Annotated in this window: 52 protein-coding genes and 2 pseudogenes (1 of these 54 running past the window's edge); 6 read left to right on the forward strand and 48 right to left on the reverse strand. The window is 43.9% G+C overall.

Annotation, left to right across the window (positions count from 1 at the left end):
- Positions 1 to 234: 234 nt before the first annotated feature.
- The 4 genes from H8Z82_RS09400 to infC form a co-directional block, all read right to left on the reverse strand.
- A complete protein-coding gene (locus H8Z82_RS09400; protein ID WP_026077061.1) occupies positions 235 to 1,395 on the reverse strand; it encodes an ABC transporter substrate-binding protein in 1,161 nt (386 codons plus the stop codon).
- A 366-nt stretch (positions 1,396 to 1,761) separates the two neighbouring features.
- On the reverse strand, positions 1,762 to 2,118 hold the full coding sequence (gene rplT, locus H8Z82_RS09405; RefSeq protein WP_019162769.1) for a 50S ribosomal protein L20: 357 nt from the start codon (positions 2,116 to 2,118) through the stop codon (positions 1,762 to 1,764).
- A 39-nt stretch (positions 2,119 to 2,157) separates the two neighbouring features.
- The gene (gene rpmI / locus H8Z82_RS09410) at positions 2,158 to 2,355 is read right to left on the reverse strand and encodes a 50S ribosomal protein L35 (protein WP_019162770.1); all 198 of its coding nucleotides are present in this window, start codon (positions 2,353 to 2,355) and stop codon (positions 2,158 to 2,160) included.
- 35 nt (positions 2,356 to 2,390) lie between these two features.
- Positions 2,391 to 2,885 carry a translation initiation factor IF-3 gene (infC, locus tag H8Z82_RS09415; RefSeq protein ID WP_019162771.1) on the reverse strand — a complete coding sequence of 165 codons (495 nt, stop codon included), beginning with the start codon at positions 2,883 to 2,885 and terminating at the stop codon, positions 2,391 to 2,393.
- A gap of 393 nt (positions 2,886 to 3,278) precedes the next feature.
- On the opposite strand from infC, the gene H8Z82_RS09420 reads away from it, so the two are divergent.
- Positions 3,279 to 3,599: a DUF1540 domain-containing protein gene (locus H8Z82_RS09420; RefSeq protein WP_019162772.1), complete on the forward strand. Its 321-nt coding sequence runs from the start codon at positions 3,279 to 3,281 to the stop codon at positions 3,597 to 3,599.
- A 63-nt stretch (positions 3,600 to 3,662) separates the two neighbouring features.
- On the opposite strand, the gene ftsZ is transcribed toward H8Z82_RS09420, so the two are convergent.
- From ftsZ to H8Z82_RS17135, 28 genes are all read right to left on the reverse strand, one after another.
- Positions 3,663 to 4,844, reverse strand: coding sequence for a cell division protein FtsZ (ftsZ, locus tag H8Z82_RS09425; protein WP_026077062.1), 1,182 nt, complete (start codon positions 4,842 to 4,844; stop codon positions 3,663 to 3,665).
- A 198-nt stretch (positions 4,845 to 5,042) separates the two neighbouring features.
- Entirely contained in the window at positions 5,043 to 6,155 is a 1,113-nt protein-coding gene (locus H8Z82_RS09430) for a cell division protein FtsQ/DivIB (protein ID WP_186994969.1), read from the reverse strand.
- Positions 6,148 to 7,431: a UDP-N-acetylglucosamine 1-carboxyvinyltransferase gene (gene murA, locus H8Z82_RS09435; protein ID WP_186994970.1), complete on the reverse strand. Its 1,284-nt coding sequence runs from the start codon at positions 7,429 to 7,431 to the stop codon at positions 6,148 to 6,150. The genes H8Z82_RS09430 and murA overlap by 8 nt, the downstream gene beginning before the upstream one ends.
- 14 nt (positions 7,432 to 7,445) lie before the next feature.
- On the reverse strand, positions 7,446 to 8,561 hold the full coding sequence (locus H8Z82_RS09440) for an FtsW/RodA/SpoVE family cell cycle protein (RefSeq protein WP_186994971.1): 1,116 nt from the start codon (positions 8,559 to 8,561) through the stop codon (positions 7,446 to 7,448).
- A gap of 36 nt (positions 8,562 to 8,597) precedes the next feature.
- Positions 8,598 to 9,953, reverse strand: a complete 1,356-nt coding sequence (gene murD, locus H8Z82_RS09445) for a UDP-N-acetylmuramoyl-L-alanine--D-glutamate ligase (RefSeq protein ID WP_186994972.1) — start codon at positions 9,951 to 9,953, stop codon at positions 8,598 to 8,600.
- Between the two features lie 13 nt (positions 9,954 to 9,966).
- The gene (gene mraY / locus H8Z82_RS09450) at positions 9,967 to 10,923 is read right to left on the reverse strand and encodes a phospho-N-acetylmuramoyl-pentapeptide-transferase (protein WP_019162778.1); all 957 of its coding nucleotides are present in this window, start codon (positions 10,921 to 10,923) and stop codon (positions 9,967 to 9,969) included.
- A 73-nt stretch (positions 10,924 to 10,996) separates the two neighbouring features.
- Complete coding sequence (locus tag H8Z82_RS09455) at positions 10,997 to 12,745, reverse strand: peptidoglycan D,D-transpeptidase FtsI family protein (RefSeq protein ID WP_019162779.1); 1,749 nt, start codon at positions 12,743 to 12,745, stop codon at positions 10,997 to 10,999.
- Positions 12,746 to 12,845: 100 nt separating this feature from the next.
- A complete protein-coding gene (locus H8Z82_RS09460; protein ID WP_044997317.1) occupies positions 12,846 to 15,029 on the reverse strand; it encodes a peptidoglycan D,D-transpeptidase FtsI family protein in 2,184 nt (727 codons plus the stop codon).
- Positions 15,030 to 15,094: 65 nt separating this feature from the next.
- Positions 15,095 to 15,649, reverse strand: a complete 555-nt coding sequence (locus tag H8Z82_RS09465; protein WP_186994973.1) for an FtsB/FtsL family cell division protein — start codon at positions 15,647 to 15,649, stop codon at positions 15,095 to 15,097.
- A gap of 17 nt (positions 15,650 to 15,666) precedes the next feature.
- Entirely contained in the window at positions 15,667 to 16,602 is a 936-nt protein-coding gene (gene rsmH, locus H8Z82_RS09470; RefSeq protein ID WP_019162782.1) for a 16S rRNA (cytosine(1402)-N(4))-methyltransferase RsmH, read from the reverse strand.
- A gap of 64 nt (positions 16,603 to 16,666) precedes the next feature.
- On the reverse strand, positions 16,667 to 17,098 hold the full coding sequence (mraZ, locus tag H8Z82_RS09475) for a division/cell wall cluster transcriptional repressor MraZ (RefSeq protein ID WP_019162783.1): 432 nt from the start codon (positions 17,096 to 17,098) through the stop codon (positions 16,667 to 16,669).
- A 239-nt stretch (positions 17,099 to 17,337) separates the two neighbouring features.
- Positions 17,338 to 18,450 carry a prolipoprotein diacylglyceryl transferase gene (gene lgt / locus H8Z82_RS09480; RefSeq protein ID WP_147641631.1) on the reverse strand — a complete coding sequence of 371 codons (1,113 nt, stop codon included), beginning with the start codon at positions 18,448 to 18,450 and terminating at the stop codon, positions 17,338 to 17,340.
- Positions 18,451 to 18,464: 14 nt separating this feature from the next.
- Entirely contained in the window at positions 18,465 to 19,562 is a 1,098-nt protein-coding gene (ychF, locus tag H8Z82_RS09485) for a redox-regulated ATPase YchF (RefSeq protein WP_019162785.1), read from the reverse strand.
- Positions 19,563 to 19,735: 173 nt separating this feature from the next.
- Positions 19,736 to 20,308 (reverse strand): GNAT family N-acetyltransferase, encoded by a 573-nt coding sequence (locus H8Z82_RS09490; protein ID WP_186994974.1) that lies wholly within the window; start codon positions 20,306 to 20,308, stop codon positions 19,736 to 19,738.
- Positions 20,309 to 20,346: 38 nt separating this feature from the next.
- A complete protein-coding gene (locus H8Z82_RS09495) occupies positions 20,347 to 21,021 on the reverse strand; it encodes a thiamine diphosphokinase (RefSeq protein WP_186994975.1) in 675 nt (224 codons plus the stop codon).
- A gap of 8 nt (positions 21,022 to 21,029) precedes the next feature.
- The gene (gene rpe, locus H8Z82_RS09500; RefSeq protein ID WP_456298241.1) at positions 21,030 to 21,704 is read right to left on the reverse strand and encodes a ribulose-phosphate 3-epimerase; all 675 of its coding nucleotides are present in this window, start codon (positions 21,702 to 21,704) and stop codon (positions 21,030 to 21,032) included.
- Positions 21,704 to 22,582, reverse strand: coding sequence for a ribosome small subunit-dependent GTPase A (gene rsgA, locus H8Z82_RS09505; RefSeq protein ID WP_186994977.1), 879 nt, complete (start codon positions 22,580 to 22,582; stop codon positions 21,704 to 21,706). The genes rpe and rsgA overlap by 1 nt, the downstream gene beginning before the upstream one ends.
- Positions 22,583 to 22,585: 3 nt before the next feature.
- Positions 22,586 to 24,802 (reverse strand): Stk1 family PASTA domain-containing Ser/Thr kinase, encoded by a 2,217-nt coding sequence (gene pknB / locus H8Z82_RS09510; RefSeq protein ID WP_019162790.1) that lies wholly within the window; start codon positions 24,800 to 24,802, stop codon positions 22,586 to 22,588.
- Positions 24,796 to 25,542 carry a Stp1/IreP family PP2C-type Ser/Thr phosphatase gene (locus H8Z82_RS09515; protein ID WP_019162791.1) on the reverse strand — a complete coding sequence of 249 codons (747 nt, stop codon included), beginning with the start codon at positions 25,540 to 25,542 and terminating at the stop codon, positions 24,796 to 24,798. Before H8Z82_RS09515 ends, pknB begins: the two co-directional genes overlap by 7 nt.
- A gap of 1 nt (position 25,543) precedes the next feature.
- A complete protein-coding gene (gene rlmN, locus H8Z82_RS09520; RefSeq protein ID WP_186994978.1) occupies positions 25,544 to 26,584 on the reverse strand; it encodes a 23S rRNA (adenine(2503)-C(2))-methyltransferase RlmN in 1,041 nt (346 codons plus the stop codon).
- A 3-nt stretch (positions 26,585 to 26,587) separates the two neighbouring features.
- Positions 26,588 to 27,940 (reverse strand): 16S rRNA (cytosine(967)-C(5))-methyltransferase RsmB, encoded by a 1,353-nt coding sequence (rsmB, locus tag H8Z82_RS09525; protein ID WP_186994979.1) that lies wholly within the window; start codon positions 27,938 to 27,940, stop codon positions 26,588 to 26,590.
- On the reverse strand, positions 27,933 to 28,625 hold the full coding sequence (locus tag H8Z82_RS09530) for a zinc metallopeptidase (RefSeq protein WP_186994980.1): 693 nt from the start codon (positions 28,623 to 28,625) through the stop codon (positions 27,933 to 27,935). Before H8Z82_RS09530 ends, rsmB begins: the two co-directional genes overlap by 8 nt.
- Before the next feature lie 4 nt (positions 28,626 to 28,629).
- Complete coding sequence (fmt, locus tag H8Z82_RS09535) at positions 28,630 to 29,577, reverse strand: methionyl-tRNA formyltransferase (protein ID WP_186994981.1); 948 nt, start codon at positions 29,575 to 29,577, stop codon at positions 28,630 to 28,632.
- 17 nt (positions 29,578 to 29,594) lie between these two features.
- Positions 29,595 to 30,068 (reverse strand): peptide deformylase, encoded by a 474-nt coding sequence (def, locus tag H8Z82_RS09540; protein WP_186994982.1) that lies wholly within the window; start codon positions 30,066 to 30,068, stop codon positions 29,595 to 29,597.
- Between the two features lie 17 nt (positions 30,069 to 30,085).
- Positions 30,086 to 32,305, reverse strand: a complete 2,220-nt coding sequence (gene priA, locus H8Z82_RS09545; protein WP_186994983.1) for a replication restart helicase PriA — start codon at positions 32,303 to 32,305, stop codon at positions 30,086 to 30,088.
- Positions 32,306 to 32,314: 9 nt separating this feature from the next.
- The gene (locus H8Z82_RS09550) at positions 32,315 to 33,772 is read right to left on the reverse strand and encodes a UDP-N-acetylmuramoyl-L-alanyl-D-glutamate--2,6-diaminopimelate ligase (protein ID WP_186994984.1); all 1,458 of its coding nucleotides are present in this window, start codon (positions 33,770 to 33,772) and stop codon (positions 32,315 to 32,317) included.
- Between the two features lie 58 nt (positions 33,773 to 33,830).
- Positions 33,831 to 35,591, reverse strand: coding sequence for a DUF7507 domain-containing protein (locus H8Z82_RS09555; protein WP_186994985.1), 1,761 nt, complete (start codon positions 35,589 to 35,591; stop codon positions 33,831 to 33,833).
- A gap of 20 nt (positions 35,592 to 35,611) precedes the next feature.
- Positions 35,612 to 35,836: a hypothetical protein gene (locus H8Z82_RS17135; RefSeq protein WP_207724650.1), complete on the reverse strand. Its 225-nt coding sequence runs from the start codon at positions 35,834 to 35,836 to the stop codon at positions 35,612 to 35,614.
- Between the two features lie 437 nt (positions 35,837 to 36,273).
- Here H8Z82_RS17135 and arcC point away from each other — a divergent pair, with 437 nt between their 5' ends.
- Positions 36,274 to 37,206 (forward strand): carbamate kinase, encoded by a 933-nt coding sequence (arcC, locus tag H8Z82_RS09560; RefSeq protein WP_019162801.1) that lies wholly within the window; start codon positions 36,274 to 36,276, stop codon positions 37,204 to 37,206.
- Here the strand turns inward: arcC and H8Z82_RS17910 are convergent.
- A pseudogene (locus H8Z82_RS17910) lies at positions 37,199 to 37,351 on the reverse strand (DUF6783 domain-containing protein); the annotation flags it as partial. The gene arcC and the pseudogene H8Z82_RS17910 overlap by 8 nt on opposite strands.
- On the opposite strand from H8Z82_RS17910, the pseudogene H8Z82_RS17915 reads away from it, so the two are divergent.
- Positions 37,289 to 37,429 (forward strand): annotated as a pseudogene (locus tag H8Z82_RS17915) (DUF6783 domain-containing protein). The pseudogenes H8Z82_RS17910 and H8Z82_RS17915 sit on opposite strands and share 63 nt — an antisense overlap.
- Before the next feature lie 275 nt (positions 37,430 to 37,704).
- On the opposite strand, the gene nrdD reads toward H8Z82_RS17915, so the two are convergent.
- A complete protein-coding gene (gene nrdD, locus H8Z82_RS09565; RefSeq protein WP_019162802.1) occupies positions 37,705 to 39,840 on the reverse strand; it encodes an anaerobic ribonucleoside-triphosphate reductase in 2,136 nt (711 codons plus the stop codon).
- 121 nt (positions 39,841 to 39,961) lie between these two features.
- Positions 39,962 to 40,804 (reverse strand): hypothetical protein, encoded by an 843-nt coding sequence (locus H8Z82_RS09570; protein ID WP_186994986.1) that lies wholly within the window; start codon positions 40,802 to 40,804, stop codon positions 39,962 to 39,964.
- A gap of 243 nt (positions 40,805 to 41,047) precedes the next feature.
- Between H8Z82_RS09570 and asnA the strand changes: the two genes are divergently transcribed.
- Both asnA and H8Z82_RS09580 read left to right on the forward strand, forming a co-directional pair.
- Positions 41,048 to 42,055, forward strand: coding sequence for an aspartate--ammonia ligase (gene asnA, locus H8Z82_RS09575; RefSeq protein ID WP_019162804.1), 1,008 nt, complete (start codon positions 41,048 to 41,050; stop codon positions 42,053 to 42,055).
- Positions 42,056 to 42,126: 71 nt separating this feature from the next.
- On the forward strand, positions 42,127 to 42,561 hold the full coding sequence (locus tag H8Z82_RS09580; RefSeq protein WP_019162805.1) for a CBS domain-containing protein: 435 nt from the start codon (positions 42,127 to 42,129) through the stop codon (positions 42,559 to 42,561).
- Positions 42,562 to 42,625: 64 nt separating this feature from the next.
- Here the strand turns inward: H8Z82_RS09580 and H8Z82_RS09585 are convergent, their stop codons facing one another.
- The 3 genes from H8Z82_RS09585 to H8Z82_RS17345 form a co-directional block, all read right to left on the reverse strand.
- Entirely contained in the window at positions 42,626 to 43,366 is a 741-nt protein-coding gene (locus H8Z82_RS09585; protein ID WP_019162806.1) for an amino acid ABC transporter ATP-binding protein, read from the reverse strand.
- Entirely contained in the window at positions 43,356 to 44,063 is a 708-nt protein-coding gene (locus H8Z82_RS17340; RefSeq protein ID WP_019162807.1) for an amino acid ABC transporter permease, read from the reverse strand. Before H8Z82_RS17340 ends, H8Z82_RS09585 begins: the two co-directional genes overlap by 11 nt.
- A 66-nt stretch (positions 44,064 to 44,129) precedes the next feature.
- Complete coding sequence (locus tag H8Z82_RS17345; protein WP_019162808.1) at positions 44,130 to 44,918, reverse strand: transporter substrate-binding domain-containing protein; 789 nt, start codon at positions 44,916 to 44,918, stop codon at positions 44,130 to 44,132.
- A gap of 425 nt (positions 44,919 to 45,343) precedes the next feature.
- Between H8Z82_RS17345 and dapF the strand changes: the two genes are divergently transcribed.
- Positions 45,344 to 46,195, forward strand: coding sequence for a diaminopimelate epimerase (gene dapF, locus H8Z82_RS09595; RefSeq protein ID WP_186994987.1), 852 nt, complete (start codon positions 45,344 to 45,346; stop codon positions 46,193 to 46,195).
- 30 nt (positions 46,196 to 46,225) lie between these two features.
- Here dapF and H8Z82_RS09600 read toward each other — a convergent pair whose 3' ends face one another.
- The 10 genes from H8Z82_RS09600 to H8Z82_RS09645 form a co-directional block, all read right to left on the reverse strand.
- On the reverse strand, positions 46,226 to 46,540 hold the full coding sequence (locus H8Z82_RS09600) for an AzlD domain-containing protein (RefSeq protein ID WP_202018789.1): 315 nt from the start codon (positions 46,538 to 46,540) through the stop codon (positions 46,226 to 46,228).
- On the reverse strand, positions 46,533 to 47,288 hold the full coding sequence (locus H8Z82_RS09605; protein WP_186995005.1) for an AzlC family ABC transporter permease: 756 nt from the start codon (positions 47,286 to 47,288) through the stop codon (positions 46,533 to 46,535). The genes H8Z82_RS09600 and H8Z82_RS09605 overlap by 8 nt, the downstream gene beginning before the upstream one ends.
- A gap of 131 nt (positions 47,289 to 47,419) precedes the next feature.
- Positions 47,420 to 48,274: a putative manganese transporter gene (locus tag H8Z82_RS09610; protein WP_186994988.1), complete on the reverse strand. Its 855-nt coding sequence runs from the start codon at positions 48,272 to 48,274 to the stop codon at positions 47,420 to 47,422.
- 187 nt (positions 48,275 to 48,461) lie between these two features.
- A complete protein-coding gene (locus H8Z82_RS09615) occupies positions 48,462 to 49,772 on the reverse strand; it encodes an O-acetylhomoserine aminocarboxypropyltransferase/cysteine synthase family protein (RefSeq protein WP_186994989.1) in 1,311 nt (436 codons plus the stop codon).
- A 564-nt stretch (positions 49,773 to 50,336) separates the two neighbouring features.
- Positions 50,337 to 51,419, reverse strand: a complete 1,083-nt coding sequence (mnmA, locus tag H8Z82_RS09620; RefSeq protein ID WP_019162814.1) for a tRNA 2-thiouridine(34) synthase MnmA — start codon at positions 51,417 to 51,419, stop codon at positions 50,337 to 50,339.
- Positions 51,420 to 51,619: 200 nt separating this feature from the next.
- A complete protein-coding gene (gene cysK / locus H8Z82_RS09625; RefSeq protein WP_019162815.1) occupies positions 51,620 to 52,549 on the reverse strand; it encodes a cysteine synthase A in 930 nt (309 codons plus the stop codon).
- A gap of 91 nt (positions 52,550 to 52,640) precedes the next feature.
- A complete protein-coding gene (locus H8Z82_RS09630; RefSeq protein ID WP_019162816.1) occupies positions 52,641 to 53,075 on the reverse strand; it encodes an RrF2 family transcriptional regulator in 435 nt (144 codons plus the stop codon).
- Between the two features lie 309 nt (positions 53,076 to 53,384).
- Positions 53,385 to 55,766: a ribonucleoside triphosphate reductase gene (locus H8Z82_RS09635; protein ID WP_186994990.1), complete on the reverse strand. Its 2,382-nt coding sequence runs from the start codon at positions 55,764 to 55,766 to the stop codon at positions 53,385 to 53,387.
- Between the two features lie 147 nt (positions 55,767 to 55,913).
- Positions 55,914 to 57,149, reverse strand: a complete 1,236-nt coding sequence (gene hflX, locus H8Z82_RS09640; RefSeq protein ID WP_186994991.1) for a GTPase HflX — start codon at positions 57,147 to 57,149, stop codon at positions 55,914 to 55,916.
- An 8-nt stretch (positions 57,150 to 57,157) separates the two neighbouring features.
- On the reverse strand, positions 57,158 to 57,671 hold the final stretch of the coding sequence (locus H8Z82_RS09645; RefSeq protein WP_186994992.1) for a tetratricopeptide repeat protein. It continues 632 nt past the right edge of the window; 514 of the gene's 1,146 nt are visible here — the last part of the coding sequence; the start codon falls outside the window, past its right edge; the stop codon is at positions 57,158 to 57,160.

Below are 57,671 nucleotides of genomic sequence, written 5' to 3' on the forward strand. Positions count from 1 at the left end.
ATTAATACTAATTTCTCCCATCTGAAATACGATGTATTCAGATGGCTTATTAAAGTTACCCATTTTTACAATTCAAAAAAATTTCAAAATTCTCTTGACTGTTTATAGTTTGTCACCTCTTAAATAAATAAGTAAATCAGACAGAACAGAGAAGGGAGACGGTCTCCATACAGGAAACCGTCCCCCCGACCCCCAATGTCTTCTGATATTAATGTTACAGATTCACTGTCTGAATTATTTCATTTCAACATACTCACCGTTTTTGATCTCGAATGCTTTTGGTTCTTTATCACATTCTCCATCTTCGGTCCATTTTGCCTTACCTGTGATACCATCCAGTTCAATGTTCAGCATAGATGCTGCCATTGCTGCACTGATATCCTCGTTACTCATATCCGGTGTAATTCCTGCATCTGCTGCTGCAAGCTGCATTGCATAAACAACGTCATATGCATCTGCTGCGAACTGGTTCGGCACCTCACCGTTATGGGCATCACCGTAAGCTTTTACGAAATTCTGGCTCTTTTCATCTGTAGCTGTAGCAGAGAATGGTGTCAGAAGCATAACGCCTTCTGCAAGAGAAGTATCAAAGTTCTCTACATTCAGAATACCATCCATACCATCTACACCAAAGAATTTAATATCTGTCATACCAGCTTCGGATGCCTGCTGAAGAATCAGAGCATTGTCTGAATAGTAGTTCGGAAGGAACAGAAGCTCTGCGCCGCTGTCTTTGATCTTGGAAAGCTGTACAGAATAATCTGTATTGCTGTCTGTTGTATAGGCTTCATCTGCAACAACCTCAAGTCCGTCCTCACCAGCTGCTTCTACAAAAGCATCATGAACACCGGAATTATAATCTGCTGCTGAATCATAAAGAACAGCTACCTTTGTAGCAAGCTTATGTTCGGAAATAAACTGTGCAGATTTGGTTCCCTGAGCCGGGTCAGTAAAGCACATACGGAATTCATTGCTTCCGGATGTGATGCTGTCCAGTGCAGTTGCGGATGGTGTGAAAAGGAAAGTACTCTCAGCAGCTTCTGCACCTACAGCAATACAGGAACCGGAAGTTACGGTTCCGCAAAGCATCTGCATTCCCTTGTCAAGAAGGTCATTATATGCATTAACTGCTTTCTCCGGATCTCCCTGGTCATCGCCTGCATCCAGAACCTCTACCTGATAACCGTTGAATCCACCGTTTGCATTGATCTCATCTACTGCAATCTTGGTAGCATTATATACGTTTGTGCCATACTGTGCATAATCACCTGTCATAGGTCCGATTACACCGATTTTGAATGTCTCGTCCTCTGCAAATACAGATACCGGAGCCATTGTTGCCATGACCATTGCTGCAGCTGCAGTAAGGCTTACTGCTTTTTTCCAGTTTTTCATAATAATTCCTCCTTGATCATCTCTGTCAGGGGTCTGCCGGACATCTTTACCCTCTTTACTAATGGCATATAAGCAAAAAGCCAGCCGGTGTGCTCCAGCCGGCTTTGGCTTCCCTGACATCCTTATTTATAATGTATGAATTATAACATCTTCTCTTTCCCTGCGCAAGAGTAAATTGTTAAATTCCAATATTTTTTCCGTCATATAGGGACATTTGACCGCCCGGGGCAATATTTCAGCACCTGTTTTTGTTGCATTTTTACCATTTTTTATATCCTATCACATAAAAAAAGATATATGGAAAGACACATCCTGTGTTTCTCCATATATCTTTAATTACTACATAATTTTATTGTAAACTGAAAATTAAGCGATTGCTTTCTTAGCGATCTCAGCAAGTGCTGCAAATCCCTCTGCATCATTTACTGCAAGCTCTGCAAGCATCTTTCTGTTGATATCTACATTAGCAACTTTCAGACCATGCATCATTTTGCTGTAGGATAAACCGTTCATTCTTGCAGCTGCATTGATACGAGCGATCCAGAGCTGTCTGAACTGACGTTTTTTCTGCTTTCTTCCTGCATAAGAGCTTGTAAGGGCTCTCATTACAGACTGTTTTGCTACTCTATACTGTTTGGAGCGGGCTCCTCTGTAACCTTTAGCCAGCTTTAATGTACGATTATGTCTTTTCTTTGCGTTTAATCCGCCTTTAATTCTTGCCATTTCTCAAATTTCCTCCTGTTCGTCTTCTTCTATTAGATCTTATAAATATGGTAATGCTTTCTTCATGCTCTTAACATTAGTAGAATCAACAACAGTAGATTTTCTTAAATTTCTCTTTCTCTTCTGAGATTTCTTTGTTAAGATATGGCTCTTATAAGCTTTATTTCTTACTAACTTTCCTGTACCTGTTTTTTTGAAACGCTTTGCTGCTGCTCTACAAGTTTTAATTTTTGGCATTGTAATTTCCTCCTTAATCTGTATCTCTATTATATTTAACGCTTTTCCGTTAAAAACATAGTCATGCTTCTGCCTTCAACCTTAGGTGCCTTTTCCACTGTTGCCACGTCAGCAAGAAGTTCAGCAAAATCATCCAGCACATGTCTGCTGTTTGCCATATGTGCCATCTCTCTTCCGCGGAAACGTAAGGTTACTTTTACTCTGTCACCCTTGGAAAGAAACTTTCTGGCGGCGTTGACTTTCGTATTAAGGTCATTGGTATCAATGTTCGGTGAAAGTCGCACTTCTTTGACATCGATGGTCTTCTGCTTTTTCTTTGCTTCCTTCTCTTTTCTCGCAAGCTCATAACGGTATTTACCATAATCAATGATCTTGCATACCGGTGGTTTTGCCTGAGGGGCAATTTTTACCAGGTCAAGTCCTGCTGCCTGGGCTTTAAACATCGCTTCCTTAGCGGACATGATGCCAAGCTGTTCTCCGTCCGATCCGATCAAGCGTACCTCTTTGTCTCTGATCTGTTCATTAATCATTAAATTGCTAATTGTAGTGCACCTCCATACCTTAGATAGACTTTCATAACTTCTCGTCGCCCTCATTGTCATCTACGCAGAAAAAAAGCGTGGACAAAATCCACACTCTGTTATCACACCCACTGACAGAATCTGCCCCTGGTCACTGTGTAATATAAACCCAAGCCGCAGCCATAATGCGCTAAGGTGAGAGTGGAACTCTGCTTTGTTTTCTTACGTACTCATATAAATTATCACGTTTCACCCCGTAAGTCAAGTACTTTTTTGTTTTTCCGAATATTTTTCTGTATACATATTTTTATTTTTTCCGGGCATCCTTATTCTGTAGAAGGTCAAGAGCAGAAATCTGTTCTGGCCCAATAATAATACCAACCAAAGGAGGATATCAAAATTATGACTATTCTGAAATGTTCAGCAGCAAACTGTATTTACAACAAGGACCAGCTCTGTTCCAGAGGTAATATTGACATCAATGGTAAAAATGCAGCTTCCCCCAATGAAACCAACTGCGACAGTTTCCAGGAACGTTCCGGCAGTTCTGTGACTGACCGCTACAGCTGCGGCTGTGGCTGTGAGAAAATTCAGATTGACTGTCAGGCCCACAATTGCACCTATAACAGTGACTGTAAATGTACAGCCTCTTCTATTCAGGTAGAGGGTTCCGGTGCCCACAGCTCTGCTGATACAAAATGCAGCACTTTCCAGTACCTCTGATTTTTTCCGAAAAAATACAAAAAGGCATGTCCCATCAGACATGCCTTTGCATTTCTCATATGATTATCTGTTTTTCAGGAAATCCGGAATCTGAATATCCTTTTTCTGAACTGTGCTGGAAGGTGTCTTCGTTGTTCCGAATGGTGTTGCATTCATAGTCGGAAGACTGAAGCTCGGCATATTCAGAGTAGGTGCAGCAGTTGTTGAAGCAGCTGTACTACTAGCTCCTAATGGCTGGGAAGAAGGTCTTCTTGCACCAAAGGAAGAAGCTGTGTTTCTTTTTCCGAAAGGGGCTGCCTGAAGATTCTCATCATTCAGACCTGTGGCAATTACTGTAATTCTGCAGTAATCAGCAACAGTATCATCATACATAGCACCAAAGATAATATTTGCGTCCTCTCCGGTAAGCTCCTGTACATAGCTTGCTGCATCATTTGCATCCATAAGAGAGATGTCTCCGGAGATATTAATGATTACATGAGTAGCACCCTTGATGGTAGTTTCCAGAAGAGGTGAGGATACAGCCTGCTGAACAGCCTCCATAGCCTTGTCATCTCCTCTTGACTCACCGATACCGATGTGGGCAATTCCCTTATCTGTCATAACTGTCTGAACATCAGCAAAGTCAAGGTTGATCAGTGCCGGCAGGTTGATCAGGTCTGTAATACCCTGTACTGCCTGCTGAAGAACCTCATCAGCTTTCTTCAGAGCCTCCGGCATGGTTGTCCGGCGGTCTACAACTTCCAGTAATTTATCGTTTGGAATAACGATCAGTGTGTCAACTGCTTTCTTCAGATTCTCAATACCTGCAAGGGCATTGTTCATACGTGTTCTTGCCTCAAAACGGAAAGGCTTGGTAACTACGCCGACTGTCAGGATACCCATTTCCTTCGCTGCAGCAGCGATTACAGGTGCAGCACCTGTTCCGGTTCCGCCACCCATACCACAGGTAACGAACACCATGTCTGCGCCCTCCATTAACTGTTTCACTTCTTCAATGCTCTCTTCTGCAGCTTTCTGCCCAACCTCAGGCTGTGCTCCTGCACCAAGTCCCTTAGTTATCTTTTCGCCAATCTGAAGTACAGTCGGAGCTTTGCAGAGAGTTAAAGCCTGTTTATCAGTATTTACACCTACAAACTCTACTCCCCCGATGGATTCCTCCACCATTCTGTTTACTGCATTATTTCCGGCTCCACCTACGCCAATTACAATAATCTTTGCAGATGATTCAGCCTCATTTGACATAATCTCTAACAATGTACTTCCTCCTTTATTTCTATCTGATATCCTTCTCAGTAATTTATGTCATAGCTACATATAGATATATCATATATTTTTTTCGGAAATTAATCAACCATTAATTTCGTTTTTTTCTACTTTTTTTCGGGAAACTTCTCTCTTTTATACTGCAGATGCCTGTTTTTCCGGGTTTACAAGAGACTCTCAATACTCACTGTCATAGCTGTCATTGTACCCGCTGTCATAATCACTGCTGTAATCTTCATTATCTTCATAATAATCCTCGCCATAATCGCTTTCATTTTCACTCTGGTTTTCTTCCCCTGAACTTCCTTCATCTGCGGAAGTGCCATCAGATCCATTTTCCTGAGCATCCAGCGACTCCTGGGTTGGCTTTGGTCCTACATAATTGCCATCGGCATCATATTCGCCTTCTCCTGTATAATCTCCCTCTCCATCATATCCGCCGTTCCAGTTCTCTATGGCTTCATCCAGGGCAGTCCGGGGTCTGGCACCTACATAATTACCATTTTCATCATATTCACCGTCCCCGGTATAATTTCCCTGCTCATCATATCCGCCATTCCAGTTTTCTGCTGTCACAGGCTCCTTCTCTTCCTCAAAGGTATTGGTATCTGTAGAAACACTTTCCATATGAAGGATTCCTTTCTTACCCGTGAGCTTAGGCAGAATCGCGATCACCCGGTTCATCTTTTCCTCCAAATCTTCATCCTTGCCCAGCTGTACCGTAATGTCACCGTAAATCAGACTGATGGAATAACTGCTGTCAAACTGGATGTGATCCGGTATCATTTCATTTTTCTGGAAAATAGTGGACAGCGCAACTGCTGTATTCAGTACAGAGTCTCCTTTGATATCCAGCTTCTCATCCATAACAACACTGTTTACCTGAATCCCGTCAAAATAAGGTACAGACTCATCCCTGGTTTTGGAGCCCTCCACAAAAATACCATTTCTGTCAAAAAAAACATAACTGTCCAGATAATGAATACACCCCACAGGCTTTTTCTCTTTTACACTGATACAGATTGTATTCCGGTTGATCTGGGTCACCTTGAATGCATCTACAAAAGCAACATCATCTGTATCTGTTGTGCTGTATATCATCGGTGCAAGCACAGAGTTAGAGGCCAGCGGTCCCCGCAGCACCATCTTTTTTACTTCTTCATCTGAATAATGAGTGGTTCCTCTGACCTGCACAGAATCTACTTTATAATAAGTAAAGAAAACAACTGCTGCTGCCAGGAGGCCCAGGCCAACAATATATGCTGTTATTTTTTTTGTTTTTTTATTCATATTCCTTCTTTCTGGTACCGGACTGCCATATCCTGCAGCCCAAAGCTTTCAGATCTTCACAGATATGTTCATATCCCCGTCCGATCAGCTCAGCACCACGGATACAGGTCTCTCCTTCTGCCATCAGTGCGGCCAGTACAAGTGCTGCCCCGCCTCTCAGATCTCCTGCTTCCACTTCTGTTCCTCTTAGCGGAAATCCTCCGGTGATCCTGGCCCGGTTTCCTGTGATCTCAATATGTGCACCCATTTTTCTCATCTGACAGGCGCTACCGAATCTGTCCTCAAAAATCTGCTCCTGTATGACACTCTCCCCAGGATTTCCTGTGAGAACAGCCATAAGCGGTGCCTGCAGATCTGTGGGAAATCCGGGATAGATTTCTGTCTGCACAAGTGGCACAGGACGACACGCCTCTCTTCCATTGATTTTTAGTGTACCACTTTTCCCGTAATATTGTCCACCTATTTTCTGATATACTTCCAGGAAAGCCTTCATTTCCTCCACTGGTACACGCGAAAGAGTGATCTCACTTCTTGCTGCCGCTGCCGCACAGATATAGGTTCCCGCTACGATTCTGTCCGGCGGTATCACAAAATTCCCGGATTCCAGCCTGCTTACCCCACATATTCGAATCTGTTTTGTTCCCTCTCCCTTTATATTTGCACCCATGGATTTCAGGAAACGACAAAGCCAGACTACCTCCGGTTCTCTGGCACAATTTTCCAGAACAGTTTCTCCCTCAGCCAGAACAGAAGCCATCACCGCCTGTTGTGTAGCCCCTACACTTACTCTGGGAAAGCAGATGTACTCACCTGTGAATCCGGTACATTTCCCCTTTAGGCCGGATTTTTCTTCCCGGATGACAGCTCCCAGCTTCTTTAATACCATCAGATGAATATCTATAGGTCTTTTTCCGATGACGCAGCCTCCCGGGTATCCCATTCTGCAGCTGTGGTTTCGTGCCAGTATTGCTGACAGGAGAATAACGGAAGAACGCATTCTTCTGGTAAATTCCCCTGGTATCTCTGTTTTGTCCGCATTGGTACAATCCAGATACAAGTCATGATCCTCCCACCAGGTAACAGCACCCAGATTTTTCAGTATCTCTTCCATGCAGAATACATCCGAAATCTTTGGACATTTTTTCAGTATACTGAGTCCCCTGTGCATCAGTGCTGCAGCCATCATAGGCAGTGCTGCATTTTTGGATCCCTGTATGGAAATATTTCCTGCCAGTGACTTTCCACCTACCACATGTATTTCCGTCAAATTTTTCACCCCTAAAGGGCCTCTTACTTCCTATTATATGTATAAACTCCTTTTCTGTGACTGCTCACTCCCAGTGCCAGCCCCATCTCACCCAGGAGAAAAACCACAGAGGTACCTCCATAACTGACAAAGGGCAACGTTATTCCTGTGTTTGGTATGGTATTAGTGACTACCGCTATATTCAAAATCACCTGCATAGCCAGATGCCCCATAATCCCTCCGCAGAGCAAGGCACCCTGAAGATCCGGGGCATGCATAATACTCACACAAAGTCTCCACAAGAGCAATACAAACAAGAGAATCAGTACTACGCCTCCCACAAGCCCCAGTTCCTCACAGATCACAGAAAATATCATATCGTTTTGGGCTTCCGGAACAAATCCCAGCTTTTGCAGACTGTTTCCCAGCCCTCTTCCAAAGATTCCCCCACTGCCAATAGCATATAAACCCTGGATTGTCTGAAATCCCTTTTCATACTTTTCCGGATTTTGCCAGATTGCCAGACGTTCCAGACGATAGCTCTCTGCAGCCAGAAAGATAATTGCAAAGCCGATTCCCAGTACTCCCACTCCTATAAAAGGCAGATATCTGGAATTTGAAACAAAAATCAGTGCCACACCAATTCCCAGAATAATAAGTGCAGTACTCAGATTGTTGGATCCCACAATCCCTACAATAGGGAGCAGTGTAAGCATGGTTCTGAACATAAACCACAGACTGTCTGTTTTCTTTTTCCATCTGTCTATCTGCCAGGTCAGAAAAAGAATAACTGCTACCTTTGCAAACTCTGAAGGCTGAAAGGATAAGGGGCCCAGATTCAGCCATCTTCTGGAACCGTTGATCTCCTGTCCCACAAAAAGAACCGCAATGGACAACACGACAGAAACCAGATATGCCACCGGAGCCAGCTTTACAAAAAAATGATAGTCCAGGTTCATGATCAGATACATGATCCCCAGTCCCAGAGCTGCTGCAAACAACTGTTTTTTAAAATAATAGGCAGAGTCGCCGAAGCGCACTCTGCCGTTATATTCACTGGCAGAAAGCAGCATTGCAAGACCAAACACAGTCAGCACTACCACCAGCACCAGCATTACAATATCTGTTTTTTCAAAATCTGTCCGTCTCTCTGACACCATCACAGTCTCCTCAAGAGGGCCTTATCTAATCATATTCTACAGATTTCTCACATATTCCTTAAACATATCTCCACGCTGCTCATAATTATCAAACTGTCCCCAGCTTGCACAGGCAGGAGAAAGAAGTACCGCGTCTCCGGGATTTGCTTTCCGGGCACATACATTGACAGCCTCTTTCAGATCTTCGCAAAGGATAATATGATGGAAACCATGTTTCTCTGCTGCTTCTTTGATCTTCTCCTTTGTCTGCCCGATCAGTACCAGATATCGCACTTTTCCATCAAAAGCTTCTATCCATTCATCATATCCGGATTCTTTGTCATAACCTCCGCCAATAAGCAGTGTGGGACGATTCATAGCCTGGATTCCCTTAATCGCAGCATCCGGATTGGTTCCCTTGGAGTCATTGTAATAAACTACCCCGTTCTTCTCTGTCACATACTCAATTCTGTGAGCCACTGCAGTAAATTCACAGATACTCTTACGGATGCTCTCCATACTGACCCCATCATAATAAGCCATAGCTACTGCAGCCATTACATTTTCAAAATTATGCTTGCCAAGAAGCTTCAGTTCTTCTGTTCTCACCACTTCTATGGTTTCTTTTCCATCTTTCAGAATAATCTTATCACCATCCAGATAGATACCCTGTTCCAGTTCTCTCTCACTGGAGAAATATACCACTCTCGGCACCAGATTTTTCCCGAATTCACGCAGAACCTCATCCTCATAGTTCAGGACACAGACATCCTCAGTTCCCTGATTTTTGGTGATCAGTTCTTTTACCCGGATGTATTCCTCCATAGTATGATGACGATTCAGATGATCCTCTGTAATATTCAAAATCGCAGAAACCTTCGGTGCAAACAGATCAATGGTCTCTAACTGAAAACTGCTGATCTCTGCCACTGTTACAGAATAAGGTTTCATCTCCAGAGCTTTGGAGGTATAAGGTGTTCCGATATTTCCTACCACAAATACAGATTCCCTTGCATCCTGCATGATCTTTCCAAGAAGCGCGGTGGTAGTTGTCTTACCGTTTGTACCGGTGATGGCCAGTACTTCGCCTGCCCCTACGCGGAAAGCAAGTTCTACCTCTCCCCAGACCGGAATCCCCTTTGAATAGAAGTTCTTTACAACCGGAATATCTGTAGGTACACCAGGGCTTAAAACCACCAGGTCCAGACTGTCAATTACTTCTTCCGGAAGATTTCCTGCATAAATCTCTAATGGATAGGTTCCGTTGGTTTTATGTACTACTGCCTCTTTATCAATATCTGCATTTCCGTCATAAATAACAGGAACAGCACCTACCTTTGCCAGAAGATCAGATGCTCCGATCCCGCTTTTACCGGATCCAAACACCAGAACCTTTTTCCCCTGTAATTCCATAATAATTTCCTCCTTATAAAGCCAGCAGAGCGATCATACACATCACAGCCGTCACCACTGAAAAAACAGCAACTACTCTGGTCTCAGACCATCCGCACAATTCAAAATGATGATGGATCGGTGCCATCTTAAAAATACGTTTTCCATGAGTTGCCTTGAAATATGTTACCTGGATCATAACAGAAAGCACCTCGATCAGATAAATCAGGCCTACCAGCAGGATAAATAAAGGCATCTGCATCACATATGCCGTACCAGCCACAAAACCTCCCAGAGCAAGGGAACCGGTATCACCCATGAACACCTTCGCCGGATAAACATTAAATAAAAGGAATCCCATAAGACTGCCTACTACTGCGCAAGTGATCGGCTCAATGCCTGATTTCAGTCCAATGGATACCACAGAAAAGAACACTGCTACAATGAGAGTCACACTGGAAGCAAGACCATCCAGTCCATCTGTAAAGTTCACTCCGTTTACAGTACCGATCACTGCAAAAAACAGAATCGGATAGGCAAGCCATCCCAGATTCAGAAAATGTCCGCTCCAGAACGGAATCCGCATGGTCAGAGAAATATCTGTATATCTGACAATGTAAAATACAAAAATTGCAGTCAGCACAACCTGTAGTGAAAACTTCTGTGCAGGCATCAGACCATCCGAACGTTTCAGAACAACCTTCAGATAATCATCAAGAAATCCGATGATTCCAAATCCAAGAGTCAGAAACAATACAGGAATGATCTTTGGATAATCCTTTACATAAAACAGGGCAGTCACAGCTGTGGCAATCAGAAAAATCACACCGCCCATAGTAGGAGTTCCCGCTTTTTTCAGATGAGACTGTACACCTTCTGTTCTCTCCGTCTGTCCCATCTTCAGTTTCCTGAGAAAAGGAATGATGACCGGTCCTAATATAACGCTGATAGCAAATGCGATCAGTACAGGGATTACAACTTGAAATTCCATCTCACACCTCATTCATTCTTTCGTTTTTTTGATTTTAAAGCAATTCTTAGTATAAGTCTTTTCTCTGTATTTATCAACCCTCTGAGCTGTTTTCCCCCGTTTTTTCAATTCCTAGATAAGGAAGTATATTTTCAAAAATACTGCGGATCACCGGTGCTGCAACAGTTCCTCCGTAATAAACGCCTTTTGGATCATGAATAATGCACAGCCCCAGCACCTGAGGATTTTCTGCAGGCGCAAATCCCAGAAAAGAGGAAATATATCGGCAGGAACTTCTGGGCAGTGTCTGGGAGGTTGCTGTTTTTCCGCCAATATGATATCCCTGGATCCCGGCATTTTTTCCTGATCCCAGAGAAACAACTTTTTCAAGAATTTCTCTTATTTGTCCGGAGGTTTCGGAAGAAACAATTCCTTCCTTCACAGGATAAACCAGTTCTTCTGCTTTTGTCTGTTCTCTGTCAGATACTGCAGTTCCAAAGTGTGGTGTCACACGCCGTCCTCCATTGATCAGAGAACTGACAGTAACCGCCAGCTGAATGGGCGTGATCTGAAAGGACTGTCCAAAGGAAACCGTAGCCAGCTCTACCTCTCCCATATTTTTTTCCTGGTGCATGATCGTCCCGGCTTCTCCCGGCAGATCTACACCAGTTTTGGTAAGCAGCCCGAATTTTCGGAAGTATCTGTAATATCTGTCCACTCCCAGCCGAAGACCTACCTGGATAAACACCGGATTACAGGAATTCTGGGCTCCCTCTACAAAATTCTGGGAACCATGACCTGTTCTTTTGGCACAGTGGATCCGGCGATCCTTTACCAGAATATATCCCGGGCAGTAAAACCTGTCATCCACAGACACTACCCCTTCTTCCAGCCCTGCAGCCATTGTTATGATCTTGAAGGTAGATCCCGGTTCATAGGTATCATTCAGGCAGGGATTTCTCCACATCTGATTCAGACGTTCCTGCTTTTGCTCCTCTGTCATTTCGGCTGTATCCCTTGGGGTATTCAGAGTAAAAGGATCATTCAGATCAAATTCAGGTACATTAACACAGGCATAAATTTCTCCATTCTGAGGATTCATGATCAGAATAGAAACTCTTTCTGCCTGTTTTTCCTCCATTACCTTCAACGCCTCCTGCTGAGCATATTTCTGAATATTAATATCCAGACTTAACCACAGGCTTTTCCCTTCCTCCGGCTCCCTTCTCCGCTCACCCAGGCTGTCCAGTTCTATGCCTCTGGCATCTGTGGTAGTAAGGATCTTTCCCGGCTTTCCTTTTAATATTTCATCATATTTTACTTCCAGCCCGATAATTCCCTGATTATCACCTCCTGTAAATCCCAGAACCCTGGAAGCCAGGCTTCCATATGGGTAGTATCGTTTATAATCTTCATCCACCTTTACCCCGTCCAGCCTGCATTCCCGGATAGCATCTCCTGTACTTTTATCTACATTGGTCTTTATCCTCTCTATGGAAGAAATCTTTTCTACTCTTTTCCTTACATCCTCTTCTTTCATTCCCAGCTTTTCTGTCAAAATCCGGATAATCTTCTCCGGATCCCTGATCTGGCTGTGAATAACAGAAACTGTACAGACTGTCCGGTTAGAAGCCAATACTTTCCCCCTGGCATCCAGGATAAGACCCCTGGCTGCCTTAATGTCCCGTTCTCTTTCATGAAGCTCTTCTGCCCTGCCATAATAGCGTTCAGAACAAAAACACATAAGATAAGCCAGCCTTCCTATAAGTCCTGCCATGATCAGAACACAGCAGAGAAAAACCGTCCAGCTTTTTTTCTTATGAAATGTCATCAGTTTTTTCATCAAAAATCCCCTGAAGAGAAAAGTCATAGTAATATATGATTTTTCTCCCCAGGGGTATCACTTTACTTGTTATTTACAGAATATTTATTTAAAAAATATTTTATTCCAGTCCTGCTTCCTCATTGGTAATTCCTTCAGATTCTGCATTGTTATCCTCAGTGGTATCTGATTCATCCCCCTCAGGGGGTGCAGGTGCATCCAGGTTGGAAACACCGTCCTCTGCTGATTCCGTGGCTGTTCCATTCTGAGAAGAAACTTCCGGCAGATTTTCAGACAATTTGTAATTGCCCTGTTCGTCCAGCAGATGTTCACCATTGCTGTCCAGAAGATATCCATTTTCATCTATACGATTACCATCCCAGTCGATCAGATTTCCCTGGGCATCTACCAATCTGCCATTCTCATCCAGGTTGCTGCCCGTAGTACTCTTCAGATGTCCGGAAAATCCTTCCCACAGTTCTGTCTCAGGAATGGTTCCGTCCTCGGATTCATCCGGCTTTACATTCAGATAAGGAAGAAGCTCTGAGAGGATACCCTGGGCAATATACTGCGGATAAGTACTGTTTGCCTGTTCTTCTGTATTTGGCTCATCCACAACCACATAAATTACCACTGCCGGATCATCTACCGGCGCAAATCCGATAAAGGATACCAGATATTTATTATTTCCACGGGGATATTTCTCTGCAGTACCTGTTTTACCGCCTGAGCTGTAACCCTGTACCTTGGAATGACGGCTGGTACCCTGCTGTACACTCAGAGCCATATAGCTTCTGATGTCGCTGGAAATCCCTGAGGAGATTGTCTGCTTCAAAAGAGTCGGTGTCATGGTTTTGACTGTACTTCCCGCACTGTCAAGAATCTTTGTCACCAGATGAGGCTGATAGTAATAGCCCCCATTGATAACAGAACACATGGCATTGATCTCCTGGATCATAGTACAGGTAAATCCCTGTCCAAAAGCTGAGCATGCCAGCTCTGTCTCACCCATGGACTCCTCTGTATGGATAATGCCGGCACCTTCATTAGGAAGATCAATGCCGGTTCTTGTTCCAAAATTAAACAGGCTCTGGGCTTTTACAAACTGCTTGGCTCCCATTTTTGCACCGATCTGCATCATGGCATCATTACAGGAATTGGCGATTACCTCTCCCAGGGTCTCTGTCCCATGGGCACTTGGCCATACCGCACATTTGATCAGAGTATCTCCAAAGGTCTGGGATCCGTCACACACAAAAGTGTCAGACTCCTGAATGGCGCCCTTTTCCAATGCGGAAGCCATAACAATCGGTTTTACAACAGAGCCGGGTTCATAGGCATCTGTGACACAGAAATTACTCCACATGCCATTTAGTGCTTTTACTGTCTCCTCATCATTCATTGCTTTGATCTGGTCTTCTGAATATATGCCGGAAAGATCTCTGGGATTATTCAGATCATAGCGGTCTCCTCCATCCATGGCAATGATCTCACCTGTAGATGGATCTTCCACGATCACGCCAATATTCTTGGCTCCCATTGCTTCCTTGAAACCATTTACATATTTCTCTACAATCTGCTGCGCCCCAATGTCAATACTGGTCTGGATACTCTTTCCATTGGTGGCTGGAATGATGGTCTGTTCCACATCCGAATCATTATTGATATATCCATATTGTCTTCCATCCACGCCTGTGAGAGTACTGTTATAATATCCCTCAAGACCGCTGTCTGCCACATCACGGTCCAGAGTAAAGCCAATCGTATCACAGGCTGCTTCATTAAACGGATAGGTTCTCAGATAATCCTCTTCAAACCAGACGCCCTTGATATTGGCTCTTTCCTTTGCCTGGGACGCACTCAGACCGGAATCCTCGTCTGCTTCCTCATAAGCCTCAAATTCCTTCTTCTTGTCCATGGAAAGCTGCTTGGTCACAATCTGATACTGGCTCTGACTGGTATCGGAATCAGACAGCAATGAGCGGATTTTCTCCTCCTCCAGTCCAAGTACCTCCGTAAGAGCCTTGATGGTAGGCTCCACATAATCTTCATCGGAATTCACCGTCTTACAATCCAGGATTACATTGTAAACCTTATTACTGGTTGCGAGAATATTTCCGTTCTTATCATAAATATCTCCCCGCTTGGCAGGCAGAGTCTGGCTTTCATATTTCTGCTGGGCCTGGCTGAGAACCTGCTTTTTATACTTGCTTCCACTGGTAGCATTAATATAGGTAATTCTTAGTGTTAATGCTACTAAAGCCAGCAATACTAAAGAAAATAGTATCACCAGCTTCTTTTTCATGTTATAGTTTATTTTCTTTACGGGCTTTCCCCGCTGTTTTTTCCCTGTATTACTCAATCACTCACCTACTTTATATCCGGTATATCCTGATACTGTCTGACATAGCTGTTTCCAGAAGATGAATAAGTTACAGTCTGATCTTCAGAAGGATACTTCATTCCCAGACTTCCCATTGCTTTTTTTTTGATCAGATTCAGGTCCACATTAGAAGTTACCTGACTGTAATACGCATCATTGTCCTCCCTAAGCTGCGAAAGCTCCTCCTCCAGTGCAGCAACCGTACTCATCTTCGCTGTGATCTCTGATTTATATCTGAGATAATTGACCGAGCAGAAAAGTATGGCTACACATACAACAGCCAGAAATGCTACAAAAGCCCAGTTCATACCCAGAGCCCTCTGTCTGTTCTGCTGTGCCTGTTTACTCAGCTGATGCTGTGTTTGAGGAACAGGCTGAGGCTGTACGCTGCGGTTTCTGCCTGCCTCCTGTCTGCCCTGCTGCCTTCTCTCCGGGATTTCATTGAGCCGTCTGACTGTATTTCCATCCACATATACTCCCCTGTTTACCGGGGTCTGATATCTATTTCTTCTTGCCGTTTCAGCCCTAGTCGTTCTCCCCATTTTATGCCTCTTTCCAATTAATATACCCTTTCAAAAATCCTGAGCTTCGCGCTTTTGGAACGCGGATTTTCTTCCATTTCCTGCTCCCCCGGAAGAATTGGTTTTCTGGTGATCACCCGGCCCTTTGATTTTTTCCCACATACACAAACAGGAAAATCAGAAGGACAGGTACATGGATTTTCATTCTTACGGAAAATGGTTTTAACAATCCGATCCTCCAGAGAATGAAAAGTAATAATACAAAGCCGGCCTCCGTCATCTAAAAGATCGATCATTCCATCCAAAGAATCTCTCAGTACATCCAGTTCCCTGTTCAATTCAATACGAATTGCCTGGAAGGTTCTCTTGGCCGGATGTCCTGATTTGACCTGCATCTTCATCGGGATAGACTGTCTGATGATCTCAGTCAGCTCTCCGGTTGTAGTGATCGGCTTTGTCTGCCTTGCTGCAACAATATGTCTGGCAATATTTTTTGCAAATTTATCTTCACCGTAATCACGGATGATACGGTACAGTTCTCTTTCTTCATAGCCATTGACAATGTCACTGGCTGTCAGCGTCTGGCGCTGATCCATTCTCATATCAAGAGGCGCATCCACACGATAGGTGAAGCCACGCTCCTCATTATCTAACTGGTAGGAAGATACTCCCAAGTCCAGAAGAATCCCATTGACCTTATGAATCCCCCTTGCTGCCAGTTCCGGTACCATGTAACAATAATTGCTGCGAATGATCGTCGCCTGTTTATAGGCGGCTAACCTCTCACTCGCAGCAATTATCGCATCCTGGTCCTGATCTATACCAATAAATCTCCCCTTGGCAGAAAGCTTCTTACATACCTCCATGGCATGCCCGGCACCACCCAAGGTGCCATCCACGTAGATTCCGTCGGCCTTTACGTCCAAGCCGTCAATGGTTTCCTCCAGCAATACAGATTTGTGTTTAAATTCCATCTCCGTCTCCTGTCTGGATTTCCCCGCGGGATATCACTTGTGAACAATAACATCTCAAACACCTTTATATGACAATTCCCATTTCCTGCATGCTCTCGGCAATACTGTCCATGTCGTCATAATTACAGTTCTCACTCCACTTCTCTTTGCTCCAGATCTCAATCCTGTTCAGATTTCCGGTCAGGACTACATCCTTATCCAGGCCTGCAAATTCACGTAATGTCTGAGGCACAAGGATTCGTCCCTGCTTGTCCAGTTCACACATGGCTGCACCGGCAACAAAGAATCGTGAGAAAGTTCTGGCGTTCTTATTTGTAAGTGGTAAAGCTCTGAGTTTCATTTCAAAGGCCTCCCATTCGTCCATCGGATAAATGGAAAGACAACCATCAAGTCCCTTGGTCAGGACAAACTCTTCCCCTAAGAGCTCCCTGAATCTGGAAGGGATGATCAGACGCCCCTTAGCATCTATTGTATGATTGTACTCGCCCATGAACATATTACTCACCTACTCTCGTGAAGTCTGAATCTCCCCTTCAGGCTTCCGGATGGTAATGGTTTCATCTGCCACTGTTCCCCCATTTGCCACCACTAATCACCACTTTCTACCACTTATGTAACAATAATAAACTATTTATGTGGAAAAAACAAGAGCTAAACAAATATTTTTTATTCTGTTTCTATCCACAAAAAAAAGCTCTTTTCAGAGCTTTTTCCACATATATATTGATCTGTATTCTATTCTTCCTGCTTTTCAGATGCCTCATCAGAAGACTTTCTCCACTGACTGGGAATATGGGCGTATTCCAGGTTCTCCCAATTGTCTGTTTCTCCCTGGATTTTATCCTCCTGAATAGTTTCTTCCTCCTGGACAGGTGGTTTTTCTGATTGTTTTTCTGCTGGCTCTTCCGGTTTCTTATCCACTGGCTTATGTTCCCTTCTGGATTCCTCTTCTTCCCGGAAGACCCTTTCTCTGCGGATCTTACGGATATCTGCACGTTTCTTGACCATAACACGCCGTACTGTCACAATCGGAACAAAAACAACTACCAGTACTCCGGAAATCAACAGTGAAATATCCACTGATGTTCCGGGAATATACAGTTTATCTGTTCTCAGCCACTCACAGACAAAACGCCCCAGCCCATATCCTGCAAGATACCACATAAACAGCTCTCCCTGATATCTCTTCTTTCTCCGAAGTGCCAGAAGTACCAAGAGCAAAAACAGGCACCAAAGACTTTCGTAGAGAAATACCGGCTGAACCTGGATAAAGGACACTCCATCGATCGTCAGAAGGTTATCACGCATAGCCCCGGACACTTCTCCGGAACGAACTGCAGATATAGGAAGCTGCATGGCCAGAACTCCATCTGTATATTCCCCAAAGGATTCCCTGTTAAAAAAGTTCCCCCAGCGCCCTACAACCTGTCCCAGAAGTACCCCCAGACTGACTGTATCTGCCATCTGCCAGAAAGACAGCTTTGCCAATCTGCAGAATAATGCCGCAGCAAGGACACCTCCAAGCAAGCCACCATAAAAAGCATATCCGCCATTTCTTACATCAAAAATTGTCCGGAGATTTCCCTGATACAGCTCCCAGGAAAAAATAACATAAAACAGTCTTGAGCCCACCACGGAAGCAGCCAGGGAAAGTATCATCATATCCAGATATTTATTCTGGTCTTCATGATTTCTTCCGGCCTCCAGCACCACAAGTCCCATTCCCAAAAGGGCACCTACAGCAATAAGCATCCCATAAATTGTAAATTCCATTCCGAAAATCTGAAATGCCCTGGGCACATAATCCAATACCAGATTTATTCCCGGAAAACGGATTGACATATCCATATATCACCTTTTTATTATACGTTAAAACGGAATAAGATTACATCTCCATCCTGCACAACGTATTCCTTACCTTCCATGCGCACAAGCCCTTTTTCTCTGGCACCGGCATAAGAGCCACAATCCAGCAGATCCTGATAGTTCACAACCTCTGCCTTAATAAATCCACGTTCAAAATCTGTATGAATCTTACCTGCTGCCTGAGGGGCTTTGGTACCGATCTTAATCGTCCATGCTCTGGTCTCATCTTCCCCTGATGTAAGGAAGCTCATCAGTCCCAGAAGATGGTAGCTTGCTTTTACCAGTTTCTCAAGTCCTGATTCTGTCAGTCCCAGATCCTCCAGGAACATTTTCTTCTCATCATCATCCAGTTCTGAAATCTCTTCTTCAATTTCTGCACAAATAACGAAAATCTCACTGTTCTGCTCTGCCGCATATTTGCGTACTGCCTGCACATGGATGTTATTTTCACCATCATCAGCCAGATCTCCTTCTGCTACATTTGCAGCATAGATCACCGGTTTCCAGGTAAGCAGATTATAAGTTGCCATCCATGCTTCCTCGTCCTCATTTTCCAGTTCCATCGTAATGGCCATCTTGCCGTCTTCCAGATGTGTTTTTACCTTCTGAAGAAAATCCAGTTCTTTGGCAGCTTCCTTATCCATACGTGCAGTCTTTGTCACTTTTGCAATTCTTCTCTCAAGGATTTCAAGGTCTGAGAAGATCAATTCCAGGTTGATGGTCTCAATGTCACGAAGAGGATCGATGCTTCCATCTACATGGATCACATTGGAATCTTCAAAGCAGCGGACTACATGAACGATTGCATCTACCTCACGGATATTTGCAAGGAACTGGTTTCCAAGACCTTCGCCTTTGGATGCTCCCTTTACAAGGCCTGCAATATCTACGAATTCAATTACAGCAGGTGTCACTTTTTTAGAATGATAAAAATCTCCAAGAAGTTTCAGTCTCTCATCCGGCACTGTAACAACACCTACATTAGGGTCGATCGTACAGAATGGATAGTTTGCTGATTCTGCTCCTGCCTTTGTCAATGAATTAAATAATGTACTTTTTCCAACATTGGGTAATCCGACGATTCCTAATTTCATTTTTCTCTATATCTCCTTTAAATGTATTGATTATACGGTCTTTTTCAGCATGAATTATATCATATCAAAACTCTTTTGTACACCTCTTGTATACTTATCCCAAGAACACCCGGAGTTACCGTCTCCTCCGTTCTCTGTAATACGCTCTGCAACGCACAGGAAAAGTCTGAAAACTATAATCCGAATTTCTCCCTGACAGCAGCAAAATCACGGACTGGGACCATATTTTCCTGTGTAACACCAATCTGCTTATCCATATATACAAGCGTATACCATCTGTGAAATTTATATCCACAATCTTTCAGTTCTCCCGCATATCTATATCCCATTTTTTCATGGAACTGAATACTGTTATAATCAGAATACTCATCTTCCGGTTTCACGATCAGTGAAATTGCCTGTACGATTCCCTGCTCTCTCAGAACTTCTTCCATCTGAGCATACAGCTGTCGTCCCACGCCCGCTCTTCGTGCCTCCTGCTTAAGATAAACTGTCATCTCTACATCCCATCCAAAAGCAGATCTGGGATGAAATCTTCCTGCATAGGAATACCCGATGATCTCACCCTTATCTTCCGCAACAAGGTAGGGATAATGTTCCAGGATATGGCTGATCCGCTCACGGAATTCTTCCACAGATGGAACCTCATATTCAAAAGTTACTGCTGTGTTTTTTATATAATATGCATAAATTTCCAACAATTGTTCTGCATCTTCAACTGTGGCTGTCCGAATTTTGATGTCCATGATATTTTTCCTTCTTCCGTTTCTTCATCTTTTGCCTGCTACCTGTCTCTGGACTGGATCATCAACAGGGTTCCTGACTCATATGTAACCCTGGCCTGCTCTTCCTGTATTTCATTACTTACAGTCAGTCCACAATCCAACAGACTCAGATCATAACCATCTAATAAGTATTTAAAACCTTCCAGGCAAAGTCCTTTCACAGCTCCTCCTATGGCAAAAAAAGATACATATTTGCCGAACTGACCGGATTTCTCCAACACCTTTCCATTCTCTGCCAGTGTCATATAATTGTATTGATCCACCAATGCCAGAGAAACCCCATTCTGGCTGGCAAGAATAAGAAGCCCCAGATTTGCAATCAGGTGATCCACCCTCCGACCTGTTGCTCCCAGGATTTCTATTCTCTTTGTTCCCTGCCGGATAGCCAGATTCACAGCACACTGGGTATCCGAATCATCCTTTTCAGGCTTGAGGCGTATCACTTCCACCGTACTTAAGCCTTTCAGAAACTCCTCACCTTGAGGAGACAGACTGTCAAAATCGCCTACAGTCACATCCGGCAAAAGATGATTTTCCATAAAAAATTCCAGTCCTCTGTCCGCAGCAATCAGGCAAAGCTTTTCCCGCCCTGTTCTTTCTATTCTGTTTCTTAAAAAATCGAGGGCAAAATCTCTCTGGATATCGCCCCCGCTTACAATAATCGTATCTTTCATACTGTTCCTCAGTCAATCTCTCTGATTACTTCATTCATTCGCTTCTTTGCATGGCGTACTCCGGAAACCAAATCATCTTTAAAAACATAGGAACCTGCCACCACAAGGTTTGCCCCTGCCTTTAATACAGTTTCCATTGTTTCATCATTGATCCCGCCATCCACCTGAATGTCTACGTTCAGATCTTCATCCTGGATCAGGTCACGAAGCTCCTGAATCTTCTCTGTACACTCCTCCATATATTTCTGACCTCCGAATCCCGGCTGTACAGTCATAACCAGAACCATATCCACATCCTCAAGCATATGGCTGATATCATTTACCGGAGTAGCAGGCTTAATGGATACGCCCACCTTTACTCCTGCTTCACGGATCTGTTCTATGGTACGTTCCAGATCTTCACAGGCTTCCGCATGTACAGTGATAGAATCCGCACCGCAATCAACGAAATCTCTGATATACCGTTCCGGTTCTGTCACCATCAGATGCACATCAAAAAATAATTTTGATTCTTTTCGGATTGATTTGATCACCGGCATTCCAAATGAGATGCTGGGTACAAAATCACCATCCATCACATCAATATGAAGCCATTCAATCCCTTCTTCTTCCAAAATTTTAATCTGTTCGCCTAAGCGGTTAAAATCCGCTGATAAAATAGACGGACATAACTGATACATAATCAGAATCTCCTTTTCTCTTTTAATTCTTCATAAAGTCCCAGATAATCTTCATATCTGAGACTGCTGATTTTATGGTTATCCAGTGCTTCCTTTACTGCGCAGCCCGGCTCATGGATATGTCTGCATCCCTGAAACCTGCACTGCCCTTCATATTTCCGGAATTCCGGAAAATAATCCTTAAGTTCCTGCTCCTCCATATCCGAAAGATACAGACAGGAAAAACCAGGAGTATCCACCAGATAAGTATCCTTTCCTGCCGGAATAACCTGTGAATGACGGGTAGTATGTTTTCCCCGTTTCAGCTTTTTGCTGATCTCACCGGTCTCCATCTGCACATTTCCCTGAAGGGCATTGGTAATTGAAGATTTCCCCACACCGGAAGGACCGGCAACCACCGTAGTCTTTCCCTGGAGTATTTTTTTTATCTCCTCCATACCATCTCCCTGATAGGTACTGGACAGGATTACCTGATATCCGCAGTTCTGATAGGTCTCATATAAAAAGTCCAGTTCTTCCCTAGTTCCCAGGTCTTTTTTGTTAAAGCAGATGGTAACAGGAATATCTGCCTGCTCCATCATGATCAGAAAACGATCCAGCAGCATGAAATTAGGTTTTGGATTTTCCATTGCGAAAATCACAAAAGCCTGATCCACATTAGCAACTGCCGGTCGGATCAGGGAATTTTTCCGGGGAAGGATAGCAGTAACACTGCCCTCCTTCTCCTTCTCATCCAGCACCTCTATTTCCACATTGTCACCTACCAGAGGTTTCCGGTTATCTTTTCTGAAAATTCCTTTGGCCTTGCATTCATATACTTCATTATCCTCAGCATGAATGTAATAAAATCCTGCAATTCCCTTAATAATTTTTCCCTGCATGTACTACTCAGCCTTAGCAAATGTGATGGAGTATTCTCCAAGCTTTTGATAGGTTCCGTTAATTTCCTCAGAAAGATATAAAGTACCCTGGCTGACTCCCGGTGCACCAGTGATATCCAGTGTATACGGGAACTGCAGTGTCTGTCCTTCCAGAATCACAGATGCAGACGGATTACCGTTTACATTCTGTATCAGTTCCAGGCGGATAGGTCCTCCTGAATATCCGATCGGTGTATTCAATGCCTGTGTACATTTCCAGACCTCACCGTTTGCAGCAGCTGCACTCTGCTGTGCCAGATCTGCTGCAGAAGTATCTGTGCCGGCTGCACTATCTGTACTGCCTGCATTGCTGCTTTGTGTATTTGAATCGGAAGTCTGCGCAGAAGATGGATCCTGATCTCCGGAACTTACAGTAAGCACTACATTCACAGTATCCGGATCATCCCAGTCACCTGCTTCAGGCTCCTGGGCAATTACCTCTCCTGCCGGTGCATCTGTACTCTTCTGCTCTTTCACTTCAATATTCAGAAATTTGCCAAAGGTTGTAATCGCATCATTCTTCGTCATACCAACAACACTTGGTACTTCCACACTGTCACCATAATCAACACCACGGCTGACAACCAACGTAACACTTGTTCCGGAAGCCACCTGATTTCCTGCAGCAGGAGTGGTAGAATATGCATATCCCGGATCCACAAGGGGGTATCCGTCATCATTTAATTCACTGTATTCCTTCTGGACATTTACAGTAAGTCCCATATCCTCCAGTGTCTGCTGGGCATCTATGCCTGTCTGTCCATCCACATCCGGAATGGTGATCTGCTGAGTTCCCTTGCTGATATAATACTTAATCGTTGTATATTGCTCAACCTTGCTTCCCTGCGGAATATCCTGAGAAGAAATCGTTCCTTTTGCCATGTCAGAAGCTTCCTCACCCATAGGCTGGATTCCCAGCTTCATATCCTTAGTGATCGTCTTAGCCTCTTCCTCTGTTTTTCCACGAAGATCCGGAACAGTGACCATTTCATCATCCTCTGTTTTCTCGGTCTGAACCTGCTGTTTATTTTCCGTTTTCGCTCCTCCGATCAGACCAGAAGCTTTTCCTGCGATCAAAATGATTGCAATCAGGATCAACACACCCATCAGAAGCATGATAATGGTCATCACCTGACCATTGCCTTTCTTGTGTTTTTTATCCTTTTTGCTTTCCCGTCTCTTCCGTGATGTATCCTCCGGCTCATCATCATAATCCGTCTCATTGATCTCTGCTTCCAGAGCCTCCGGATCAGCCTTTGAAATCTGCTTTGGTGTATGCTTGATCTCACCCAGTTCCGCATCAGAAATCACTACTGTTTTGGCATCGTTATCTACTGATGTGAGCTTTACAAAATCACCCTGAGGATCAATAAGAGAATGCTTCAGATCCCCGATCACATCCTCCATATTCTGGTATCGTCTGTCAACACTTTTCTGTGTACATTTCAATATGATCTGCTCCAGGCTGTGCGGCAGCTCCGGTGCATATACACTTGGCGGCACCATCTCTTCCTGAAGGTGCTTGATGGCAATGGCAACTGTAGTATCTCCGTCAAAAGGAACCCTGCCTGTCACCATCTCATAAAGCGTGATACCCAGAGAATAGATATCACTCTTCTCATCACTGTATCCTCCACGCACCTGCTCCGGAGAACTGTAATGAACAGATCCCATTACATTGGAGCTGATGGTATTGGATGACGCTGCTCTGGCAATTCCAAAGTCTGTTACTTTTACCTTTCCATCCATGGAAATAATAATATTCTGGGGCTTTACATCACGATGTACAATCCCATGGCTGTGTGCGGCCTCCAGCCCCATGGAAACCTGAATGGCAATGCTGGTAGCTTCCTTTACAGAGAGTCTGCCCTTCTTGGAAATATATTCCTTCAGTGTGATTCCCTCGATCAGTTCCATAACAATGTAATAAACTCCATTGTCATCTCCAACATCAAATACATTAACAATATTTGGATGTGTCAGGACTGCGGCAGCCTGTGCCTCACTTCTGAATTTCTGTATAAAAGTTGTATCTTCCCGAAACTCCGGCTTCAGCACCTTGACAGCGACAAAACGATTCAGCTTGTGATCCTTTGCCTTGTATACGTCCGCCATTCCGCCGGTACCTATTTTGCCTAATATTTCATAGCGCTCTGCTATGATCATTCCTGTTTTTAACATTCTTCCACCTCATTTGCGAATGGTTCTATCAATACAATTGCAATATTGTCTTTACCGCCGTTACGGTTTGCCTCACCGATAAGGGTTCTGCCCCTTTCATCCAGGGCCTCATCCCTTCTGGAAAGTATCTCTTTTATCCGGCTGTCCTCGACCATGTTGCTCAGTCCATCTGAACACATTAAAATCACACTTTCCGGTTCCAGTTTCAGATCAAAAAAATCTACATCCACTGTCCTTTCCGCACCCAGCGCTCTTGTGATGATATTTTTGTCCGGATGGTTTCTGGCCTCTTCGACACTGATTTCTCCCATCCTGACCATCTCCTGCACCAATGAGTGGTCTCTTGTTATCTGCTGAAGTTCTCTGTTCGCCACATAGAGACGGCTGTCCCCCACATTGGCCACATATGCATACTGCCCAACGATAGTGGAAACTACCATAGTGGTTCCCATTCCCTTCAGTTTCTCATCCTTCTGTGCCTGCTCAATGATCTCTCTGTTCGCACTTTCAATGGCATGACGGATCACCTTAACCGGATTGAAATCCCGATCCTGTCGAATCTCCTCTACCACAACACTGACAGCATGGGAGGATGCATAATCACCTGCATTATGTCCGCCCATTCCATCCGCAACAACAAACAGATTCGGAAGATTCCCAATCGGGTCGGAAGAGGCGAACACATAATCCTGGTTCATCTTCCGCTTCTGACCCACATCAGTAGCTGAATATATCCTCATGTCACTTCTCGCTTTCTGTTTTTTCCATATAGCTTTTTCTTAACTGTCCACAGGCACCGTCTATATCACTGCCCATTTCCCTTCTAATAGTAACATTTATTCCACATTTTTCAAGTTTTATTTTAAAATTCTCAACAGCCTGTCGTGTAGAACGTTCAAAAGAGCGCTCCTTAATCGGGTTTACGGGAATCAGATTTACATGACAATTGATATCCCGGATTCTTCCGGAAAGCTCTCTTGCATCCTCATCACTGTCATTCACCCCGGCCACAAGGCTATATTCAAATGTGATCCTTCTGCCTGTCATATCAAAATAGTGGCGGCATGCTTCCAGAACTTCATCCATACTGTATTTTCTGGCAATCGGCATAAGCTCCTGTCTTTTCTCATCATTTGGTGCATGAAGAGAAAGTGCAAGTGTCATCTGCAGCTTTTCCTTAGCCAGTTCATAGATTTTGGGTACCAGTCCGCAGGTAGATACTGTCAGATTTCTCTGGCTGATATGAAGTCCTCCATCCTCTGTGAGAATGTGTATAAACCGCAAAAGATTGTCATAATTATCCAGTGGCTCACCGGTTCCCATCACTACTACATTGGACACTCTCTCACCGGTCAGAGTCTGAATACGATAAATCTGGTCCAGCATTTCTGAGGGAAGCAGACATCTGGTAAGTCCTCCGATCGTAGAAGCGCAGAAACGACATCCCATACGGCATCCCACCTGCGAAGAAATACATACGGAATTTCCATGTTTGTACCGCATAAGCACGCTTTCGATCACATTTCCGTCACTGAGACGAAAAAGATATTTCTGCGTTCCATCTAGTCTGGAAGTCTGTACATCTACCACCTCCAGGGCAGTAACAGGGTATTCCTTCAGCTTCTCTCTGAGCCCCCTGGATAAATTGGTCATCTCATCCCAGGAAGTAACCAGGTGCTCATGAAGCCAGCTGTATATCTGCTTTGCCCTGAAAGGCTTATCCCCTAGGGCAGTAACCAGCTCTTTTAATTCATCAACTGTCATTGACTTGATATCTGTCATTACTTATTTTCTCCTGAATTTTGCAATAAAGAAACCATCTGTTTTGTGCACTCCCGGCAATAACTGAAGATACCCCAGAGCAGTGGTTTCAGAATGAAGTTCCTGAGGAAGGAAAGGATCCAGGCTCTCCAGTTTAAATGGGTGATGATTCATAAACCACATCATATTTTCCTCATTCTCTTCTTTTGCAATGGTGCAGGTACTGAAAACCAATACTCCGCCTGGCTTCACATACTCTGCTGCCCGATCCAGGATCGTTCTCTGCAGGATCACAATTTCTTCCTGCTTCTGAGGTGTCACTCTGTACTTTATTTCCGGCTTCTTGCCGATCACCCCATAACCTGAGCAGGGCACATCTGCCAGAACAATATCTGCTTTTAATTCCGAATCCACATCAAAAACAGTGGCATCCATCACTCTTGCCTGCACATTGATGGAATCCAGACGATTGATATTTTCCTCAATAAGGTCCACCTTTTGCTGGCTTACATCTCTGGCATCTACAGTACCATAATTTCCCATCTTATCTCCTGCATGAAGGCTTTTTCCTCCGGGAGCAGCACACATATCAATAATATAGTCTCCCTTCTTTGGATCTGCAACCTCAGCTACCAGCATGGAACTTACATCCTGTACCTGAATTTTCCCCTGAATAAAAGCATCCAGGGCAAGAATATGATTATAATCAGAAATTTCATATGCATAGGGAAGATAGGGAGCAGGAGTTACCTTTACTCCCTGCTCTGTCAGGCTCCTGTAAATCTCTTCCTGTGGATATTTATGGATCCGGCAGCGCACAGTAACCGGCTTCTCCTTCAGAAACTCTGCCAGAATCATTTCTGTCTTTTCTTCACCGTAAGCTTCCAGCCAGCGATTGACCAGATTTTCAGGCATGGAGTACTTAACAGAAAGAAATCTCACCAGATCCTGCTCTCTGGATGGAAATTCCAGATTTTTATATTCCCTGGCTATGGTCCGCAAAACTCCGTTCACAAAAGGCTTCAGATTATAAAATCCCTTTCTCTGAGCCAGCTTCACCGCTTCATTGCACACTGCACTGTCCGGTACACTATCCATGAATTTAATCTGATATACCCCGCTGCGCAGGATTTCTCTGATTGCAGGTTTCATTTTATCCACAGTCACCTTAGAATAAGAATCAATGATATAGTCGATCAGAATTCTGTATTCCAGAGTTCCCTCACATACCCTGGTAATAAATGCCCGTTCCTGTCTGGGAAGGAACTGATACTTGGAAAGCGCATTCCGAATGGCAATATGGCTGTGCCTTCCCTCTTCTTCAATTTCAAGTAGTATTTCCAATATTAATTCTCTGGTATTAATTCCATTAGTCACGGTCTCTTCCTCCGGCCAGTATGATCAGTCTGAGAAGCTGCAGAACAGATGCTGCAAGGGCTGCCACATAAGTCAGAGCAGCTGCCACCAGAACCTTCTGTGCTCCCTTTACCTCCTCTTGGGCGATCAGTCGGTTGTCACCCAGCATTTTCAAAGCTCTGGCTGATGCATTAAACTCCACTGGCAAGGTCACCAGCTGAAAAAGGACAGCCAGAGAAAATAAAAGAATTCCCAAAGTCAGCAGCGGACGTATGGAGAAAACAAGCCCTGCCAGAAACAATGGCCAGGAGAGAGTAGAGCCAATATTGGCAGCCGGTACAATAGCAGTTCTGATATTCAAAGGTGCATAGTTTACCGCATCCTGGATTGCATGTCCACACTCATGGGCTGCTACTCCAATGGCTGCTACTGATGTTTTCCCATATACATCCTGGGAAAGAGCAACCTGTCTGGTTCTGGGATCATAGTGATCTGTCAGACTTCCTGCAACAGCCACCACGGAAACATCCGTGATTCCTGCCATGCGCAGAATCTGTTGTGCAGCCTCTGCCCCTGTAAGCCCGGAAGTACTGTGGACTTTGCTGTACTTTGCAAAAGTACCCTTTACTTTGGCTGATGCAGCCAGAGACAATACCATTCCTATAACCAGCAAAATATAAGTGGGATCAAAATAATATCCGTACATACAATCACTCCTTATGATCTGTAAATCTGCTTCCTGCTACTATATGATATCCCCGCAGAAAAGCTTCTGCATCCATCCGTTTTTTACCTTCCAGCTGTACCTCTGTAAGAATCAGTGTTCCACCCTTGCAGGCAACATGAATTCCTTCTTTATCTGTAAGAACAACAGTTCCGGGTGCCTCACCGGAGCATTTTTCATCTGCCCGGCTTTTCCATACCTTAAGAGTCTTTCCATTTACAAAGGTATAAGCACTTGGCCATGGGTTCAGCCCCCGTACCAGTCTTTCCAGTTCTACAGCAGACTTATGAAAGTCCATAAGCCCCATCTTTTTGTTGATCATTGCCGCATAAGGAGTCGGGCTCTCCTCCGGCTGCTTTTCCCATACTGCAGTTCCCTGTTCAATAGACGGCAGTGTTTTGATCAGAAGTTCTGCACCTGCCTGGGCAAGCTTTGCAAAAAGACTTCCGCCGGTTTCCTCCTTTTCCAGAGGGATCACAATCTTTGAGATCATATCTCCGGTATCCAGTCCCTCTCCCATCTGCATGATGGTAACACCGGATTCTTTTTCTCCATCGATCACAGCCTGCTGGATGGGGGCAGCTCCTCTGTATTTCGGTAAAAGTGATGCATGAATATTAATGCAGCCAAACTTCGGCAATTCCAGCACATCCCTGGGAATGATCTGTCCAAAGGCTGCCACAACAATCACATCCGGTGCAATTTCACGAAGTGTGTCCAGAAATTCCCTGTTATTTCTGACACGCTGGGGCTGATAAACAGGAATTTCATGCAAAAGAGCTTCTTCCTTTACAGGTGTAGGAAGTAAGGATTTCCCCCTTCCTTTTGGTTTATCCGGCTGAGTAACCACTGCTGCCACATCATATCCGGCTTCCACCAGTGCCTTTAAGGGCGGCACAGCAAAATCAGGTGTTCCCATAAAAACTATTTTCATATTCTAATCCTATCCTCTCAGTCTTCTTCATCGTAGCTGACCCGGTGAAGCTCTCCCTCCACCAGCTCTGTATACATATGTCCATCCAGATGATCCAGTTCATGGCAGAAAGCACGGGCCAGAAGTCCCTCTCCTTCATATACCACTTCTTCCATATCCTCATTCAAAGCTTTCACCTTTACATAGTCAGGGCGGGTTACCTGTCCTGACATCCCCGGAACACTAAGGCAGCCTTCATCTCCTGTCTGCTCTCCGGACTTCTCAATAATCTCCGGATTGATTAAAATGATCGGTCCGTCACCTACATCAATTACCACAACACGCTTCAGGATGCCCACCTGCGGTGCAGCCAGGCCAACTCCCATTGCCTCATACATGGTATCCAGCATATCTGTGATCAGGTCATGGATACGCGGTGTCATTTTATCTACCGGTCTGCTGATTTTTGTAAGTACAGGATCCCCCTCTACTCTGATTGTTCTAAGTGCCATTTTCTAATCTCCTTTTCTCAACTGAAATCAAACTGTATATATATTTTCCGGAAACCGGAATTTATTTCCATGTATTTTTCCATCTGATCCTTGATCCGGACCAGTGTTTTATATTCTTTATGCTTTAAATAAATAACCTGCCTGTAAATATCCTTCACCTTACCTATGGCTGCATAAGCAGGCCCTATTACATGCAGATCTTTTTCCCTGTAGATCCTGTGGATATACAGTTCCAGATAATGCATAGCCTGAGTCAGTACTTCCTCATTCTCCCCTGATCCAAGAATTGCCAGCATGTGAGATGCAGGCGGATAATCCAACAGCATACGGTAGCTCATCTCTTCCTCATAAAAGGTCTGATAGTCCTGGGCAGCCGATGCCTGAATACTGTAATGCTCCGGGTGATAGGTCTGAATCACTGCCTCACCTGCTTTCCTTCCTCTTCCGCAGCGTCCCACTGCCTGACACAGCAGCTGAAAAGTACGCTCTCCGCAGCGGTAATCCTCTGCATTGAGGGAAAGGTCTGCAGCAATCACTCCTACCAGCGTTACATCCGGAAAATCATGCCCTTTCACGATCATCTGGGTTCCCACCAGCACATCTGCTTCATGAGCAGCAAAGGCTGCCAGAATCTGTTCATAGCTTCCTTTATTTCTGGTAGTATCAAAATCCATACGCAAGGTTCTGACTCCAGGAAAGGTATCCCTTACAACCTTCTCAATCTGCTGGGTGCCGGCCTTAAAGCCACCAATATAAGGAGAGCCACACTGAGGACATACCTGCGGCTTTCTGGTCTCATATCCACAGTAATGACACAGCAATCTGCCATTATTATGCTCTGACAGCGATACATCACAGTGTGGACATTTCACCACAAATCCACAGGAACGGCAGGATACGAAGCCTGCATAGCCTCTGCGGTTCAAAAACAGCATGATCTGTTCTTTTCTCTCCAACCGTTCTTTCATTTTCTCCTGCAGGGATCTGCTCAGAACCGAGCGGTTCCCCCCTCTCAGCTCTTCCCTGAGATCAACAACTGATACCTGCGGCATTGGTCTGTCCCCATATCTGGCAGTCAGTTTCACCAGACCATATTCACCGCTCCGTGCTCTGCTGTATGCTTCCAGAGAAGGAGTGGCTGATCCCAGAACAACTCTGGCATGTTCAATCCCTGCTCTGGCAATGGCGGTCTCCCTGGCGTGGTATCTGGGAGAACTTTCACTTTTATAGCTTGGCTCATGTTCCTCATCTATTATGATCAGCCCCAGATCCGGAAAGGGGGTAAACAATGCAGAACGGGGACCCACCATTACCTGGACTCCCCCTCCCCTTGCACGTTTAAACTGATCATAGCGTTCTCCCTGGGACTGTCTGGAATTAATGACAGAAACCTTCTCTCCAAACCTGGCATAGAACCGCCTCACAGTCTGATAAGTCAATGCAATCTCAGGAATCAGCACAACAGCCTGCTGGCCCTTTGCAAGTATTTCCTCGATCAGCCGCATATATACCTGGGTCTTACCGCTTCCGGTCACTCCCTGAAGCAGTACCGGCCGTGGCTCAGGCTTTTCCCATTCCTGCAGTATTTTCTCTGCCGCCTGCTCCTGCTCCCGGTTCAGAGTCAGAGCCGGTTCTCTGGGAATGTCCTTTCCATCTATAGAATTACGAAAAATTTCATCATACTCTATACGCAGGATTCCCTGCTCTTTCATTTTTCCCACAACAGCAGAAGTGGCTCCAAGCTCTTTTGCTGCCAGAGTATACTCCAACCGTTTTTTGTCCAGAAGTTCTCTCAGGAGCCTTGTTCGCGCTTTAAACCTGGTTTTTTCCAGTCCTTCCAGAATTTTTCTTCCCTCTTCCTCTGAAACGTTCAGACAGAGATATCTCTTCTCCTTTGCCCGTATCTTCTCTTGTATGGGAAGAACCGTCTTCAATGCCTGGATCATGGTAGAGCCATAATTTTCCCTCATCCAGGCTGCCAGAATGATCAGCCTGGATTCTGTTGTCTCCTGTCCGCTGCTGCACTGAAAAATCGCCTTTATCCTGTCAGGATCTACCTTTGGCTTATCCGTCAGACCTATCACATATCCCTTACGGATTTTATTTCCGTTTCCAAAAGGGATGGATACCACCATCCCCACCTTTATTTCCTGCTCCAGTTCTTCCGGCACCCTGTATTGAAAGGTTTTATCCAGCTTTTCACTGGAAATATCTATTATTATATCAGCATAAATCATAATTAATCATTATTTGCCTGCAAGGATGTCAGCAATCAGTACTCTCTCATCCATTGGATATTTCTTGCCTTTGATCTCCTGATAATCCTCATGTCCCTTACCGGCCAGAACAATAATATCTCCCGGTTCTCCGTGGTGGATCGCATAGGCGATAGCTTCCTTACGGTCTATGATCTCCACATATTTACCGCTGGTCCTGGACATTCCTGTTTTTATATCATCAATAATAGCCTGGGGCTCCTCATCCCTTGGGTTATCTGAGGTAATGATCGTCAGATCTGCCAGCTTTCCTGCCACCTCTCCCATTTCATAGCGGCGAAGTCTGGAGCGGTTTCCTCCACATCCGAACAGACATACCAGTCTGTGTGGATGATATTCCCGTAATGTGGTCAGAAGGCTTTCCAGTGCCATTGCATTATGTGCGTAATCGATCATCAGTGTAAAGTCCTCAGACACCTTCACCATTTCAATACGTCCCTTTACTCTTGCCACTTTCAGAGCTTTCAGGATATTCTCCTCTGATACTTTGAAATGGCGGCAGATGGCAATGGCAGTTAAAGAATTATAGATGCTGAATTTACCCGGAATATCGATTTCTACCGGAAAGTCAAGCAGTCCTCTCAAATGATAGGAAATTCCCAGATATCCCTTACCTCCCACTAGCTTTGCATCCTCAGCCCGAAGATCTGCCTCCGATGAAAATCCATAAGTCTCCAGCTCACAGGTATGTCCCTGTATGATTTTCTCAAAATGCTCATCATCCCTGTTTACAATCCCTGTTCTGCACTGTTTCAGCAGCAGCGATTTACATCTGAGATAATCATCGAAATCCTTATGCTCATTTGGCCCGATATGATCCGGCTCAATATTGGTAAAAATACCAAAATCAAAGACAAAGCCCTGTGTTCTGTGAAGCATAAGTCCCTGGGAAGAAACCTCCATTACCACACAGTCACAGCCTGCTTCAACCATATCATGGAAATATTTCTGAACCATATAAGATTCCGGTGTGGTATTGCTTGCAGGAATCACCTTATCACCGATGATGGCCTCAATAGTTCCGATGAGCCCCACCTTATATCCGGCATTTTCAAGAATGGATTTTACCATATAGGTAGTTGTGGTTTTTCCCTTTGTTCCTGTAATACCGATCGTTTTCAATTTTTCTGCCGGATATCCGAAATATGCGGCAGAAATAAATGCCATGGCATAGCGGCTGTCCTCCACAAGGATAACAGTCACATCTGCAGGAGCCTCAACTTTCTCCTCCACTACCAGAACTTTCGCACCTTTTGCGATCACATCCGGCACAAATTTATGTCCGTCCACAACCGCCCCGCGGATGCAGATAAAAAGAGAACCCTCTTCTACCTTTCGGGAATCATATACAACGTTTTTAACTTCCTGGTCTGTGCTTCCCTGAATACAGGTATACTCCAGACGCTCTAATAAGGATATTAACTTCATTGATGTCCTCCATATTTTTATATACTCTATATTAGAATAGCACACCTCCATTCCCGTTTCAACGTTGTTTTTTGGCAGCTGCCGCTCCTACAATAACTGCGCACACACATAATGCAAGAAAAAATGTTCCTTTTGTATCATCTCCTGTGCTGGGCTTGGAGGCTGTCTCATAGGCGCTCCCTGATTTCGAACCTGCCCCATAGGACTGATAAGAGGAATAGGTCTGTGTGATCTGTGGTGTTACCGTCACCTCCGCAGACTTCACAGTCACCTCTGACCGAGATTTCATATTCGTTGTCCCGGTCTCATCAGAAATAACAGTTACCTCATTTACCAGCTCCTGACTCTCAAAATATTGAGGAATCGTTACAACCGCATAAAGCCCCAAAGCCTCTCCCGGTGCAATGCTTGGAATCAGCGCCTGCGTTCTTGTACTATTTAAGGTTACTCCTTCCTTTGGCATAAACTGAGCCTGAATATTTGCATTTAGAAATCTCTCTGTGCTCAGAACAGAATGAAGTGTTTTTTCTCCTGTATTACGGATACATATCTGATAGGTAATCGTATCGCCCGGAAAAGCTTCCGTTCTGTCCGCTGTTTTTTCCACTTCAAAAGAGGCCTTCAGTCCTTCTACTTTAATCTGGCATGCAGCCTGACAGCCAATCATTTCTTCTCTGCCAGGATGTTTTGTCTTTACAGTTACTGTGTGAAACAGATCTCCCTCCTTATTCTCATCCGGCAGAAGCGTCATCCGAAATCTCCTGCTCTCTCCTGGGTTTAATGCAGCCAAAACTGCTTCTTTGCCATCTACGTAAAAATCCGGTTCAGACTCCCACACTGCCCGGATATCCTCCATAGAAAAACTGCTTGAAAACCGAAGATCTGTCAAAGAAAGCTGGCCTGTATTGGTCACATCCAGAATATAATTTACCGGCTGTCCGGCTTTTGTTTTCTCCACATCTGCCCTAAGAACTGCCTCGATTCCTGTTTTTGCCGCATTTACCAACAATTCAGGGGAAGGATTGGAAACCAGAGTCTGAAGTTCTTCTCCTCTTTTTTCCTGTAAAAATGTACCCAATCCCGGCTGATCCTTTTGTAAAGGTTCATCCTGTACCACCGGATAATTTCTTTTCTCCCAGGAAAGCTGATATTCCGGACGCAGTGTCACCGGAACAGTCAGTGCATAATAATCCTCTGTGATCTTTTCTATCTGCAGATGATCTGTAAGACAAAAGATCTCCGTGTCTTCTCCCTTCTGGTTTTTTATGGAAACAGTTTCTGCTGTAATTTCTTCCGGAAGAAAAGCTGTATCCGGAAGAAAATATTCAGATATGTATGTGGTCAGAATATATTCCTTCTTTTCTTCCGGCATGGCAGGATTTTCAGTTTCGCTCACAAGATTTTCAACTTTTCCAGAAACCTCTTCTGTCTCTGTGTCTTCACCAGTCTCCACATTTTCTCTGACTTCTGTCTCCTCTACAGTTTCTGCTTTCTCCGCTGCTCCACCTTCCTCAGAATTTTCTTCCATATTCTCCCCCTCATCTGCTGTAAAGCTTTCTGTCTCCATTCCTGCCTGGGGTTTCTCCTGTTCCGCTTCACTGGTATCCTTCAAAGTATTCAGCCCGCTAAGCCGCAGGGTCAGATCTGCTTTATAATTTTCCTCATCCGTCCATTTTGCGCTTTGTTCTATATTCAGAACCGGCGCTACCAGTTCTGCCCCTGATACCTGCATTCCCTGAAGCGGTACACAGATGCCTGAAAGAATAGCTGCCATGGCAAGTACTGCTGCTTTCGTCTGATTCCATATTCTGTTTTTCATATTATCGTCTCCTAATAATTTCATGAAAATTTCGCCATCTGCGACCTTTTGCTGTTGTTTCTCATGCCGCATTTCCACTGACGGCCTTTTCCCGTCCAGTCTGCAGCTTTGCCTCTTATCCAGGAGTACGTAACAGTCATACAGACATAAGCATTCCCCCTCTTTGCCAGACGGCTCATCACTCTCCGTCTTCCATTTAATGATGTTCTGTGAAATAATGCACCGAAACAGTGCCTGAAAATCATCTCTGCAGAATGCAGAAACAGATGAGGGTTACCTCAGACCCGGTAACTCTGTCTTTACTTTAGCATGTCCCTTTTCGGAAAGCAAGCAATTGGAGTAAATATATATTTACTTTAATTTTTGTTTATAATTCTTTTATATTTTTTCCGTTTCTTTCAGATTATTGACATACTTTGCACATATTTTCCCCCTATAATAGGTTTTGGATAGATGAAAACCACTCTCTATCTCCCCCCTCAAAAATGGACAGTTCCTGCAGCAATGCGGGAGCTGTTTATTTTATTATTGTTTTTATTCGTTTTTAATTGCTGTTCGGAGAAGAATCTATTGCATTTCCCCGGACAGTCTTTTATAATGTAGTGTATCATTATGATTATCTCGGGAGGCTTGAATCACAGCCACCTGTGTACAACAAAAATAAAGAAACGAGGTATTTCCCATGAGCGAAAAAATTACAGTAGTTGCATTGGGCCACAGAGCATTAGGTACAACTCTGCCAGAGCAGAAAATTGCCACAAAAAAAGCTGCCAAAGCTATTGCAGACCTTGTAGAAGCAGGAAACCGTGTAGTAATTTCACACAGTAACGGACCACAGGTCGGAATGATTCATACTGCTATGAACGAATTTGGTAAGGCACATCCGGATTATACATTTGCACCTATGTCCGTATGTTCTGCCATGAGCCAGGGCTACATCGGTTATGACCTTCAGACTGCCATCCGTGCAGAGCTGCTTTCCAGAGGTATTTACAAACCGGTTGCCACTGTATTGACTCAGGTTGTGATCGATCCTTATGATGACGCTTTCGCAGAACCAGAGAAGATCATCGGCCGTGTCCTGACCAAGGAAGAAGCAGAAGCAGAGGAACATAAGGGTAATTTTGTTACAGAGCTTGCAGACGGTACCTACAAAAGAATCCTTGCTGCACCAAAGCCGCAGAAAATTGTAGAGCTTGAAACGATCCGCACACTTGTAGATGCGGGCGAGATCGTCATTGCAGCCGGAGGCGGCGGTATCCCTGTTATGGAGCAGGGAGTTGCCTTAAACGGTGCCAGTGCTATTATCGAAAAAGACCTGACAAGCGGACTTCTGGCTCAGGAGTTAAATGCAGATACTCTTCTGATCCTGACCAGTGTAGAGAAGGTAAGCCTGAATCTTGACATGGATAATGAAGAATTCCTGGGTGAAATCTCTGTAGCAGATGCTAAAAAATATATGGATGAGAACCAGTTTGCACCGGGATCTATGTTGCCGAAATTTGAAGCGGGAGTCAGCTTTGTTGAAAAAGGAGACGGACGCCGGACTATTATTACGGATATTGCCCATGCGAAGGATGGGGTTTATGAGAAGACGGGGACTATAATTAAATGATGTTTTGCAAAGGGGACGCATAGCGGCGTCCCCTCTGCACACCCCTCGCGCTAGAGCGTGTTTGAAAAAGGCTTTCTGCAAGATGTGCGTCACAATTTGTGGTATATTTTGTCCGGATGAAGGCGCCGTAGCGGGCTACGGCAACTGAATTCGGGCAAAATATACCGCAAAGTGGGGCGTGCAGATTGCGGGAATGATTTTTCAAACACGCTCTAGTGTCTGACGGGAGGGGTGTTGTTGTTTTTAGGTATGGAAGGAGCTCCGGGTTGAGATATGAGGGAGCTTTTGTTAACTTTACTTTGTTGGTGAGACGGACGGGGAGGCGGCGGGGCCTGCCCCTGATATTAGATTAGCCGAATCAAGCGAATATCCGCTTGACTGTTGGGATGGTAATACCAACGTTAATTGAGATGTATTATAAAAAGAAGGTGTCTGAAAATAGGCAGTCTTACAAAAGAAGGATGTAATTCGTTTTGAATTACATCCTTATTTTTTGGATTACATGGATTTTCGTTCGGCGATTTCGGCCATTTTGGCTTCGTTGAGGCGGGTGTCACCGTGGACGCGGCTGTAGGAGAGATAGCCGTTCATGCGGTCGATTTTGGTCAGGTTTTTGGAACCGCATACAGGGCAGACATCCATTTCAAGTTCTTCATGTCCGCAGTCATCGCAATAGGCCAGGGAGAGATTGACTCCTTCGTAATAACCCAGAGCCATGGCACGGCGGATGAGAGTCCGGACAGCTTCTTTATTGTAATCAATGGGATAACGGACGTACTGGATCTTACCTCCGTTGCACAGTTCCCAGAAGCGGCCTTCCAGATCCTGTTTTTCGATTGGGGTGACTTCTTCGGTTACATGACAGTGGAAGCTGTTGCTGACATAAGGACGATCAGAAACGCCTTCGATAATTCCATACATTTTACGGAACTGTTCTACCTGAAGTCCGCAGAGGCTCTCTGCGGGAGTTCCATAGATTGCATAGAGATATCCATCCTCTTCCTTAAATTTATTTACTTTTTCATTGATATATTTCAGAACTTCCAATGCAAACTGACCATCCTCTGCAATGGATTTTCCATTATAAAGTTCCTGCAGTTCATTAAGAGCAGTAATTCCAAAGGATGCAGTCATGGGTTTGAGGATTTTGCCGATCTTTTCATTTGGTTTCAGACGACCGCCGTAGAAACCGCCCTCACAGTAAGCAAGAGGATTGGTAGAGGCACGCATCTGTCCCAGATATTCGTAGGTACGGATATGAAGGCTCCGGATCATTTCCAGATAGAAATCCAGCACTTCATAGAAATCTCTGCTCTCTGCTCTGGCTTTAGCCAGGATCATAGGCAGATGAAGGCTTACTGCTCCAACATTAAATCTTCCCACAAATACTGGCACATCCTTATCATCAGCAGGATACATACCGCCTCTTTCGTACCATGGGCTCAGGAAAGCACGACAACCCATAGGGCTGATCACCTTTCCGTACCGTTTGTACATACTTGCAATATATCCCTTTCCTGACATGGAAAGCCAATCCGGATACATTGTTTTTGAAGAGCAGTCTACTCCCGCCTCAAAAACATCCTCGCAGCTTTTTCCTTTTCCATGGATCTTTTCATCATAAAGAAATACGATTTTAGGGAAAAGTACAGGCTTCTTGTGTCCTTCCTTCCCCTGTCCGCCTTTGTGTACTGCCAAAAGTGACATACTGCACATTTTCTCAAACTGTCCGGTTCCCAGTCCCAGTGTGACAGTGACAAAGGGATAATCTCCTCTGGAGGACCCTACTGTATTCAGCTTATACTCAATTCCCTGCCATCCCTGGTCATAATCTCTACGGACTTTATCCAGTGCGCGCTCAATAGCCTTTTCTTCTCTTCCTACCCAGCTTGGATCAGAATATTGCATAAACTCCTCAATATATCTGTCATAGCTTTTCTTTGCATAAGGTGCCAGGATCTTATCCACTTCCGGGACTGTAAATCCGCCATACTGCTGTGCGGCTGTACTCAGAATAATATCCCCCATAACATCAAATGCTGTATCCAGAGTTTTGGGTTCATTGTACCATACATTTCCCATCTCAAAGCCGTCCTTCAGCACAGCTGCAACATCAAAAAGACAACAATTCATAGTATCCAGACGGGCAGACTGATCATGAATATAGATATAACCATCCTTACATGCCTGAAGCTCATTACGGTTCATAAAAAATTTACGGTAAAGCTCTTTGTTCAGTTCATTAAAGATCAGGCTTCGCTTGGTAGCAACCAGAGCACTGTCTGTGTTGGCATTGCTCTTATCACCAATATAACGAATTGCCTGACTCTTGGTATATACGTCATCCATCATGTGGATGAAATCCAGTTTATAATTTCTGTAATCCCGGTAACTTTTAGCTACAGCTGGATTTACTCTCTCCAGGGCGCCCTCTACAATGTTGTGCATCTCCTGGATCTGGATCTCATTTTTTCCCAGGGAAGCTGCATGCTCCTCAGCAAACTTGCAGATAAAATCCTGCTCTTCCTCAGAAAAAGTATATAAAATCCTGGCTGCTGATTTATTCACAGCTGCTACGATCTTTTTGGAATTAAATTCTTCCTTTGTTCCGTCTTTCTTTATTACATAAATCATACTTTTTCACTCCAATATACAAGATATAGTATAAAATATTGATTCGCCCCATATTTACGTCTATATGTGGTGTGCTTTACAAGTATAGCACATCGTCTGTAAAAAAGAAAGGGGGAAAATTTTATTCGTCATATTGCTGAATTTCATATAACCTGAAATAATTATACTGTCCATCCAGAGAAGTAACTGTGAGATGATCGCCCTTGTGTAACTCCAGCTTCAGCTGCTGTCCCTCCTGATCAAAATCCCAGACTCCTCCAGTACCGTCTGCCGGAACGAACTCCAGCTCTATTCCCTCCCAGACAGCCTCCACAACATATTCTCCTGGTCCCATGAAGTCTTCTGTGTTGCTTTCCACAACCTCATAATATTTATCTTCTGTATTCAGCATATAGTAATCATACTCATCCAGCTCAGAAGAAGACATCACCTTCTGGTCAGGCACTTCTTTTTTCTCTTTGTCATCTTTGTCAATGAGTTTTGTCTTATATATAAATTCTTCAATTTGATGAGGCTTCCATGTTTCCAACACATCAGGAACATATTCTATAAGAACTGCAAGAAGGGCAATCACCATCCAGAATATGACCATCTTTTTTCCTTTTTTCTCAGTTCCACTCTGTTTTCCGGAGGTGTATGTTTTTGAAGCAGTTCTCCCAGCATTGCTTACTGTCTTGCTTGTAGTATTTTTATTATTTACAGTCTTTCTGGCTGTGCTTTTATTCTTTGTTCCCTTGTTCTCGGCAGTCTTTTTCTTTGTATAATCCGCGCCGCCCTTCCGGTCAGGGAGAGGAATCTCGCTCTGATCCATTTCTCTTCTCACTTTTGCCGAAGAATGGCGGTAATGCTCAGAACGATCCTCATTAAGATGATACATAACCGCATCGTTTCTATAAGGCATTCCACAGTATTTACAGCGTCCGTTTACGATTGGTCCATCACATACCTGGCATCTTTTTCCCATATTCTATCCCCCACTTCACAAATCATTGTATAATGTTCCAAATCAAGCGGATATTCGCAACCCCCGCAGGGGACTTACTTGATTCGGTTAATCTCTGTAGTTTCATAAATAATTGTAACATTTTACGCTAATCTTGCAAGATGAAAATTGCCAATCGCACTTTTTCCTGTTATAATAGCGTGGTGTAAAATAAATGGATATTCAATCAGAATATGACAACCAAACTATAGGAGGACTACAATAATGGAACAGATTAAAATTCCTGATGGTTATCATTCAGCCTTAAACCTCCATGATACCCAGATTGCAATTAAGACTGTGAAGGATTTCTTTCAGCAGACTCTGGCTCAGAAGCTGAATCTGCTTCGTGTTTCAGCTCCGGTTTTCGTCAATCCTTCATCTGGTCTGAACGACAACTTAAATGGCGTAGAGCGCCCTGTAAGTTTTGATATTAAAGGACAGCCGGAAAATGCCGAGATCGTACATTCCCTAGCCAAATGGAAAAGATATGCCTTGAAAAAATACGGCTTTGCCCAGGGCGAGGGTCTCTATACCGACATGATCGCGATCCGTCGAGATGAAGACCTGGACAATATTCATTCTGTATATGTAGACCAGTGGGACTGGGAAAAAATCATCGGCAAAGACCAGCGCAACATGGATACCCTTGTTTCCACTGTCCGCACGATTTATAGTGTTCTCAGAAAAACTGAGAAATATATGGCAGTACAGTATGATTACATCGAAGAAATCCTGCCAAGAGAAATTGCCTTTGTCAGCACTCAGGAATTGGTGGATATGTATCCTGAACTGACTCCCAAGGAACGTGAATATCAGATTGTCAAAGAAAAGGGGGCTGTATTCCTTATGCAGGTAGGCAAAACCCTGACTAACGGTGAACGCCATGACGGACGTGCCCCGGACTATGATGACTGGGAATTAAACGGTGATATCCTTGTATATTATCCGGTTCTTGATATTGCTCTGGAGCTTTCCTCCATGGGTATCCGAGTAGACGAAGACTCTCTGGACAAACAGCTTACCATTGCAGGCTGTGATGACAGAAGAGAGCTTCCTTTCCAGAAAGCGATCCTGAACAAAGAGCTTCCATATACCATCGGCGGTGGTATCGGACAGTCCCGTATCTGTATGTTCTTCCTTCGCAAGGCACATATCGGCGAAGTACACGCTTCCCTGTGGTCCCAGGATATAATGAATGAGGCAATGGAAAAAGGTGTTCAGCTTCTGTAATTTTGACCAAAAATCATCGGTGTGTTCACAGATTTTTCGAAAAATTTTAATGTAATGGGGTAAATACAAAAGTGAATATTTTATTTTTTTTAACACCAAAAAGCGATGTAGCATACATATTTGAAAATGAAACCCTGAGACAGACACTGGAGAAAATGGAACACCGGAAGTTTTCCTGCATTCCTCTCCTCAGTCTGGACGGCAAATACAGAGGAACCATTTCCGAAGGGGATCTTCTCTGGGGAATGAAGACCCTAAATGTTCCCGATATCAAAGCAGCTGAGGGAATTTCTATTATGGCAATCCCACGGAGAGCCACTTACAAGGCGGTACACGCAGATTCCAATATGGAGGACCTGTTAGACAAAGCCATCAATCAGAATTATGTTCCGGTGACAGATGACCAGGGCTATTTTATCGGAATCATCACCCGAAAAGAAATTATCAAATATTGCTACAAAGAACTAAAAAAGTATGAGTCATCCAATAAACCGGAAACAGAATAATTCCAGACTCAAAAAAAGATTGCGGATCCATCAACCCGCAATCTTTTTTATTTCTATTATAAAATTATAAAACTTTGGATAAAAACTCTTTCAGTCTTGGATTCTTCGGATTTGCAAAAAACTGCTCCGGAGTATTCTCCTCCTGTATCTTGCCATCATCAATAAAAAGAACTCTGGTTGCCACTTCTCTTGCAAATCCCATCTCATGAGTAACTACAGCCATAGTCATACCTGACTGTGCAAGTTCCTTCATCAGTTCCAGAACCTCACCTACCATCTCAGGGTCAAGTGCAGAAGTGGGCTCATCAAAAAGCATCACATCAGGATTCATAGCCAGGGCACGGGCAATAGCAATACGCTGTTTCTGTCCACCGGAAAGCCTGTCCGGATATGCATCTGCCTTATCCGGCAGCCCTACACGCTCCAGAAGCTCATCTGCTCTCTTTGAAGCTTCCTCTTTTGTCATCAGCTTCAGTTCCACAGGTGCCAGCATAATATTCTCTTTTACAGTCTTATGCGGAAAAAGATTAAACTGCTGGAACACCATTCCGATCTTCTGGCGATGTCTGTTAATATCAACCTTCGGATCTGTGATATCTGTTCCCTCAAAGAGGATCTGTCCTCCTGTCGGAACCTCAAGAAGATTTAAAGATCTGAGGAAAGTAGATTTACCGGAACCGGAAGGACCGATGATGGCCACTACTTCTCCCTGACAGATATCAGTTGTAATCCCGTCAAGAACCTGATTTCCGCCAAAGTTCTTTTTCAGATCCTTTACCTGGATCAATACATTCTTATCGCTCACTGGTTCTTAATCTCCTTTCCAGTTTATTCATTCCCCATGTAAGGATTCCAATGATCACAAGATAGATCACTGCTGCTGCCATCAGTGGCCAGAACGCATTATAGGTACGGCTCTGGATCAGCATTGCGCCCTTTGTAAGATCCATCATACCAATATAACCAATGATGGATGTCTCTTTAATCAGTACGATAAATTCATTTACCAGTGCAGGAAGTACATTCTTAAATGCCTGAGGGATGATGATCAGACGCATGGTCTGAGCAAAATTCAGTCCCAGGCTTCGTCCTGCTTCTGTCTGTCCCTGATCAATAGACATAATACCGGAACGAACGATCTCGGCTACATATGCACCGGAGTTAATACCGAAAGCAAGTCCGCCTACGATGATCTTGTTAATACTTACAGCACCGAAAATTACAAAATTCATGATCAGCAGCTGGATCATGGTCGGTGTTCCACGGATTACAGTCAGATACACTCTGCAGATTGCATTAAGGACCTTAAAAGAACCTGACTTATCATGTGCTGAACGGATAATGGCTACTAAAAAACCAATGATCAGACCAATGATCAACGCACATACTGTGATGATAAGAGTTGTTTTCAAACCATCCAAAAGCCAGAGATAACGGTCATCTTTAATAAAGTTCAGATAAAAATCTTCTTTTATACTTGCTAATATCATAGGATTATTCATAACAACCTCTGTCCCCGAAAAGAGAGCTGTTGGCAGATTGTCAACAGCTCTGTTGTATCGTTTCTATTATTTTTTTACAATGATAACCTGGCTTGCATCTGCATAGGTATCTGTAAAATCAACACTGGATTTACGGTCTTCTGTTACAGTCATACCTGCTGCACCGAAGTCTGCCTTACCGGACTGTACTGCTGGAAGAATGGCATCGAATTCCATATCTTCAATCTTCAGTTCATATCCAAGTTTATCACAGATGGCCTGTGCAATGTCTGCATCAATACCAACAATATCATCACCTTCGTGATATTCATATGGCTCAAACTCAGCATTGGTTGCCATTACCAGTGTTCCGTTGGAACGGTCAACATCTTCCGGAGATTCATATGGTGTCTTACCTGCATCTTCACCGATGTAGTTGCTCATAATACTGTCAATGGTTCCGTCTTTTTTCAGTTCTTCCAGAGCTCCGTTGATCTTTTCAAGAAGTTCATCATTGCCCTTCTTTAAGCAGATGGCATATTCTTCTTCTTCAAAAGGCTCCTCCAGGATCTTAATGTCATCATTGTTCTCCACGAATTTCTGAGCCGGCTGTGAATCAATGATCACACAGTCGATCTGACCTGCTTTTAATGCCTGAACCGCTTCGCTGCCTTTGCTGTAACGTTCAACTGTAGAACCATCCTTCTCATAATCAGATGCATCAAGGTCACCTGTTGTACCAAGCTGAACACCAATGGTTGCTCCTGCAAGGTCATCCTTTGATTTTATTTCTTTGGCTGCATATACATTGCCAGCCATGGAAACTACCATAATCGCACTCAGTGCAAGGGCTGCAAATCTCTTCTGATCTTTCATCTTTTTTCCTCCTCGCATCCGAAAGTATACCTATTGCTGCTGTTTTTTATATTTTTCACACAGCAGCGTATAATTATGCATTTCGGCTGTATATTTTTATTTTTAATTTTAACATACTTTCTATAAAATGCAAGATAAAACTTAAGTGATATTTTCATTTCAGCATATTTATGCTATCATGCCCTATATACACCATAAATATTTATATATAATACCAACAGCCGGAGCAAGTCCCCACCCACTGCTTATTACTTTTCGCACCCCCCGCAGGGGACTTACTTAATTCGGGTAAATTCTGCATAACAAATATTTTTTTCATATGAGATATAATAGACCCGGAAATTTATATTTTTCACTTTTTCATAACATTTTTACTTTATAGTTACAGGTATTGAAAACTATTTAAATACAAGGAGGATTTGCTGATGAAATTCACAAAAATGCAGGGCATTGGAAATGATTATGTATATGTAAACTGTTTTGAGGAAACCGTGAAGGATCCGGCGGCTGTTGCCAGATATGTCAGTGACCGTCACTTTGGTATCGGATCTGACGGACTGATCCTGATCAAGCCTTCAGATATAGCAGACTGCGAAATGGATATGTATAATCTGGACGGATCCCAGGGTGCCATGTGCGGCAACGGTATCCGTTGTGTTGCCAAATATGTATATGACTATGGTATTGTAAAAAAAGAAAATATTTCCGTATCCACCAAAAGCGGGATCAAGTATCTGGATCTCACTGTCAGGAACGGTAAGGTTGCTCTGGTCAGAGTAAACATGGGGTCTCCGGTTCTGACTGCCAGCCAGATCCCGGTGGTATCTTCCACAGAGGAGATGATCAATGTACCTTTGAAGGTAAACGGGGAAACCTACTATATTACTGCTGTCTCCATGGGAAATCCCCACGCCATTGTATATATGACAGATGTGGATCATCTGGATATTGGAGAAATCGGTCCCTATTTTGAAAATCACATGGCATTTCCAGACAGAGTCAATACAGAATTTGTAGAAGTGCTGGACGATCATACCTTAAAAATGCGTGTCTGGGAACGTGGCTCCGGCGAAACTCTTGCCTGCGGTACAGGTGCCTGCGCAGTGGCAGTTGCCTCTATTCTCAACGGCCATGTTGACGGAGAAAAGCCTGTCACAGTGAAACTTCTGGGCGGTGATCTGGAAATTTTCTGGGACAGACAGGAGAACCTGGTCTACATGACCGGCCCTGCTGCCACTGTTTTTGACGGAGAAATTGACCTCAGCTTTCTGGAATAAATGCTGAGATCATAATTCAGACACACTCTGTTACATTGCAAATTCCAGTATTCTCTCCACAATAAAGACTGCCGCACATGCAAATAACGCAACGGTCAGGAGACTCTTCTCCTTATATGCGGCAATCAATGCCACAACAAATCCAACTGCCGCCGATATCATACTGTCGGTGGCAAAAAGGATAGCCGGAAAGGTCATGGCTGCCAGACATGCATATGGCACATAATACAAAAATGATTTAATAAACGGACTGGTGATTTCTTTTCTGGAAAGAGCCAGGGGAAGCATACGGATCAGATAAGTCACACCAGCCATTACCAATATATAGATGTAAATATTATGCATGATTTATCTCCTTTTCCATAATCTCTTCCTCTCCGGCTTCCATGCTTTGTTTTTCTTCCTGAACAGGACAGAAATAAGCAGCTGCACCTGCCACGATCAGAGTGGTAATAATGATCACAAATCCGGAGGATACATTTTTTAACAGCGGAATGACCTTAAACCACAGGCTGATCGCCATTGCTGCTGCCACCACAGCCAGCACTGCCCGGTTTTTCTTTGCCGGAGGAATAATAATAGCCAGAAACATTCCGTAAATTGCCACACTCAGGGCACTCATCATAAAATCAGGCAGCAAATTTCCGGAAATAGCACCTGCCAGAGTTCCAAGCACCCAGCCCGGGATAGCCACACACATGGCTCCATAATTATAAAAGGCACTTACTTTTCCCGGCTGGCTGGCACTGATACCGAAAATCTCATCTGTCACACCAAAAGCCGCAACATATCTGTGGCCCCTGGCCTCATCTCTTCTGAATTTCTGAGCCAGTGAAAATGACATCAGGCAATACCGCAGATTAATCACCAGCTGCGTCAGTGCCATTTCCCAGTAAGAACCATTCATCACCATAATTTCCAGACCTGCAAACTGTCCGGCGGAAGTCACGTTAGTCAAAGAAATCAGTACTGCCTGCCAGATACTCAGTCCATCTGCCACTGCCATCATACCAAACGTAAAAGACACGGCAAAATATCCCAGCGCTATGGGAATACCGTCTCTCAGACCTTTTCTGAAGCTTTCTCCCTTCATATTTCCAACCTCTTCCAAAGCTTCATTCGAATCAAGCATTTTTCATTTTACACTCCTTACATATCGCATTTACTATAGGATGGAATTTCATACTGCCGGCAGATTTTCCAAATACTCCGCCTGTAACCTGGTCAAAAAACAATTCCCAGAAGCTCTATCACAACTCCCCAGAAAACCCCAAGTACATACAGGGCTCCTACAATTTTCAGATTCTCTTTTCTGTTCTTATTTAACCGGAAAAGAATCAAAAGACCTACTCCTGCATTTACCAACAGGCCGGCCATCATAGCTCCCGCACCAATAATCTGGTCCAAATACAGCTGGGTGATCACCACAGAAGATGCACAGTTGGGAATCAGTCCCACCAGTGCCGCAATCACTTCGCCCATAACCGGAATCTCGGTAAACAGCTCTGCCAAAGTATTTTCTCCTACCAGACCAATGATAATATTTAATACCAGAGAAATCAAGAATATATAAATAAAAATCTTAAGAGTATGGACAACTGCTGATTTTACAATTCCATGCTCACAATGACAGTGTTCCTCCTCACAAAGTACATGGACATCCATATCCTTTTCTCTTTTTTTCATTACATGCACATATACATATTCAATCATAAGGCCTGAAAAAATGGCTATTCCCGCCTTACATGCCAGGATACGCAGCATGACAGATACAGGAACTGCATTAGAGATCATAATCGGCAGCATTTCGTCAGAAGTAGACATATAAACAGCCAGCAAGGTACCCACTGTAATCACTTTGCCTGCATAAAGGCTGGAGGCTGCTGCCGAAAATCCACACTGAGGGATCACGCCCAAAAGCCCGCCCCATACAGGACCAAATTTCCCGGCTGTGCGGATGCGGTTCCTTGCAAGGCTCCCCGTCTTATGTTCTAAAGCTTCCATAAAAAGATAGGTCAGAAAAAGAAATGGGATCAATTTCAAACTGTCTATTACGGAATCCATGATAATATCAATCATACTGTTTTTCCTTTCTGATAATTCTGTATCACCCGGCCGGTCAGGCCATATTTTTATATTTGCAATTAAATTGCATTTTATGATTATATCAGTTTCTTCGTATTTGTCAACCTCAGCTTCAGTAAAAGAGCTGCCTCTGAAACTGTATCTTAGTTTCAAAAGCAGCTCTCTGATTTATTTTATGGTTTTATTTTATAGCTTTAAATGCCTCATCCAGATCCTGGATAATATCATCTACATTCTCTGTACCAATGGAAAGACGAATGGTGTTCGGTTTAATTCCCTGATCCAGAAGTTCCTCCTCTGTGCACTGGCTGTGTGTGGTAGTTGCAGGATGGATGACCAGAGATTTTACATCTGCCACATTTGCAAGAAGTGAAAACAGCTCCAGGTTGTCAATAAAGTCTTTTGCTGTCTGTGCATCCCCTTTAATCTCAAAAGTAAAGATAGAACCGCCGCCATTAGGGAAGTATTTTTTGTAAAGCTCCTGCTGAGCCGGATCTGTAGATACAGATGGATGGTGAACCTTCTCTACCTGTGGGTGATTATTTAAGTACTGAACAACCTTCAGCGCATTCTCCACATGACGTTCTACACGAAGAGACAGTGTTTCAAGTCCCTGAAGGAAGATAAATGAGCTCACCGGAGAAATTGTTGCACCTGTGTCACGAAGAAGGATTGCACGGATCTTTGTAACAAATGCAGCCGGTCCGCAGGCTTTTGTGAAGCTTACTCCGTGGTAGCTTGGATTAGGCTCTGTCAGGGATGCAAATTTACCGGATGCTTCCCAGTCAAACTTACCACTTTCAACGATAACTCCACCGATGGTTGTTCCATGGCCGCCGATGAATTTAGTTGCTGAATGTACAACGATGTCTGCACCATATTCAAATGGTCTTACAAGGTAAGGTGTTGCAAATGTGTTATCTACAACAAGTGGAATCTTATGTGCATGAGCAATTTTTGCAATCGCTTCAATATCAACCACATCAGAGTTGGGGTTTCCAAGTGTTTCAATATACACTGCTTTTGTGTTGTCCTGAATTGCGTTCTCTACTTCTTCAAGATCAAATACATCAACAAATGTTGTTGTGATTCCATAAGACGGAAGTGTGTGCTCAAGCAGGTTTGTTGTTCCACCGTAGATATTCTTGGCTGCTACGATGTGATCTCCCTGCTGCGCAAGATTCTCGATGGTGTATGTGATCGCTGCTGCACCGGATGCTACTGCAAGTGCTGCAGAACCGCCTTCAAGTGCTGCGATTCTCTTCTCGAATACATCTTCTGTAGGATTTGTCAGACGTCCGTAAATATTACCTGCATCTGCAAGTCCGAAACGGGCTGCTGCGTGATTGCAGTTTCTGAATACATAGGAAGAGGTCTGGTAAATTGGTACTGCTCTGGCATCTGTAACCGGATCCGGGCTTTCCTGTCCTACGTGAAGCTGTAATGTTTCAAATTTAAATTTTCTGTCTTTTCTTTCGATTTTTTTGCTCATGTTTTTTTCCTCATCTTTCTCTGATTTATAATAATGATGTTAGGGTCAAAAGGCATTTTGCCCCTAACTTAATATCCACGAATTGCTCCGCTACAAAGTAGCTCCCGCAATTCTCAAACATTCGAAATCCGCTGATTTACTACGTAAATCGCTACTTTCTCATGTTTGACGGGTCCCAAGTTCAAAAGTCTTATCGTGCAAGCACGAACGACTTTTTGACCTTTTGACCCTGATATCATGATGTTAGCTTTCATCAGCACATTCGTTTTTCTTCTATATAAATTCGATTCTGGCTCTTTAATACTCTCATCTCTAAGCCTCTTCTCTTTCTACATATTTCATATCTGTTTGATATGATTTAGCATAGCTGTATATTATCACTTTAATCCTAGTATGTCAATAGGAAAAGAGTAGTCTTTTTCTATTGTTTCTTATAGTTTATAACTATATGTTTACAAGAATTACCAAATCCAGGTAAAACAGAACAACACTTCTTGGACATAAAATGGGAGAGGCAAACTATTTTTGCCCCTCCCATTAATATCCTATTTATTTCATACAGTTCTATTTAATACAGCTCTCAATTACACCGCCGCCTACAACAATATCTCCATCGTAGAGAACAACTGCCTGTCCTCTTGTAATGGCTCTCTGCGGTTTGTCAAAGCGCACATGAAGAACTCCATCCTCTGTCTGCCAGGCCACTGCATCCTGTTCCGGATGGCGATAGCGGATTTTTGCCTTCAGCCTCATTGGTTCTTTCAGAGATTCGCAGGAAATCAGATTTACTTTTTCTGCAGTCAGCTCTGTATGGAACAGATCCTCATTGCTTCCCAACACAACCTGATTGGTTTTCGGTGAAATATCACACACATACAGTCTAGCTGCCGCCGGAATTCCCAGACCACGTCTCTGGCCAAGTGTATAGTGAATAATTCCCTTGTGTCTGCCAAGGATATTCCCTTCCATATCTACAAAATCTCCTGGCTTGGACTTACGTCCCGTGTACTGTTCAATAAACTTCGCATAATCTCCGTCCGGCACAAAGCAGATATCCTGGCTGTCATGCTTTCTGGCATTGATAAAACCATGTTTTTCTGCGATCTCACGTACTTCTGTTTTTCGCAGTCCGCCTAATGGTAGCGAAATATGTGCCAGCTGCTCCTGTGTAAGCATATAAAGCACATAACTCTGATCCTTGGTATCATCCACTGCTTTCTTTAACAGATAGCGGTCCCTTTTCTCATCATACTCCACACGGGCATAATGGCCGGTTACAATATAGTCATACTCCAGCTCACGCATTCTCTGGAACATTTTGTCAAATTTCAGATAACGGTTGCAATCAATACAGGGATTGGGCGTACATCCATGTTCATAGGCATCTACAAAACGATCCATAACATCTTCTTTGAATCTCTCAGAGAAATTAAAAACATAATATTTAATCCCCATTCTGTAGCATACACTTCTGGCGTCCTCCACATCATCCAGAGAACAGCAGGTTTTCTCCCGTTTAATTCCTACATCTTCATTGTGAAACAGTTTCATAGTTGCTCCAATACACTGGTCACCGGATTCTTTGGTCAACAAAGCTGCTACGGAGCTATCCACTCCACCGCTCATGGCAATAATTGCTTTTCTCATAGTTTCATTCCATCCTATCTTAATAAATCTGTCCTGTTATTGGTTCATAATCAAACAACCAGGCACAGCCTGTCTGATTAAAAGTTATTCTCTAAAATGATTGTCAGGGGGTATCCCAAAAACTAACATAGCTATTCTATCACATCTGGGCAACCTAAAAAAAGCCCCTTTCAGGGCTTTTTTCAGATTACACTGCTGTTTTATACAAATAATGCTGTAGAATAGTAACGGTCTCCTGAGTCCGGAAGAAGTGCTACGATAGTTTTACCTTTGTTTTCCGGTCTCTTAGCCAGTTCGATTGCTGCATACAGGGCTGCACCAGAAGAAATACCCACCAGGATTCCTTCCTGCTTTGCAATAAGCTTTCCTGTTGTAAACGCATCTTCATTCTCTACAGGGATAACCTCGTCATAAACTTCTGTATTTAATGCCTTCGGCACAAATCCTGCACCAATGCCCTGAATCTTATGAGGGCCACTCTTTCCCTGAGAAAGTACAGGTGAAGTTGCAGGCTCTACTGCCACTACCTTCACATCCGGATTCTGGGATTTCAAATATTCTCCAACACCTGTGATCGTTCCGCCTGTACCAACACCAGCTACAAAGATATCTACCTGGCCGTCTGTATCTCTCCAGATCTCCGGCCCTGTAGTTTTTCTGTGGATCGCAGGATTTGCAGGGTTCTCAAACTGTCCCGGAATAAAGCTGTTCTCGTATTCCTCTGCCAGTTCTTTTGCTTTTGCAATTGCACCATTCATCCCCTTACTTCCCTCTGTAAGAACGATCTCTGCACCGTAAGCCTTCAGAATATTTCTACGCTCAACACTCATTGTCTCAGGCATAGTCAGGATTACCTTATATCCCTTGATCGCAGCCAGAGAAGCCAGACCAATTCCAGTATTTCCGGATGTAGGTTCAATGATCACTGCACCAGGTTTCAATACACCCTTTTCCTCTGCATCTTCGATCATGCTCAGTGCAATACGGTCCTTCGCGCTTCCTGCCGGATTAAAATATTCCAGTTTTACCAGAACATTTGCTTCCAGTCCAAGATTTTTCTCAATATTTCCAACCTCCAGAAGAGGAGTATTACCAACAAGTTCCGCTGCATTCTTATAAATCTTTGCCATGAGTTCGCCCTCCTTTTTTCATAGTATCTAAATATGAATTATATGTTATTGATATGATATTCCTGTTTTCACGGTTTGTCAAGGAAATTTTTTATATCACATAATCATTTCCCATCTGTTCATACCAATCCTTCAGATCCTGAAGAGTTACCTTGTCCAGTACTCCTTCAATGGCTTCATCCAGCATCTTCCACAGTCGCAGAGTCACGCACTCTCCGGCCCTGTCACACTGATTCGGTTCATCCTCCAGACAGGCTACAGGCTTCATACTGCCCTCCGTCAGTCTGAGGATCATCCCTACCGTATAAGTCTTCGGATCCCTGGCCAGCATATATCCCCCCTGTGCTCCTCTCAGACTCTTTACATATCCTGCCTTCTTTAAAGACGAAATAATCTGCTCCAGATACTTCTCTGAAATAGCTTCTCTGGCCGCAATATCTTTAATTTTTACCAATTCTCCTGTATTATGCACAGCCAGATCCAGCATCAGTCTCAGTGCATATCTTCCCTTTGTCGAAATCTGCATACAAAAACCTCCCTTTATCTCTTATCAAACGGATAACATCATCCGCTTCACTATTAAACAGATTTATTCCATATGTCTTTTATAATTATAAGTTTTCCTAGTTGATTAGTCAAGATATATTTCATATATTCAAAATATATTGCCAGTAAACAGTAAATAAACAATGACAGTTACTGTCTCTTCTCTGTTCTCAACAGTATTAAAAGGGCAGTTTCCGCTCTTATGCAGGAAACTGCCCTCTTAATTGACAAGCGGATATTTGCAATCCGCTTCGCTACGTGGCTCTACACCGAATAACTGCTCCGCAGTTTATTCCTCCAGATCATCCACATACTTCTGGATATTTGATGCATTTACATACTTTGTCACATTCTTTCCGCTCATAACCACCAGCGTAGGTGCCTGCATAATTCCAAACTCCTTGGCCATCTCCGGATTTTTCTCAGCATCAATGATCTCAAGTTCTTCACCCTCCAGCATCTTCTTGGCCATCTTACAATTTGGACAGGTACTGGTAGTAAAAAGATATTTATGTTCTGTCACAGGCTGGATTTTCACATCATCCTCTGTCATAGTTACCACACTGGTGTGTACAGGCTTCATTTTTTTCAGCTGTGAATGCATCACATCATACAGGGTACGGTTCTTATACTCCTGTGCCTTACCGTCATTCCAGTTCTGTACCGGACGGTAATAACCGGTAATACGGCTGTAAACCTCCGCCTTCTTACCACACTTCGGACAGGTAAAATGTTCTCCGCTGATATAACCATGCTCCTTACATACTGAATATGTAGGAGAAATCGTGTAATACGGAAGCTTATAATTCTCAGCAATCTTACGAACCAGCGCAGCTGCTGCCTTCCAGTCAGGAAGCTTCTCACCGATAAATGCATGGAATACAGTACCTGAAGTATACAGTGTCTGTAATTCATCCTGAATATCCAGTGCATCAAAAATATCTGTTGTATATTCCACCGGAAGGTGGGAACTGTTTGTATAATATGGAGTATCACCTCTGCTTCCGGCTGTACGGATATCCGGCCAGCGCTTTCTGTCATGCTTTGCCAGACGATAGGCTGTAGATTCTGCCGGAGTAGCTTCCAGGTTGAACAGTTCACCTTCATATTCCACCTGATAATCAGACAGTCGCTCTCTCATATGGAGAAGAACCTCTTTGGTAAACTGTTGGGTACGCTCATCAGACATATCTCCTCCAAGCCAGCAGGCATTTAACCCAACCTCATTCATTCCCACCAGACCAATGGTAGAGAAATGATTGGAAAAGCTGCCCAGATATCTCTTAGTATAAGGATACAGGCCCTCATTAAGAAGCTTGGTGATCACTTCTCTCTTAATGTGCAGGGAACGGGCAGCCAGGTCCATCATATGATCCAAACGTCTGTAAAATTCTTCCGGGGTCTTGGACTGATAAGCAATTCTCGGCATATTAATAGTAACAACACCAACGGAACCTGTACTCTCACCGGAGCCAAAGAAACCGCCGCTCTTTTTGCGGAGCTCCCTCAGATCCAGACGAAGTCTGCAGCACATGCTTCTGATATCGCTGGGTTTCATATCACTGTTAATATAATTGGAGAAATATGGAGTTCCATATTTGGAAGTCATTTCAAAAAGCAATCGGTTGTTTTCTGTATCTGACCAGTCAAATTCCTTTGTGATAGAATATGTGGGGATGGGATACTGGAAGCCTCTGCCGTTGGCATCTCCCTCGATCATGGTCTCAATAAAGGCCTTATTGATCATATCCATTTCTTTTTTGCAGTCTTTGTATTTGAAATCCATATTTTTGCCGCCTACAATAGCCGGCAGCTCTGCAAGATCATCCGGAACTGTCCAGTCCAGGGTAATATTGGAAAACGGAGCCTGGGTTCCCCATCTGCTGGGAGTATTTACCCCGTAGATAAAGGATTCAATACATTTCTTCACTTCCGGATAGCTCAGGTTGTCAGCCTTTACAAAAGGAGCAAGATATGTATCAAAGGATGAAAATGCCTGGGCACCGGCCCACTCATTCTGCATAATTCCCAGGAAATTCACCATCTGATTGCAAAGTACACTTAAATGTCTGGCCGGTGAAGAAGTGATCTTGCCTTCAATACCTCCCAGACCTTCCTGGATCAGCTGCTTCAATGACCAGCCTGCACAATATCCTGTAAGCATGGACAGATCATGGATATGGATATCCGCATTTCTGTGAGCCTCAGCAATCTCATCATCATAAATCTCAGACAGCCAGTAATTTGCAGTTACTGCACCGGAGTTGCTCAGGATCAGTCCTCCTACAGAATAAGTAACTGTAGAATTCTCCTTTACACGCCAGTCTTCTACTTTTACATAACTGTTTACGATTTCTTTATAATCCAGAATCGTAGATTTCATATTACGTACTTTTTCCCTCTGCTTGCGGTAAAGGATATATGCCTTTGCCACGTCTGCATATCCAGCCTGGATCAGTACATTCTCCACACTGTCCTGAATCTCTTCTACGGAAATCTTATTATCCCTGATCTTATTCTGAAAATCTGCTGTCACCCGCAGTCCCAGCAGATCAATCATCTCTTTGCTGTAATTCTTTTCCTGCGCATCAAACGCTTTATCAATGGCAGATGTGATCTTACCTATCTTGAACTCATCCATCTGTCCATCCCGTTTCACTACCTGAAACATATCAAAGCCTCCCAACCTTCTCAAGTAAAATAATGATTCCGTTTCATTGTATCATCGTCCTGTAATTCCGTCAACATTAAAAAACACCATATATTGTGTTTTATTTTAATCGCAAAAACATTATATGGTGTTTCTCTTTCTGTTTTTTTATACTACCTGAGGGTAGATTTCCCGGGGAACCCTTGCCTTTACAGTAATCCCGGACTCTGTATATTCTTCTGAGATCAATTGTCCGAATTCACGGATCAGCTGAATTTTCCCAGCCTCCTGATAAGGAAAAACTCTCTCTACATAGATCAGTTCCTCTGTCAGAAGCTTCTCCAGAAGATCATTTAATGCATCCAGCCCTTCCCCGGTCCTGGCTGAAATTTTCAGCGAATAATCTGATTTAAAATCTCTGAGTACTGCTGCCCCCGGTGCATCCTGCTTATTAAAAAGGGTAATGATCTTTTTTCCCAGTACCCCCAGTTCCTTCAAGGTCTCATATACCACATGGATCTGCATTTCTGCCTGAGGATTAGAAGCATCTACCACATGGATAATATAATCTGCATACTTAGCCTCTTCCAGTGTACTTTTAAAGGCTTCCACCAGATGATGGGGCAATTTATTGATAAAACCAACGGTATCTGTCAACAGGATCTGTTGTCCATCCTTCAGATTCAGAATTCTTGTGGTAGGATCCAGGGTTGCAAATAATTTATCTTCAGACAGAACCGATGCACCTGTAAGCTTATTCAGCAAAGTGGATTTTCCGGCATTGGTATATCCCACAATAGCCGCTGTTTTTACCTTACCTCTTGCCCGTCCGGTACGGAGCAGCTCTCTGTGCTTTTCCACCTGTGCCAGATCCTGCTTCAGAGCTGAAATTCTGGTGCGGATAAGACGTCTGTCTGTCTCCAGCTTCTTCTCACCGGGCCCTCTGGTTCCGATTCCACCGCCCAGACGGGACAGAGATTCCCGCAGACCTACCAGTCTTGCCGAACGATAGCGAAGCTGTGCCAGCTCCACCTGAATCTTTCCTTCACTGGTAACTGCCCTTGCAGCAAAAATATCCAGGATCAGCAACGTCCTGTCCATAACCTTACAGTCAAGCTCCCTCTCCAGATTATTCAGCTGTGCCGGAGACAGCTCATCATCACAGATCACTCCTGTGGCATCCATGGCATATACCAGAGAACGCACTTCCTCTATTTTACCTTTACCGATATAAGTACCGGGATGTACTGCCTCACGATTCTGGATCATCCTTCCCACAGTCACTGCTCCTGCAGTTTCTGCAAGCTCCTCCAGCTCGTCCAGGGAATCCAGTACATTGTCCTCTGCAGCCGTCTGCACACCTATAAGGATCACCCGTTCTTCTAATCTGCCAAGCTCTTCCATATACTCTCCTACTGTTCCTCAGAACTGTCTGTATTTGCACTATCTGCGGCATTACTATCCACAGCAGCAGCCTCTGCTGTTGTCTCTGCTCCGGAATTTTCATTCTGCCCGGTTACACGGGTTTTCAGAAATGCCAGTTCTTTTTTCATAGTCTTATCATCCGGATACAGTTCCAGATACTCTTCTGCTTTCTGTTTTGCAGTTACAAAATCAAGCTTCTTCTCATATATTGTCATCTCATTAAACAAAAGACTTTTCAGTTCCTCTCCTTCTGCAAAGGTGAGGGCACTGGAAATATTAGAAAGAGCACTGTCATAATCTCCATCCTCTATATCACAGAGAGCCAGACCATTAAAGCCTCTGGCACTGTCCTCTGCCTGAGATACATATTCCTCAAATTTTTTTCTGGCACTGGCTGTATCCTTCTGTTCCATGTAAACCATTCCCTGGAGAAGCACGGCCTCTGTATTGCCATCATCTGCAGCCTCCTGCAGTTCTTTCTGGGCATTATCATAATCACCC

The organism is Blautia difficilis, from assembly GCF_014297245.1.
In the GTDB taxonomy this organism is placed as follows: Bacteria; Bacillota; Clostridia; order Lachnospirales; family Lachnospiraceae; genus Blautia_A; species Blautia_A difficilis.

Bases quoted from the DNA above. Each gene is read 5' to 3' on its own strand.
- H8Z82_RS09400 (WP_026077061.1), bottom strand. From the start codon at position 1,395: ATGAAAAACTGGAAAAAAGCAGTAAGCCTTACTGCAGCTGCAGCAATG.
- rplT (WP_019162769.1), bottom strand. From the start codon at position 2,118: ATGGCAAGAATTAAAGGCGGATTAAACGCAAAGAAAAGACATAATCGT.
- rpmI (WP_019162770.1), bottom strand. From the start codon at position 2,355: ATGCCAAAAATTAAAACTTGTAGAGCAGCAGCAAAGCGTTTCAAAAAA.
- infC (WP_019162771.1), bottom strand. From the start codon at position 2,885: ATGATTAATGAACAGATCAGAGACAAAGAGGTACGCTTGATCGGATCG.
- H8Z82_RS09420 (WP_019162772.1), top strand. From the start codon at position 3,279: ATGACTATTCTGAAATGTTCAGCAGCAAACTGTATTTACAACAAGGAC.
- ftsZ (WP_026077062.1), bottom strand. From the start codon at position 4,844: ATGTCAAATGAGGCTGAATCATCTGCAAAGATTATTGTAATTGGCGTA.
- H8Z82_RS09430 (WP_186994969.1), bottom strand. From the start codon at position 6,155: ATGAATAAAAAAACAAAAAAAATAACAGCATATATTGTTGGCCTGGGC.
- H8Z82_RS09440 (WP_186994971.1), bottom strand. From the start codon at position 8,561: ATGGTGTCAGAGAGACGGACAGATTTTGAAAAAACAGATATTGTAATG.
- murD (WP_186994972.1), bottom strand. From the start codon at position 9,953: ATGGAATTACAGGGGAAAAAGGTTCTGGTGTTTGGATCCGGTAAAAGC.
- mraY (WP_019162778.1), bottom strand. From the start codon at position 10,923: ATGGAATTTCAAGTTGTAATCCCTGTACTGATCGCATTTGCTATCAGC.
- H8Z82_RS09455 (WP_019162779.1), bottom strand. From the start codon at position 12,745: ATGAAAAAACTGATGACATTTCATAAGAAAAAAAGCTGGACGGTTTTT.
- H8Z82_RS09460 (WP_044997317.1), bottom strand. From the start codon at position 15,029: ATGAAAAAGAAGCTGGTGATACTATTTTCTTTAGTATTGCTGGCTTTA.
- H8Z82_RS09465 (WP_186994973.1), bottom strand. From the start codon at position 15,649: ATGGGGAGAACGACTAGGGCTGAAACGGCAAGAAGAAATAGATATCAG.
- rsmH (WP_019162782.1), bottom strand. From the start codon at position 16,602: ATGGAATTTAAACACAAATCTGTATTGCTGGAGGAAACCATTGACGGC.
- mraZ (WP_019162783.1), bottom strand. From the start codon at position 17,098: ATGTTCATGGGCGAGTACAATCATACAATAGATGCTAAGGGGCGTCTG.
- lgt (WP_147641631.1), bottom strand. From the start codon at position 18,450: ATGGATATGTCAATCCGTTTTCCGGGAATAAATCTGGTATTGGATTAT.
- ychF (WP_019162785.1), bottom strand. From the start codon at position 19,562: ATGAAATTAGGAATCGTCGGATTACCCAATGTTGGAAAAAGTACATTA.
- H8Z82_RS09490 (WP_186994974.1), bottom strand. From the start codon at position 20,308: ATGGACATCAAAATTCGGACAGCCACAGTTGAAGATGCAGAACAATTG.
- H8Z82_RS09495 (WP_186994975.1), bottom strand. From the start codon at position 21,021: ATGAAAGATACGATTATTGTAAGCGGGGGCGATATCCAGAGAGATTTT.
- rsgA (WP_186994977.1), bottom strand. From the start codon at position 22,582: ATGCAGGGAAAAATTATTAAGGGAATTGCAGGATTTTATTACATTCAT.
- pknB (WP_019162790.1), bottom strand. From the start codon at position 24,802: ATGTTAAAAACAGGAATGATCATAGCAGAGCGCTATGAAATATTAGGC.
- H8Z82_RS09515 (WP_019162791.1), bottom strand. From the start codon at position 25,542: ATGAGGATATATTCAGCTACTGATGTGGGTCAGAAGCGGAAGATGAAC.
- rlmN (WP_186994978.1), bottom strand. From the start codon at position 26,584: ATGACAGATATCAAGTCAATGACAGTTGATGAATTAAAAGAGCTGGTT.
- H8Z82_RS09530 (WP_186994980.1), bottom strand. From the start codon at position 28,625: ATGTACGGATATTATTTTGATCCCACTTATATTTTGCTGGTTATAGGA.
- fmt (WP_186994981.1), bottom strand. From the start codon at position 29,577: ATGAAAATAGTTTTTATGGGAACACCTGATTTTGCTGTGCCGCCCTTA.
- def (WP_186994982.1), bottom strand. From the start codon at position 30,068: ATGGCACTTAGAACAATCAGAGTAGAGGGGGATCCTGTACTTACAAAA.
- priA (WP_186994983.1), bottom strand. From the start codon at position 32,305: ATGATTTATGCTGATATAATAATAGATATTTCCAGTGAAAAGCTGGAT.
- H8Z82_RS09550 (WP_186994984.1), bottom strand. From the start codon at position 33,772: ATGAAGTTAATATCCTTATTAGAGCGTCTGGAGTATACCTGTATTCAG.
- H8Z82_RS09555 (WP_186994985.1), bottom strand. From the start codon at position 35,591: ATGAAAAACAGAATATGGAATCAGACGAAAGCAGCAGTACTTGCCATG.
- H8Z82_RS17135 (WP_207724650.1), bottom strand. From the start codon at position 35,836: ATGATTTTCAGGCACTGTTTCGGTGCATTATTTCACAGAACATCATTA.
- arcC (WP_019162801.1), top strand. From the start codon at position 36,274: ATGAGCGAAAAAATTACAGTAGTTGCATTGGGCCACAGAGCATTAGGT.
- nrdD (WP_019162802.1), bottom strand. From the start codon at position 39,840: ATGATTTATGTAATAAAGAAAGACGGAACAAAGGAAGAATTTAATTCC.
- H8Z82_RS09570 (WP_186994986.1), bottom strand. From the start codon at position 40,804: ATGGGAAAAAGATGCCAGGTATGTGATGGACCAATCGTAAACGGACGC.
- asnA (WP_019162804.1), top strand. From the start codon at position 41,048: ATGGAACAGATTAAAATTCCTGATGGTTATCATTCAGCCTTAAACCTC.
- H8Z82_RS17340 (WP_019162807.1), bottom strand. From the start codon at position 44,063: ATGAATAATCCTATGATATTAGCAAGTATAAAAGAAGATTTTTATCTG.
- H8Z82_RS17345 (WP_019162808.1), bottom strand. From the start codon at position 44,918: ATGAAAGATCAGAAGAGATTTGCAGCCCTTGCACTGAGTGCGATTATG.
- dapF (WP_186994987.1), top strand. From the start codon at position 45,344: ATGAAATTCACAAAAATGCAGGGCATTGGAAATGATTATGTATATGTA.
- H8Z82_RS09600 (WP_202018789.1), bottom strand. From the start codon at position 46,540: ATGCATAATATTTACATCTATATATTGGTAATGGCTGGTGTGACTTAT.
- H8Z82_RS09605 (WP_186995005.1), bottom strand. From the start codon at position 47,288: ATGAAGGGAGAAAGCTTCAGAAAAGGTCTGAGAGACGGTATTCCCATA.
- H8Z82_RS09610 (WP_186994988.1), bottom strand. From the start codon at position 48,274: ATGATTGATATTATCATGGATTCCGTAATAGACAGTTTGAAATTGATC.
- H8Z82_RS09615 (WP_186994989.1), bottom strand. From the start codon at position 49,772: ATGAGCAAAAAAATCGAAAGAAAAGACAGAAAATTTAAATTTGAAACA.
- mnmA (WP_019162814.1), bottom strand. From the start codon at position 51,419: ATGAGAAAAGCAATTATTGCCATGAGCGGTGGAGTGGATAGCTCCGTA.
- cysK (WP_019162815.1), bottom strand. From the start codon at position 52,549: ATGGCAAAGATTTATAAGAATGCAGCGGAACTTGTTGGTAATACTCCT.
- H8Z82_RS09630 (WP_019162816.1), bottom strand. From the start codon at position 53,075: ATGCAGATTTCGACAAAGGGAAGATATGCACTGAGACTGATGCTGGAT.
- H8Z82_RS09635 (WP_186994990.1), bottom strand. From the start codon at position 55,766: ATGTTTCAGGTAGTGAAACGGGATGGACAGATGGATGAGTTCAAGATA.
- hflX (WP_186994991.1), bottom strand. From the start codon at position 57,149: ATGGAAGAGCTTGGCAGATTAGAAGAACGGGTGATCCTTATAGGTGTG.